The sequence below is a fragment of the Azonexus hydrophilus DSM 23864 genome (assembly GCF_000429605.1).
GTDB classification, from domain to species: domain Bacteria; phylum Pseudomonadota; class Gammaproteobacteria; order Burkholderiales; family Rhodocyclaceae; genus Azonexus; species Azonexus hydrophilus.
In genome coordinates, this window is the sequence record NZ_AUCE01000016.1 from 114,536 (window position 1) to 169,991 (window position 55,456).

Consider the following 55,456-nt stretch of genomic DNA (forward strand, 5'->3'; position numbering starts at 1 on the left):
CTGCTCGATCTTGAGCGTCAGCGTGCCGGTCTGGCACAGATTGTTCACGCCAACCAGGGGCTGGCCCGTCATCAGGAACTGGATGAATTCGGCAAGGGGGCGCTGGCGTTCATGGTTGCCTTGCTGAACGCCGGTGGCGGCGAACTGAGGCGTCGCGAAGGGCAGGGCAGCACGGCGCTGGCGCACCAGGGCGATTTGCCGGAATCGGCCATTGATGCCATCGACGCCTGGGACGGGCTGACCTTGCGCTGGGTGGATGGCCTGGTCCTGGCCCCCATCCCGTCGCGTACGGATTCGCCGGTTTTCGTCTGCCTCGGTGGTGTTTCCAGTGTGGATGACGGTGATCGAGTATTGTTCGGCATTCTTGCGGAAGCTGTTGGCGCCGGCTGGGATTCGGTTCTCCTGCTCGGGCGTCTGCAGGATGCGCAGAAAGCCATTGTCTATGCGCTGGCGCGCATGGCGGAATTTCGGGACGCCGGAACGGGTGAGCATGTCCGCCGGGTTGAGCGGATGGTCCGGGCAATGGCACTCAAGTTGCGCGTCCATGACGATTACGCCTGCCTGCGTGATGAAGCCTTTGTCGAGCAACTCGTTCTGGCTTCGGTTCTCCACGATGTTGGCAAAGTGGGGGTGCCAGATGCAATCCTCAACAAACCCGGGGCGCTCGATGGTGGTGAGAAGCGCCAGATGCAGGCGCATGTGGCGATCGGTGCCGAGATTCTGGCTGAGGCAGCAGGCATGGTGCCAGGGATGAACTACATTGCCTTGGCTGCGGAAATCGCTGCCAACCACCACGAAAGTGCCGATGGCAGCGGCTATCCAGGCCGCAAGACCCTTGATCAGATACCGGTTTCGGCACGGATCGTGAGTGTTGCCGACGTGTACGACGCGCTCGTCTCGAAGCGTCCCTACAAGGAAGGCTGGCCTCGGGAAAAGGCCATCGCCTGGTTACGCGAGATGGCCGGGCAACGGTTCGATCCCCGTGCCGTTGAAGCATTGGCCGCTGTAATCGGGGAGTCCAGCTTCCCCACTGAAGGGCAGCATCGCTCGGAGGCAGTGAATTGCTGAAATACGGGTGTAAAGGTCGAGGTTTAGGCTGAAGTTCCCGATAATTTCATTTCCAGGATCAAGTATGTTGAACGCAGAAAAAGTCGTCAGCGCCCACAAGGCACAACTTGCCGCTCTTCACGAAATGACCGGAAAGGCCCTGGATGTCGTCGAGAAGATTGCCCAGTTGAACCTCGACACAGCCCGCAATCATCTTCAGGCTCATGACGAGCATGTGAAAACCCTGATGAGTGCCAAGGATCTGAAAAGTCTGGCCAAGCTGAATGAAGAACTGCTCCAGAAAATTGCCGGAAAAACCGCAAACTACAGCCAGGAGTTGTTCAAGCTTGCTTCAGGCATGGGCAGCGAATTCGGCGAGCTGGTCCAGTCGCAGATGAAAGACGCGCAAAAGGAATTCTTCTCGGCGGTGGAAGTGACGGTGAACTCGCTGCCGGAGAACGCTGCATCGGTTAAGGATGCGATCAAATCGGCAATGGCACAGGCAGCCACGGCGATGGAGTCGGTCCAGAAAGCCGTGCAGGAAGCACAGGATACCGGCAGCGCGCAGTTGAGCAGCATGGTTGAAGGTACGACCAAGAGCGCAAAGTCGAGAAAATCCACCGCTTAAGTCGACCGATTGAGCGTGCCAGAAAACCGCCGAACCTCGGCGGTTTTTGCATGGTTCATCGAGCGCGGATCGCCCTTGCCGCGCGCAGGCCGCTCCTGACCGCGCCTTCAAGCGTTGCCGGGTAGTCGGCCCAGGTGTAGTCGCCGGCCAGGACGAGGCGTGAGTCGGCGGTGATGTGGGCGGGGCGCGCCAGTTGCGGTCGGCTGCAGAAGGTCGCCCGTTTTTCCCGGATCACCTGGCGCCAGTCGGCCGGGCCGAGGCCGAGCGCGGCTTCGATTTCCGCTGCCAGCGCTTCGTCGGACAGGGCTTCCCAGTCGCCGTGGCCGCTGATCGCACAGCCGAACAGGCCGTTGCCGCGGTCGACCGCCCAGGCGCCGGTGGTGCCGCCGAGGTGCAGGAGCGGGAAGGGCAGTTGGGTATTTGCGGCAAATTGCAGGTAGACCGTGGCAATCGGCTCGTAATCGAAGCGGGCGTCGATTTCCGGCAACAGCGCGCCGATGTGCTGCGGGGCGACGGCGACAATGACCGCATCGTAGGCCTCGCCGTCGACGCAGGTATCGTTGATGCTGCGCACCCGGTGGCCGAAGCGCAGCGTCGCGCCGTTTGCCGTGAGCCAGTGGCAGGCCGGTTCCGGCAGCAGTTCGCCGAAGGGCACGCGCGGCAGCAGCAGGTCGGTGTCGGCGCGGCACGGGCTGCCCAGGCTGTCGCGCAGGACGTTCGCAAACAATTGCGCCGACGCGCGTTCGACCGGGGTGTTGAGCGCGGCCAGGCAGAGCGGCTCCCACAATTTCTTACGCAGGACGCCGGTCTGGCCGGCGGCGTCGAGCCAGTCGGCGACGCTTTCGTCGCGCCTCAGGCGAAAGCCGCGCCATTTGACGCGCTGCATCCAGAGCGCGGTTTTCAGCTTTTCCGGCAGGTCGACCGTGGCCGCCGTGAGCAACCCCCAGGCGACGTTGAACGGCGCCGGCCAGCGCGGCAGCGCCAGGCGGAAACCGTCGCGGTCGACGACCTGCAATGGGCGACGGTCGAACAGCGCGTCCGGGTCGGCGCCGACGCTGCGCATGAGCGCCAGCGTCTCGCGGTAAGCGCCGAGCAGCAGGTGCTGGCCGTTGTCGAGCGTGCGCCCGTCGATGTTGACCGAACGCCCGCGACCGCCGGCGACGCGGCCGGCTTCGTAGAGGGTGACGGCGGCGCCGCGCCGGGTCAGGTCGACGGCGGCGGCGAGCCCGGCCCAGCCGGCGCCGACGACGGCGACCTTCATCCGTTCAGCCCTTGATCCAGGTCTTCGCCGCCAGCCACAGCTTGCGCGTCGCCGGCAGCGAGATGCGCTGGTGCAGCACCTGGAAGTTCTCGCCGCGGATTTCTTCGAGCAGGGTGCGGTAGATCGCCGCCATGATCAGGCCGGGGCGCTGGTTCTTGCGGTCGACCGCCGGCAGCAGGGCGAATGCCTGTTCGTAGTAGCGCTGCGCGCGTTCGTACTGGAACTGCATCAGCGCCGTGAAATTGTCCGAATATTTGCCGTTGAGGATGTCGGCGGCGGGCACGTTGAACTGCTTGAGTTCGTCCATCGGCAGGTAGATGCGGCCGCGCCGCGCGTCCTCGCCGACGTCGCGGATGATGTTGGTGAGCTGGAAGGCCATGCCCAGGTCGTGCGCGTACTTCTGCGTCTGCCGGTCCTGGTAGCCGAAGATTTCGGCGGCGAGCAGGCCGACGACGCTGGCGACGCGGTAGCAATAGAGCGACAGCCCCTTGAAGTCGAGATAGCGCGACTGCTGCAGGTCCATCTCCATGCCGTCGATGATTTCCAGCAACTGCTCGCTCGGCAGGTTGATGCCGGGGGCGACCGCCTGCAGCGCCAGGCCGACCGGGTGGGTGGCTTGTTTCTCGGCGACGCGCTGCACCTCCATCCGCCACCAGACCAGCTTGGTCGAGGCGAGCGAAAGGTCGGAGCATTCGTCGACGACGTCGTCGACCTCGCGGCAGAAGGCGTACAGCGCCATGATCGCCTGGCGGCGCTCGGGCGGCAGGAAAAGGAAGCTGTAGTAGAAGGAGGAGCCGCTCTTGGCGCACTTCTCCTGGCAGTATTGGTCGGGGCTCATGGGCTCACATTCTAATGGAACGGGCGAGCAGCACGAACCAGTCGGCCTTGCCCAGCTTGGGCCGATGCCGGAAGACGTCGCCGCGCACGCGTGCTATGCGCTCCAGGATGCGCAGGCCGCCTTGCACGGTGAGGCGGATTTCCCAGCCGATCCGCCCGGGCAGCGCATGGACCAGCGGCGCGCCGCGCAGCATCAGCGCACGTGCCCGGTCGACCTGGAAATCGATCAGTTTTTCCCAGCCATCGCCGCAGCGGCCGGCGGCGATGTCGTCCTCGCCGACGCCGAAGCCCTGCATCTCGACCTGCGGCAGGTAGATCCGGTCCTTCTGCCAGTCGATGGCGATGTCCTGCCAGAAGTTGATCAACTGCAGCGCGGTGCAGATGCAGTCGGACTGCATCAACTGCGTCTCTCCGGTGCGCTTGAACAAGGCCAGCACCAGCCGGCCGACCGGGTTGGCCGAGCGCCGGCAGTAATCGACCAGCTCCGGGTAGTCGGCGTAGCGCGTCTTGACCACGTCCTGGGCGAAGGCGTCGAGCAGGTCGCGAAAGAGCTGGACGGGCAGGGCGTGGGCGGCGATGACTTCGGCCAGGTCGACGAACAGCGGTGTCTGCGGCGTGTTGCCGGCGGCGATGCGGTCGAGTTCGGCCTGGTAGGCGGCAAGCTCGGCCAGGCGCTGCTCGGGCGTAGCGTCGCCCTCGTCGGCAATGTCGTCGGCGCTGCGCGCGAAGCGGTAAATCACCTCGATCGGTCGGCGCAGCGGCGCCGGCACCAGGATCGAGGCGACGGGAAAGTTTTCGTAATGGTCGACTGGCATGGGCGTTATTCGTGCTCGGTGTTAGAATGCGCCCCGCCTGCCCAGGTGGCGAAATTGGTAGACGCACCAGATTTAGGTTCTGGCGTAGCAATACGTGGGGGTTCGAGTCCCTTCCTGGGCACCATAGGAATCAATGGCTTGGCGTTTCCGGCGATTTTCTGGAAAGGCCGAATGCTACCCGTTTTTCCCGGGTGGCGCAGGGTCTGTCTCCGCTCCTCGGGCCAGTGCCAGCCAGCGCAGCCAGTGACCGCAGGCCGAGCGGGCACGGCGTTCGGCGCCGTGCCAGCCACCGCCGTTGCAAAGTCCTGTTACCGTTTCCGACTCGACGCACACAATATCCGGGCTGTCGCCGCCCTGACGCGGACCGGTCCAGCGCTCGCAACTGGCGCAGCGTTTGCGGTCGACGGCCTGGATCACCATGCTTTGCCGTTTCAGCGGGGGGCTTGCTGGCCTTTCATCAGTTCGCGCATCTGCGGATTTTTCATCATCTCCTGCATGTTGTACTTGCCCATTCCGGGCATGATCATGTCGCCGGCTTTCTGGCCCGGTTGGCAGGGGCCAAGCCAGCGCGCCTCCTGGACCATCTTCATTTCTTTCATGCCGTCCCGCGGCGGATTGAAGCGGGTGACCATGTCGCTGCGGTAACTGCGATTGAAGTCGCCGGTGATCTCGGCATCGGTTGTCGCCGTTGTGCCCCCATCCCGGCAGACCATGTGTATGGTCATCTTGCCGGCGCCCGGCTTGATCTGCATGACCGGGCAATCCGGCTTGCCGCCGGGGCCGGAAGCATCGTTCATCACATTGTCGCTGTTCTGGTCGATGCACATCTGCATCGGCCCCTGGCCAGGCATGCCGGCAGGCATGCCGGACATCTGCGTGCGGATTTCCCAAAGGCCCGACTTGCGCTTGGGCACGTCGGCGGCTGCGGCGGTCGAGGCAATGCAAGCGGCGAGCAGACTGAGGGCGATACGGGAGGTTTTCATGGCGGCGTCTCCGGTCAGGTTGGAGCACTTATCGTAGTCTGCTTTGCCGGCGTCGTCATGGGATAATCGCGCCTTTTTCCGGGGCAGGTCATGGCGCTCAAATCCACGGTCTTCAAGGCCGAATTGCAGGTATCCGATCTCGATCGCGGACATTTCGCCGAATACACGCTGACGGTCGCCCGTCATCCCTCGGAGACCGACGACCGGATGATGGCCCGCATTCTCGCCTTCGCCATGTTCGCCGGGCCCGACCTCGCTTTCAGCAAGGGGCTGTCCAGCGACGACGATTGCGCGCTGCAGGAGGTCGATCCGTCCGGCGTGCTGCGGACCTGGATCGAACTCGGCCAGCCCGACGAAAGCCGCATCCGCAAAGGCTGCAACAAGGCCGACCAGGCCATCGTGCTGGCGTATGGCGCGCGTGCCGTCGATGTCTGGTGGCAGCAGACGGCGCCGCTGCTGACGCGCTTTTCCAATCTCACCGTGCTGCGCCTGAGCGCTGAAGAAACCCAGGCCCTGGGCCGCTTGGCTGAACGGACGATGAAACTCTCCTGCACGATCCAGGAAGGTACGATCTGGCTGGCCAGCGGTGAGCAATCGATCCAGTTGTCACCCGAAACACTGTTGAGCGCACAAGCTGGTTAAAATGCCGTGAAGATTTTTTCCATCCTTCCTGAACGAGGTCAATCAGCATGTCTCAAGACGAAAACGAAACTCAAGGTGTAGTCTTCGGTGTTCTCGCCGGCGTGATCTTCGGCGTCATCGCACTGGTCGCCGGCCTCGGTGTCTGGAAGGCCGGGCAATCCGCCGCCCCGGTGGCGGCAGTTGCCGTTGCCGAAGAAAGCGATATTGCGCCGGTCGGCGAAGCCCTGGCCAAAGTCTATTTCGCCGTCGGCTCGGCCGAGGTCGCGGCAGCCGATTTCATGGTCGTGGTCCCCACGGCTGAGGCACTGGCCGCCAATCCGCAAGCCATCGTGCTGCTGTCCGGCTTCCACGATGAATCTGGCGATCCGGCAATGAACGCCGAACTGGCCAAGCAACGCGCCCTGGCTGTGCGCGATGTGCTGCTGGCCGGCCATATCGACATCCAGCGCATCAAACTGCGCAAACCGGAATCCACGCTGGGCGGTGGCTCGGCCGAAGAAAGCCGGCGCGTCGAGATTCGCGTTCAGTAACTTCATATGCCACGACAGCAAGCGGGCCATCTGGCCCGCTTTTGCGTTAACGGCGCAGTACCCGCCAGAGCATCTCGACGCCGGAGATGATCACATCGCCGACATCCATCTGGTTGCGCTGCAGGCGCTGCTCGCGTTCGTAGCGCGATTTTTCCCGCTCGGCGAGGATGATCGCGTCGCCGAGCATTTCCACGTCGCGGGTGGTGCGCCGGGTTTCGGCATGGTCGAAGCGGGACAGGGCCTTATCCACCGCATCCGGGTCAAGGATGGCGATGGGGGCGCGGCAATGCCGGCAGGCGTAGTCTTCACGGATGTTCACCGGGGCGCCGCAGCCGGTGCAGCGCACGGTGCCGACCTTGCGCGCCAGTTCGTCGATCTCGCTGTCGCTCAACTGGCGGACGAAACCCTTTTCGATCATCAACTGCGCAAAAGGCGTGAACCGTCCATGCTTCTGCAGGCAGCGATGGTAGTTGAACTGACCGCCGTGCTTGGAGCGGTCCAGACCGTGCAGCAGGCGTTCGTCGCAGCGCGGGCAGTGCAGCACATCACGCAAGGGCAGGCGTTGCTGGTCGCGGTGTTCGTGGATCAGGCGGAACAGTTCGATGATGCCGCCCGGGGTGATCTGCACGCTTTCGAATTCGTCGAACCAGATGCCGTGGCAGTGAAAGCACAGGTCGATGATGACTTCGCCGTGGTGCATGCGCTCGAAGCGCCGCTTTTCCATCGGCTGCCGGCACGAAGGGCAGGGCGTCGGTTTCATCCGCAGCTGGCGGTCGGGCGGATGCTGCCGAGGTTGAGGGTGACACCCTTTTTCATCTTGCCGATCACGTGCATTTCGCAGGCTTTGCAGTCGAACTTGAGGATCAGCTTTTCGTTACCGTTGATCAGCGTCATCGGGTCCGGCTTCAAGTGCTTCACCTCCTTCGGACAGAGGTTGAAACTATAGCGCAGGCAGTGGCGGGTGATCATCAGCGAAACCATGCCCTTTTCGTTGCCGGCCTCGTAGGCCTCGTCGATCAGCCGTACGCCGTGCTTCTCGTAGAAGGCGCGGGCCTTGCTGTTGAAGACGTTGCCGAGGTAGGTCAGTTCGTCCTGCGGATAGGGCACCGGGTCGGCTGCCGGCGCCGCGCGCGGTGGGCGCGGATGGCTGGCGATCCGGGCGGCTTCGAGTTTCTCGGCCGCTTCGCGGCGCAGCGCGTTGATCGCGCCGACCGGCAGGAACCAGGCCTGGCTCAGTTGCAGCTCGACGGCTTCGGCGACGAACATCGTGTTGCCGAACTTGCCGAGATTTTCCTTCAGCTTGGCCAGCGCGGCCTCCGGGTTCTGCGCCAGTTCGCGGCCGATCCGCTCGTCGCGGGGCAAGGTGACGGAAACGCTGACCTGGTCTTCGTCGCTCAGCGTCAGCACGAAAGCGTCGGCCTGCTCGACGAATACTGCCTTGATGCTGACGCGCCGGTCGGCTGAATCCTTTTCCAGCGCGCGCTCGAATTCCTGGTCGCGGTTGCGGAACAGGGTGGTGCCTTCGCTCAAGTCGGCCGGGATTTCCATCGGGAAGAGTTTCTTGCCCTCGACCCGGTTGATGCGCATCCCCTGCACGTCGCCGTGGGCGTCGTGGAAGCAGACGCCGTCGCCGTTGTGGAAGGTTTCGCCGGTGTTGACCGTGAGCCAGCCATCGCCGATCTCTTCCACCTCGCCAATCGGCTCGCCGACGAAGGCCGGCGAATCGAAAGCGCCGATGTCGTCCTGGCGGTCGTTGGCAAAATAATCGGTATAGCCGCGGTTGAAGGTCTTTTCCGGCTGCGGCGTGAAGGTGAAGGTCGAATGGCCGCTGGCAGCGCGCACGTAGCGCGGGTCGGCGGCGATGATTTCATCGAGCAGCGTGCGGTAATGCGCGGTGATGTTCTTGACGTAGGACAGGTCCTTCAAGCGGCCCTCAATCTTGAACGAGGAGACGCCGGCCTCGACCAGCGCGCGCAGGTTGTCGGACTGGTTGTTGTCCTTCATCGACAGCAGGTGCTGGTTCTCGGTGATCGTCTTGCCCTTGTCGTCGACCAGCGTGTACGGCAGCCGGCAGGCCTGCGAACACTCGCCGCGATTGGCGCTGCGGCCGGTGTGGGCGTGGCTGATGAAGCACTGTCCGGAATAAGCGACACAGAGCGCGCCATGGACAAAGTACTCGAGCGCCAGCGTCGTCGCGTCGGCCACCTGGCGGACTTCGGCGATGCTCATTTCGCGCGCCAGGACGATCTGCGAGAAGCCGGCATCTTCCAGGAACCTGGCCTTGGCCGGGTTGCGGATGTCGGTCTGGGTGCTGGCGTGGAGCTGGATCGGCGGCAGATCCAGTTCGAGCAGGCCCATGTCCTGGATGATCAGCGCGTCGACGCCGGCGTCGTACAACTGCCAGGCCAGTTGCCGGCTGTCTTCGAGCTCGTCGTCGTGCAGGATGGTGTTCAGCGCAACGAAGACCTTGGCCCGGAAACGGTGGGCGAAATCGCACAGGCGTCGGATTTCGGCGACATCGTTACCGGCGCCGTAACGGGCGCCAAAAGCCGGTCCGCCGATGTACACGGCATCGGCGCCATGCTTGATGGCTTCGATGCCGAAATCGGCGTTTTTGGCCGGAGCCAGGAGTTCTAGGGGGTGCTGGATTCGCGTCATGGCGCCTTAGTAGGTAAAACGGGGGGCAAGTTCCTCGATATTGAACTCGCGCAGGATCGCCTCGGCACGCTCGCGGGCGTTGCGGCGCGGCTTGCCGCGCTGGCTGGCGATGATCAGCTCGTTCTTCATCGAATGTTCCCAGCCGACCAGTTCGGTGACGGTGACGTCGTAGCCGTGGGATTCCAGCAACAGGCAGCGCAGCACATTGGTCAGGTGGCTACCCAGTTCGCGGGTATGGATCGGGTGCCGCCACAGTTCGGCCAGCGGCGTCTGGGCCAGCGATTCGGCCTTGCGGGCGCGCATCGTTGCCGCGACTTCGGCCTGGCAGCAGGGCACCAGCACGATGTGTTTGGCCTGTCGTGTCAAAGCGAAACGAATGGCGTCGTCGGTCGCCGTATTGCAGGCATGCAGGGCGGTAACGACATCGACGACGGCCGGCAGCGCGTCCGAGGTCATCGATTCCTCGACCGTGCAGGCGAGAAAGCGCATGCGCGGGAAGTCCAGCCGGGCGGCCAGTTCGCGCGATTTGTCGACCAGTTCGGCACGCGTTTCGATGCCGACGACCTCTCCGCTGGCACGGGTCTTGATATAGAGATCGTAGAGGATGAAGCCGAGGTAAGACTTGCCGGCACCATGATCGACCAGGGTTTCCATGCCATCGAGCAGGGGCTCGATGAACTGGGCGAGATGGTAGACCTGCTTGAGCTTGCGCCGGCTGTCCTGGTTGAGCTTGCCGTCGCGCGTCAGGATATGCAGTTCCTTGAGCAGTTCGATCGACTGCCCGGGGCGGATTTCCGGGATCGTGGCGGGCGGGTTCTGTTTTTTCATGGGCGCAATTATCGCATTCAAACTTCTATCACTTTCGTGTCAACCGAATGGCGATGGCGTCGTTATTGCAATCATGGTGTAGATGCACCGTAATCTCACGGAGACACGAATGGGCAGTCTGAGCAACGAATCCTTCGAGCAATTTCTGGATTCCCTGAAAAAGGCAGGTATCTCGATTTCCAATGAAGCCCAGTTGCGCGAGCGATTGGCCGAAGCGCAGCGCTGGCGTTATGCTTTCCAGACGCTGGCCGCCAACGGCAAGAGCATCGGCATCTGTTTCGAAGACCAGTCCGCCGGCAGCAACAGCGCCGAGATCGAACGGGCCTTCGCTGAATTCCAGTTATCTGAAAGAAGCAAGGCGGTTTTCTCCGCCAGCCTCAAGCACTGAGTTTCGCTGTTCCGCGAAAAGCGGGGCAGGAAAATGAAAGACGGGCGCCGAAATGGCGCCCGTTCTGTTTTGCAGATTGCGCTTAGCGCGTGATCGGCTTGTAGCGGATACGCTTGGGCTTGGCGCCTTCTTCGCCCAGACGACGGCGCTTGTCCTCTTCGTATTCCTGGTAGTTACCCGGGAAGAAGGTCCATTGCGACTCGCCTTCGGCGGCCAGGATGTGCGTGCAGATGCGGTCGAGGAACCAGCGGTCGTGGGAGATGACCATGGCGCAGCCGGGGAATTCGAGCAGGGCGTCTTCCAGCGCGCGCAGGGTTTCCACGTCGAGGTCGTTGGACGGTTCGTCGAGCAGCAGGACGTTGCCGCCGGACATCAGCGTCTTGGCTAGGTGCAGACGACCGCGCTCGCCGCCGGACAGGTTGCCGACCAGCTTGCCCTGATCGCCGCCCTTGAAGTTGAAGCGGCCGATGTAGGCGCGGCTGGGCATTTCGAACTTGCCGATCTGCAGGATGTCGCTGCCCTGGGCCAGTTCGTCGAACACCGTCTTCGAACCGTCGAGGCAGTCGCGCGACTGGTCGACGTAGGCCAGCTTGACCGTCTGACCGATCTTCACTTCGCCCGAATCCGGCTGTTGCTGACCGGTGATCATCTTGAACAGCGTCGATTTACCGGCACCGTTCGGGCCGATGATGCCGACGATGGCGCCGGGCGGGATGGTGAAGCTGACGTTGTCCATCAGCAACTTGTCGCCGAAGCACTTGCTGACGTTGTTGAATTCGATGACCTGATCGCCCAGGCGCTCGCCGACCGGAATGAAAATTTCCTGGGTCTCGTTGCGCTTCTGGTACTCGTGGCTGGACATTTCCTCGAAGCGGGCCAGACGGGCCTTGGACTTGGCCTGGCGCGCCTTCGGATTGCTGCGCACCCATTCCAGTTCCTGCTTCATCGCCTTCATGTGGGCGTCGACCTGCTTGTTTTCGGTTTCCAGGCGGGCTTCCTTCTGCTCCAGCCAGGACGAGTAATTGCCCTTCCACGGAATGCCGTGGCCGCGGTCGAGTTCGAGAATCCACTCGGCGGCGTTGTCGAGGAAGTAGCGGTCGTGGGTGACGGCGACCACGGTGCCCGGGAAACGCACCAGGAACTGCTCCAGCCATTCGACCGATTCGGCGTCGAGGTGGTTGGTCGGCTCGTCGAGCAGCAGCATGTCGGGCTTCGAGAGCAGCAGCTTGGCCAGCGCCACGCGGCGCTTTTCACCGCCGGACAGGACGCCGATCCTGGCGTCCCAGGGCGGCAGACGCAGCGCGTCGGCGGCGATTTCCATCTGGTGTTCGGTATCCGAGCCGGCGGTGGCGATGATCGCTTCCAGGCGGGCCTGTTCTTCGGCCAGCTTGTCGAAGTCGGCTTCCGGGTCGGCGTAGGCGGCATAGACCTCGTCGAGCTTGGCCTGTGCCTGCATGACTTCGCCGAGCGCCGATTCGACTTCCTCGCGCACGGTCTTGTCGGCGTCGAGTTGCGGTTCCTGCGGCAGGTAGCCAATCGACACGCCGGCCAGGTGCTGGACCTCGCCGTCGTATTCCTTGTCCACGCCGGCCATGATCTTGAGCACGGTCGATTTGCCCGCGCCGTTCAGGCCGAGCAGGCCGATCTTGGCGCCGGGGAAGAAGGAAAGGGAAATGTCCTTGATGATCTGCCGTTTGGGAGGAACGATCTTGCTGACGCGCAACATCGACATTACGTATTGAGCCATGGTCTCGCCTGTGACAAAAAAACGGGGAAGGCCCGCAGTCTACGGGGCTTCCCCTAAAATGACCAGCCTTTGCGCTCAGGCGGACAAAGCGCTCAGGATGGGAGGGTGGTTCTTTTCTGCTGCCAGGGCGTTGATGTCGCCGCACAGTTCGCCGCCTTCGGCGATCACCAGCTTGCCGTAACGGATCTTGCCGCTGACCCGCCCGGTGGCGTGGATGATCAATTGCGAACGGGCGGTCAGTTCGCCGTCGAAGCTGCCGTGAATCTCGGCCACATCGATGCTCACCTTGCCGGAAAACGCGCCCTTGTCCGCAATGCGGATGACGCGGCTGTCCATCGTTGCCTCGACCCGGCCCTCGACAACCAGCATGTCGCAATCCAGGATTTCGGCGCCCTTGAGTTTGACATCCGGGCCGACGATCAATCGGGCACCGCTGTCCTTCTCGGTGGTTTTATCGTTTTGTACTGCGTTCGACGGAGATACTTCCTGGCCACTCTGCGGTGGCGCGGTGGGGGTTGCTGCCTGGACTGCGTTGATGCTCTGGGGTGGGGTGCCGTTGCCGAGAACGGGGCGGGTGGTTCGCTGCGGGTTCTGCTCCGCACGAGTGATCGGCGGGCTGGTTTTCATGAACATGGATTCTCCTATAGGCAGGGTCGAGATTGACGCCGGCAAGATATAGCGATATGCGTGCCACACACGAAAAGACATTAATAAACAATGAACTGAGAATGGCTTGGTGCGTATTTCAGCGACTTCTGTCGCCAATACCCGACACTTATTTGGCCGGGCCGCGCAGACCCGCCTGGCAAGCCGGCGTAGAATGTCGTTCGTTGGCGACATATCGCTTAAGCAGATGATTTGTCGTTGTTATTGCGTTTGATTAATTTCGTTGTCATTGACTCTGGAGTCTCGGTGTCCCTGTCATTTCGCCACGGCATGCTGGCCGGTGTCCTGTTGATCGTTAGCCTGCTCGGCGGTGTCGCCGCCCACGGCTGGTGGCTGCTGGAAGGCTTGGTCGGCCAGAGTCGGGAGAGCAACCAGCACGCGCTCAAGCTGACCGCCGTCGTCCAGGCGCTGGCCGAGCGTACCGTCGACATGGAGCGCAGCGCCCGCCAGTATCTGGTGCTCGGCGATCCGGTCTTGCGCGAGCGCTTTGACGAGCATCATGCGCAATCGCTGGCGCAACTCGGGCAGATCGATCTGCCTGAACTGAGCGAATCGGCGACGGCCTGGCGCCAGCTTGCCGGGCAACTGCATGACGGATTGGCACAGGGGCAATCCGCCGAGGAATTACAGCCCTTGCTGGCCGCGCTGGGCGCCTTGAACGAAGACATCCGCCGCCGCAGCCAGCGCTGGATCGAAGCCAGCAATGCGCGTCTGCTCGACGAACTGGAGCGCCAGCGCGGGCAACTGCAGCAGCGACTATTGCTGGCGCTGGGTGGCGCGCTGATTGCCGCGCTACTCATGACCTGGTGGCTGATCCGCCCGGTCCGCCAGCTGGAAACAGCGATAGGCCGGCTCGGCGGCAAGGACTTCAGGGAACAAGTCGTCGTCGAAGGACCAGCCGACCTGCGCCGGCTTGGCCAGAAGCTCGACGACCTGCGCCAGCGTCTGGCTGAACTGGAGGCCGACCGCGAACGCAAGCTGCGCCACGTATCGCACGAACTCAAGACCCCGCTGGCAGCCCTCAAGGAAGGTGTCGCGCTGCTCGCCGAAGAGGTTCCCGGGCCCTTGTCGGCGACCCAGCGCGAAGTGGTCGATATCCTCGACCACAAGGTCGGCAGCCTGCAGCGCCAGATCGAAAGCCTGCTGATGCTCAACGCCGCTGCCTACGAAGCGTGCCAGCTGGATGTCGCCCAGGCCAGTCCCGGTCAGTTGCTGGCCGACGCTGCCGGGCGTCACGCACTTGCCGCCCAGGCGCGGCAAGTGCGCATCGTCGTTGAGGCCGGGGAGGGCGTGGCCAGGCTGGATGCCGGCAAGCTGGCGGTGATCCTCGACAACCTGCTGGCCAATGCCATCGACTTCAGCCCGGACGGGGCGACGATCCGCCTGTGCGCCGCATCGACACCCACGGGCTGGCAGATCGACTGTATCGACCAAGGCCCCGGCATCGCCCCCGAAGATGTCCGGCGAATTTTCGAACCCTTCGTCCAGGGCCGACGTCAGGCGCCCGTCCCGCGTCAGGGCAGCGGTGTCGGTCTGTCGATCGTGCGCGAGCTGGTCGGCGCCATGGGCGGGCGCGTCGATCTCCTGCCGGGCGAAACCGGCGCCCATTTCCGAGTGGAGTTGAACCATGCCCGTTAGGCAATTGTGCTTTCTATCGCTGATCAGCCTGCTGCTCGGCGCCTGTGCCGTCACGCCGCCAGCCGGCGGGACGCAAGGCGCGCTGGCCTTCCAGCGCACCTTGGCCGGGCTCGATAGCCTCGAACTGGCCCGCACCCGGGGCCAGCTTGCCGCCCAGCCGGGCAATGCCGACGCCCAGATCCGGCTGGCCCTGCTGCTGGCCCAGAGCAAAACCGGCAACGGCGATCTGGCCAAGGCGCAGGCGGTGCTCGACCACCTGCTCAAGGCGAACGACGAGGCCGCCCAGGCGCTGCATCCGCTGGCCCGGCTGCTCGCCGAGCATCTGGCCGAACGGCAGCGCCTGGAAAGCCAGATCGAGCGCCAGGGCGCGCAACTCAAGGACAGTCAGCGCAAGGTCCAGGAATTGCAGGAAAAGATCGACCGCCTCGCCGAAATCGAACGCAGCCTGCCCAGTGCAGCCCGGCCGGGAGTGCGCCCATGAAAGCCCTGAACGCCAACGCCGCCCACATCCTGATCATCGATGACGACGAAGACATCCGCCGTCTGCTGACCATGCGCCTGCAGGCCCGGGGCTTTCGCGTCACCCAGGCGGTTTCGGCCGAACAGGGGCTGGCCTGCATCGCCGTCGACACCCCGCGCCTGGTCATCAGCGACATCCGCCTGCCTGGACGTGACGGCATGTCGCTGTTCGAGGAACTGCATCACACCCGGCCCAGCCTGCCGGTGATCCTGCTCACCGCCCACGGCACCATTCCCGACGCCGTTGCCGCCACCTCGCGCGGCGTTTTCGGCTACCTGACCAAACCCTTCGACAGCCAGAACCTGATGGCCCGCATCGATCAGGCGCTGCTCATCTCGGCCGGCGACGACCGGCCGGGCGGCGAGCAGGCCGACGCCAGCTGGTGCGAAGGCGTGATCCATCGCAGCACGTGTATGGCCGAACTGCTGGCCGACGCCCGCATGCTCGCCCTGTCCGACGCCAGCATCCTGATTCGCGGTGAAAGCGGCACCGGCAAGGAAGTGCTGGCGCGCGCCATTCACCGGGCCAGCCAGCGTGCCGGCGGCCCCTTCATCGCCATTAATTGCGGGGCCATTCCCGAACAACTGCTCGAATCCGAACTGTTCGGCCACGTTCGCGGCGCCTTCACCGGTGCCGCTGCCGCCCGCAACGGCCTGATCCAGGCCGCCAACGGCGGCACACTCTTTCTCGATGAAATCGGCGACATGCCGCTGTCGCTCCAGGTCAAGCTGCTGCGCGTGCTGCAGGAACGTGCCGTCCGCCCGCTGGGCGCCACCCGTTCGGAAGCCGTGGATATCCGCCTGCTGTCGGCCACCCATCGCGACCTGGAGGCCGCCATGGCCCAGGGGCAGTTCCGTGAAGACCTCTATTACCGGCTCGACGTCGTCTCGCTGACCCTGCCCAGGCTGGACGCGCGTCGTGAAGACATCCCGCTGCTTGCTGCCCACTTCCTGCGTCAGCTCGGCGCCAAGTACGGCAAGCCGATCAGCGGCTTTGCTCCGGATGCGCTGGAAGCCCTGGCCACCGCCGGCTGGCCGGGCAACGTCCGGCAACTCTTCAACGTCGTCGAACAATGCTGCGCCCTGACCTCGACGCCGCTGATTCCGGCCTCGCTGGTCCAGCGCGCGCTGCGCGCCCCGGCCATGGATGCCCTGAGCTACAACGAAGCCAAGCAACGCTTCGAACGCGACTACCTGGTCCGCCTGCTCAAGCTGACCCAGGGCAACGTCGCCGACGCTGCGCGGATCGCCGAACGCAACCGTACCGAGTTCTACCGGCTGCTGCAGAAATACGATCTGGCACCGGCCATGTTCAGGGCGGCGGAAGAGGGCTAGGGCGGGGGAGCAGAATTTGCGGACGAAAAAAAAGCACCGCAAGGTGCTTTCTTCTGCCTGAGATCGACTGGCGCGCCCGGAGCGATTCGAACGCCCGACCCTCTGGTTCGTAGCCAGATACTCTATCCAACTGAGCTACGGGCGCGCTGTCTGTACAAGCAAGGAAAATCCCAAAAGGAAGTTCCGGTTTCTGAATGGCGCGCCCGGAGCGATTCGAACGCCCGACCCTCTGGTTCGTAGCCAGATACTCTATCCAACTGAGCTACGGGCGCGCTGTCAGAGCCGCGCATTATACGGGCCTTGCCAGAGATTGCAAGGGGTTTCGGGAAAATAGGGGAAATAAAAAACCCCGCCGGAGCGGGGTTTTGGAATTTGGTGGGTGCTGACGGGGTCGAACCGCCGACATTCGCCTTGTAAGGGCGACGCTCTACCAACTGAGCTAAGCACCCATCTGCGGCCAGCGCAGAAGGAGCGGCATTATATCAGTTAACGGCGTCCTTGAGGCCCTTGCCGGCGCGGAATTTCGGAGACTTGGCAGCCTTGATTTCCAGGGTCTTGCCGGTGCGCGGGTTGCGACCGGTGCGGGCAGCGCGCTCGCCGACGTAGAAGGTGCCGAAACCGATCAGGTTAACGCTGTCGCCAGCCTTGAGGGCACCCTTGATGGCTTCAACAGCAGCGTCCAGCGCGCGGCCGGCAGCAGCCTTGGAAATGTCAGCCGAGGTGGCGATCTGATCGATCAGTTCAGTCTTGTTCATGTAAGTCCCCTGAGATAGGTTTGGAGTGGTGAAAAATCTGGTGAGGGGCGATTTATAGCGCCCCCGAAATCCTTGTGTCAAGCGGATTTTGAGCCGATTTCGGCGGCTCTCCAGGCTGCTTGCGGATGCCGTTGGCAAGACAACAGCATCCGCGCCTTTGAAATCAATGGGTAAGCAGCGTGTTTTTCACCGATTCCTCGTTTTGCGTTGCCAGTTCAGGCGCGCTCGGGGCAAGCTCCGGCAGGGGCTCCGGGACGCTTTCCAGGGCCCGTTCGAGGACCTGATCGATCCATTTCACCGGCACGATCTCGATGCGATTCTTGAGATTTTCCGGCATTTCGGTCAGATCCTTGACGTTCTCTTCCGGGATCAGCGCCGTCTTCAGACCGCCGCGCACGGCAGCCAGCAGCTTCTCCTTGAGCCCGCCGATGGCCAGCACCTCACCGCGCAGGGTGATCTCGCCGGTCATGCACACGTCGCAACGCACAGGAATGCCCGTGTAGGACGAAACCAGGGCGGTGGTCATGGCGATGCCTGCCGACGGGCCGTCCTTGGGCGTGGCGCCCTCAGGAACGTGGATGTGGATGTCGGTCTTCTCGAAGACTTCGTCCTTGATCCCCAGGCGGCGGGCACGGGCGCGCACGACCGAGCGGGCGGCTTCGACCGATTCCTTCATCACGTCGCCCAGCGAGCCAGTACGCACGATGTTGCCCTTGCCTGGCATGTTGGCGCATTCGATGGTCAGCAGCTCGCCACCGACTTCGGTCCAGGCCAGACCGGTGACCTGGCCGACCTGGTTTTCCTTCTCCGCCATGCCGAAGCTGTAGCGGCGAACGCCCAGGTACTTGTCGAGGTTGCGCGAATTGACCGTCATCTTGCTTTCGCGGGCCTTGAGCACCAGCGTCTTGACGACCTTGCGGCAGATCTTCGAAATTTCGCGCTCCAGCGCCCGCACGCCGGCTTCCCGGGTGTAGTAGCGGACGATGTCGCGGATCGCGCTCTCGGCGACGACCAGTTCGGTCTTCTTGACGCCGTTGTTCTTCATCTGCTTGGGCAGCAGATAGCGCATCGCGATGTTGACCTTCTCGTCCTCGGTATAGCCGGACAGGCGGATGACTTCCATCCGGTCGAGCAGCGGGGCAGGGATGTTCAGCGTATTCGCGGTGGCCACGAACATCACGTCGGAAAGATCGAAATCGACCTCGACGTAATGATCCTGGAAGGTGTTGTTCTGTTCCGGATCGAGCACTTCGAGCAGCGCTGACGACGGATCGCCACGGAAATCCTGGCCGAGCTTATCGACTTCGTCGAGCAGGAACAGCGGATTGCGCACGCCGACCTTGGTCAGGCTGGTCAGGATCTTGCCCGGCATCGAGCCGATATAGGTACGGCGGTGGCCGCGGATTTCGGCTTCGTCACGGACGCCGCCGAGCGCCATGCGCACGAACTTGCGGTTGGTCGCCTTGGCGATCGACTGGCCGAGCGAGGTCTTGCCGACACCCGGGGGGCCGACCAGGCACAGGATCGGCGCCTTGACCTTGTCCACGCGCTGTTGCACGGCAAGATACTCGACGATGCGTTCCTTGACCTTCTCCAGACCGAAATGGTCGCTGTCGAGAATCTTCTCGGCGGCGCGCAGATCCTTGCTGATGCGCGTCTTCTTGCGCCACGGCAGGCCGATCAGCGTTTCGATGAAATTGCGCACGACGGTGGCCTCGGCCGACATCGGCGACATCAGGCGCAGCTTCTTCAGCTCGCCCTGCGCCTTGGCCAGACCTTCCTTGCTCATGCCGGCAGCGGCAATCTTCTTGTCCAGCTCTTCCAGATCGGCGCCTTCTTCACCTTCGCCGAGTTCCTTCTGGATCGCCTTGACCTGTTCGTTCAGGTAATACTCGCGCTGGCTCTTCTCCATCTGGCGCTTGACGCGGCCACGGATGCGCTTTTCCACCTGCAGGATGTCGATTTCAGCTTCCAGCTGCGAGAGCAGGCGCTCGATGCGTTCGCGGACGTTGTCCATCTCCAGCACTTCCTGCTTCTGCTCGATCTTGAGCGGCAGGTGGGCGGCGATGGTGTCGGCCAGGCGGCCGGCGTCCTCGATACCGGTGATCGACGACAGCACTTCCGGCGGAATCTTCTTGTTCAGTTTGACGAACTGGTCGAACTGGGCGACCACGGCGCGGCGCATCGCCTCGATCTCGTGATCCTCGGCACCGGTCTGGGCCAGCGGGGCGGCGGTTGCCATGAACACCGCCGACTGCACGTCGATGGCTTCGATGCGGGCGCGCTGCGTGCCTTCGACCAGCACCTTGACGGTGCCGTCGGGCAGCTTGAGCATCTGCAGGATGTTGGCCATGCAGCCGATGCGGTACAGATCATCGGCTTCCGGCTCGTCCTTGGCAGCCGACTTCTGGGCCACCAGCATGATCTGCTTGCTGGTCTCCATGGCCATTTCGAGGGCCTTGATCGACTTGGGGCGGCCGACGAAGAGAGGAATGACCATGTGCGGAAACACCACCACATCGCGCAGCGGCAGCAGCGGCAATTCGAGGGTTTCCGGGAGCGTGTTGGGGTTCGACATCAGTCTGCCTTTGAAATAGGTATGTGCCCCCTAGCTGGGGGCGAAAAACCGGATTTCAAGAACCCCCGGCTCAGTTCGAGCCGGAGACCTTGGGCTGGTCGGCGTAGATCAGCAACGGCGGGGTATCGCCGGTAATCATGTTCTCGTCGATCACGACCTTTTCGACATTCTCCATGCCCGGGAGTTCGTACATCACGTCGAGCAGGGCGTGTTCCATGATCGAGCGCAGGCCGCGCGCGCCGGTCTTGCGCTCCAGTGCCTTCTTGGCGATGGCGGAGAGGGCGGACGGGCGGATTTCGAGCTCGACTTCTTCCATGCCGAACAGCTTCTGGTACTGCTTGACCAGGGCGTTCTTGGGTTCGGTCAGAATCTGGACGAGGGCGTCCTCTTCCAGCTCCTGCAGCGTGGCGACCACCGGCAGGCGGCCGATCAGTTCCGGGATCAGACCGAACTTGATCAGATCCTCGGGCTCGGTATCGAGCAGGATCTTGCCGACTTCCTTGCCGTCGTCCTTGCTCTTGACCTCGGCACCAAAGCCGATGCCGCCGCGCTCGGAGCGGTTGCGGATGACCTTTTCCAGGCCGGCAAAGGCGCCGCCGCAGATGAAAAGGATGTTGGTCGTGTCGACCTGGACGAAGTCCTGGTTCGGATGCTTGCGCCCGCCCTGCGGCGGAATCGAGGCAGTGGTGCCTTCGATCAGCTTGAGCAGCGCCTGCTGCACGCCTTCACCCGACACATCGCGGGTGATCGACGGGTTGTCCGACTTGCGCGAAATTTTGTCGATTTCGTCGATGTAGACGATGCCCTGCTGGGCCTTCTCGACATCGTAGTCGCACTTCTGCAGCAGCTTCTGGATGATGTTCTCGACGTCCTCACCGACATAGCCGGCTTCGGTCAGCGTGGTGGCATCGGCCATCACGAAGGGCACATTGAGCATGCGTGCCAGCGTCTGGGCGAGCAGGGTCTTGCCGGAGCCGGTCGGGCCGATCAGCAGGATGTTGCTCTTGGCCAGCTCCACGTCGCCCGTATTCTTGGACGTGTGGCGCAGGCGCTTGTAATGGTTGTACACCGCAACCGCCAGGATGCGCTTGGCAACCTCCTGGCCGATCACGTACTGGTCGAGGATGCCGCTGATCTCGCGCGGCGTCGGCAGGTCGGAACGACCGGCCTTGGCCGACTCTTCCGGCAGTTCGTCGCGGACGATGTCATTGCACAGGGCGATGCACTCGTCGCAGATGAACACCGACGGGCCGGCGATCAGCTTTTTGACTTCATGCTGGCTCTTGCCGCAAAACGAGCAATACAGCAGCTTTTCCTGGCCGTCCTTCGACATCCGATTCTCCTCGATCAAGCCGCTTCGCGGCGGGTCAGCACCTTGTCAATCAAACCATATTCCATGGCCTCGGTCGAGGACATGAAATTGTCGCGGTCGGTGTCCTTCTCCAGGCGCTCCAGCGGCTGGCCGGTATGCTCGGCCATGATCCGGTTGAGCTTGTCCTTGATCGACAGGATTTCCTTGGCATGGATCGCGAAATCCGACGCCTGGCCCTGGAAGCCGCCCAGCGGCTGGTGGATCATCACACGCGAATTCGGCAGTGCGAAACGCTTCCCTTTGGTGCCTGCGCACAAAAGGAAGGCACCCATCGAAGCCGCCTGGCCGATACACAGCGTCGACACATTCGGCTTGATGAACTGCATGGTGTCGTAGATCGACATCCCGGCAGTCACCGAACCGCCGGGGGAGTTGATGTAGAAATAGATGTCCTTGTCCGGATTCTCGGCCTCAAGGAACAGCAACTGGGCAACCACCAGGTTGGCGCTGGCATCGTTGACCGGGCCAACAAGAAAAATCACCCGCTCCTTCAACAGGCGCGAATAGATGTCGTACGCGCGTTCGCCGCGTCCGCTCTGTTCCACCACCATCGGGACCAGGCCCAGAGCCTGCGGATCCCAGTTGCTTGCGTTGTCGATAATCATGTTGGCCCTTTGTTGTTGCATTCAATACGCTTGTCGGATTCCTGACGAAAAACCGGCTTACTGCTGCTGGTTCATCAGTTCATCAAACACGGCGGCCTTGTCGGTCACCTTGGCCTTGCCCAGCACCCACTCAACCACGTTGGCTTCGATCGCCACACCCTCGACATCGCTCAGGCGCTGCGGTTGGGCGTAATACCAGCGGATCACTTCTTCCGGCTGCTCGTAGCTGGCGGCCATGTCTTCGACCAAGCCGCGAACCTGTTCCGGCGATGCCTGAAGGTTTTCCGTCTTCACCACCTCAGCAAGGATCAGGCCAAGCGTCACGCGGCGCTTTGCCTGCTCGGCAAACCATTCCGGCTGCAGCGGCATGTCCTTGACCTTCATGCCACGCTGTTCCATATCCTGGCGGGCAGATTGCATCAGGCGCTGGATTTCCATATCGACCAGCGAGGACGGGATGGCAATCGGGTTGGCCTTGATCAGGGCTTCCATGACCTGGTCCTTGATCTTGGCTTCGATGCGGCGCTTCACTTCACGCTTCAGGTTGGCTTCGACTTCGGCGCGCATCTTTTCCACGTCGCCATCGACCACACCCATCATCTTGGCGAAATCGGCATCGACATCCGGCAGACGCGGGGCCTGAACCTGCTTGACGGTGATTTCGAACTGGACGGTCTGACCGGCCAGATCCTTGGCGTGGTAATCCTCCGGGAAGGTCAGGTCGAAGGTCTTGCTCTCGCCAGCCTTGGCGCCTTCAACGGCGTTCTCGAAATCCGGCAGCATCATGCCCTGGCCGAGCACGAACGGGTAATCGGTGGCCGAACCGCCCTGGAAGGCAACGCCATCCTTCTTGCCGGTGAAGTCGATCACCACGCGGTCTTCCTTGGCCGCGCCACGGTCGGCGCTGTCGTAACGGACGCGCTGCTTGCGCAGGATGTCCAGGGTCTTGTCCACTTCGGCGGCGCTGATTTCCAGCGTCGGACGCTCGATTTCGGCCGACGACAGATCACCCGGAACGAATTCCGGATACACCTCGAAAACCGCCGTGAATTCCATGTGCGTGGTGCTCTCGGAAGCCTTCGGCTCGAGACGCGGGTAACCGGCAACGTGCAGCTTCTGGGCGGTCACGGCCTCGCCGAAAGCGCGATCCAGCTGCTCCGACAGCACTTCGTGACGCGCCTGGTCGCCATACTGCTGCTTGATCATCGCAAACGGCACCTTGCCCGGGCGGAAACCCGGCACCTTCATATTGCGGCCCATGCGGCGCAGGCGGGGTTCCATTTCCTTCTCGACATCGGCAATAGCGATGGAGAGGTCAATGCGACGTTCGAGTTCGTTGGCTTGTGCGGTAGTTGCTTCCATGAAAATTCCTTGTGCTTAAGGCGCCGAAAAATAAAGCTGGCAATCATAACACGGCGAGCCAGCCGCAACGACAGGCCGGCAAGCTGCATTGTCAGACAGGAAAAGGCAGTACGGGGGGCAGTACGCCGGAAATGAAAAACCCCGCACAACGCGAGTTGTACGGGGCTTTGAATTCTGGGGACTGATGGGGCTCGAATTAATCAATGAAAGCACCACAGAGACTATAAGTGCAGAAGATTCTTGTTGTTTATACCGTCAAGTGTACCGTCAAAATTATCAGCGCTCGAAGAACGGTAGCGGCTCTAGGTCTTGCTCACGAATGAATGCCAGGTCAGCAATCACCAGATTTACACCTGGCCCGGATATCCACCAGCCAAGCCCATAGGGTGCGATCGTCAATCCTCGGGCCGTGCATAGTGCCCGTGTTCTTTCCCGGTAATGCTCACGTTCGTTTTCAGTCATATTAGCTCCTATAAATGAAAACCCCGGCACTCGGCCGGGGTAGTTGCTGGTCACGCGCTAAATTTTTCTCTCGTAGCGCCACCAGCTTTCGGGGTTTTGGGATGAAGCGGCACTCACCGACTAATCCGCCGCCAGCTATGCACAAGGCCCCCGCTGGCTGGGCACCACAAACCGCTTAGACGGTCTTGAGCTGCTTGAAGAGTGCGTCAGGCTGGACGATGTAACCATCCATGCGTGCATGGGCGATAAGTGCATGCTGGCCTTTGCCCGCATTCTTCCAGCGTACAACTTCAAGACGAAGGTCGCTGCGCACGGCAACAATGATCGCTTTGGCGAAGTCACCCAGGAAGGCGGTGCCTGCCGGCAGGGCCGTTGCTGTGTACTCGGCCATTTGGGCCAAGGCGGGCGGCTTGCCAAGCCAGCCACCGCTGGAAGATTTCTGCGAGGCGCGGCCAATGAAATCAGCCGGCGCGCTGATGATTGCGCTCGGAACACCTTGCTTATAAGCCATGGCACCACCAACAGCAGCGAGCACGTCTTCCCAAAGCGCGGGATCTTGCGCAACAGCAGCAGCATAAGCCGTGGCAGAAGACGTGATACCAGCGTCTGCCATGAGCTTTTCAAAAATCAGCGCATCGAGTTTTTCGGCAAATGAGCCAGCGACGGCAAGCTGTATCACTTGGTTAAGATTCGGCGAATCTTGCACCAGTTCCTCACTGATTGGGATCACCGCCGCCAGCAGCTTTGGATTGGCGGTAACGTAGCCCAAGTCAATATCGCTTTCGGTGATATCGTCGACATTTTCCGTATGCTGAATCACATCCGGGTCGTTGCCTAAAATTCGGGCCAGATTGGTAGGGTTGTCGATAACCAGCGTTTGAGCGCCGGCCTGAGTGATCGCCGATTGCTCGCGGACAGTATCAATCACCTGGTCAGCAATACCAATAGGAACCAGGGCCGGGCCGCTACCCATAGCCTTGCGGCTGCCGACAATCGAATCCTTGACGAACTCGCCCAGGTCGAAGCCTTCACGCTCGGCATTGCGCATGCTGATACGCTGCGATTTCTGCAGCAGATAGCATTCAGCGCCCTTGGTGGTTTTGCCAATCTGCAAAGTGCTGCCGGCGCCGTCCAGCCCGAAATCGCCGGTAGCGCCAGGGCGGCCCATCTTCTTTTCGATTGAGGTTATTGCATTTTCGAGGTCGGCGACTTTGCTGTCATGCTTTTCTCGAAATTTTTTGAAAGCGTCGCCCATGTCTTCCATGAGAACGACCAGCTCGCTTTTATTTTCCATTTGGAAATTCCTTTATGAGTTCGGTTTTTTTTGGCGCATGTTTGCGCCGGCTATCCGCTTCGCTTCAGATCGGCTAAGACCAGCTTCCCGCAGGTCTCGCTCTAACTGCCGCTTACGGTTTGCCAAATCGGCCTTGGTCAAAATAGATGTCTTAATCCCTAAGACACCGAGAAATGACCTACCGAAGTGACCGAACGCCATACTGAATCGCTCAGCGCTGCGAACGTTGAAAACTTTATTCCATAAAACTTGTTTTTTCAAGATGTTTATTCCTGTACGGTATATAAGGGGGTTTGTGATTGACGGTCTATTGATGCAAAACAGGCAACCGGGTCACACTCACCTGGATCACGCTAAGTTCTAACTCTCGGCAGATTCGGGTTGCCGTCGTCCATAGCGGCTCATTTGCTTCAACGGCCTGAAAAATTCTCCAGATCGATGAAGATCGTTGAACAGAGCCCCTGTGATTTCACCCCTCCCCCCTTCCTGAATCCACCCCATAAATTCGACTTTGGGAATGGCGGTGTCCAACTTTTGGTGTTTAACTTTCATACCCCCCTCCTGTGTCTGCGCTCGACAGCGGTCTTTGCCTTATGGCATGCGGAGCACAGCAACTGTTTGTTGCTATCGTCGTCGGCACCTCCATCTGACAGCGGGGTGATGTGGTCGACCTCTGTCCCGGGCATGACAATTCCGCGGCATAGGCAGTGCTGGCATAGCCCGTTATCCCGTCGATGGATTCGGGCCCGATCGGCAACCCCATTGCGGCCGGTTTTACGCTTGCCTTCTGATCCATGCTTGCCGTACCCACGTATTGGCTTATGCTCGATACACCAAGCACCATGCCTCGCAAGTCGTTTGCATCCTGGATGTTTACAGGCTTTGGGTGCTGCCATCGGCATACCATTCCTCCCGGTCGGTATCGACAATCGACAATCCCGACAATGTCGACGGATGCTTAAAAAATAGGCGGTGAGTCGAGATTGTAGACTTCGTCGTTTGTCCATGGCTTGAAAGTGTCAAGTCGCTGAATATAAAGATAAAGATATTCAAAATAGGCTTCATGGCGACAATCTCGTTTCAGTCTACAAACAGCTTTGGATTCATGCGGACCATGGTGGTGGGTGGGGCGCCTTTGTTTGGCACCTTGTTGACCCTGGCTGAATCGCTCTGGCTCAAACGCTCCAGGGCTTTCTCAAGGCGAGCAACCGAACGGAACCGGCCCTCCATGGCTTTCTGGCAATCGCGCCGGCTGAATGACAGCCGCCGCCCATCACGCGCCCACTTGATGATTGCCGCCGCGTCGGTGTCTGTCGCATCACCGCCCAGCAGCCCGAATGCTGCCTGTGCATGCGGTATCAGCAGCCGGCAAAGCTCAACCGCTTTGGCCGTGGCATCGAGGCTGACAGCCTCAGTGCTGGGGCCAACCTCGGCCAGTTCCAGCAGCGCAGCAATCCGCGCCGCCGCGCCGGGCAGCTTGCTTGACCAGTCGGCAATCGACTCCAGCCCGCCGTGCTCGCCCTGTTGCTTTTCGATCTCGTCGGCAAAGTCTAGCCACAGCTCGCGGGCCGGGTCGCTCATGCCGATCACACGCGGCCTGCTGGCAATCTGCTGCCGACCATCCAGCAGCGCGCGCAGACGGCTTTCGTAGTCGTTCTTCACATAGCTGGGGATCGTCAAGCGCCGCCGCACGTCTCGTTTGCCCACGTTGCTTTCGGGCATGGCGAACAGGAAGCGGGCGAGCAGGCCGCTGTCGCGGAAGCGCCGGCTACTCGCCACATCCGCCAGCACACCCGGCTGCAGAGCCAGGCCAAAGGTCAAGGCGGGCTTATCGATGTGGGCGCAGCGGTCAGCCCGATCCACGCGCATCGGCGTCCCGGCGTGCCCCTGCAGGAACACGTCAAGGCTCGCCATGCCGCCCGAATACATCCCCGCCATAATCAGGAATATCCCGGCTTCGTCGCTCAGCACGGCCATCCGTTCGCCATGCTCGACCAGCAGGGCCTGCAGACGCTCGGCGGTGACATCCCCGGTGAAGAGACGCGGCGCCCGCATTTCGGCCGGCATTGCTTCCTCTTCTTCTTGGATCAGCTTGCGGATACGCTCCCGGTCTTCGTCGCTCTCAGCGTTGACGGCATCCTTTGCCAGTTTCTCGATACGCTTCTTGCCGACCAGGCGGGCGGTGGTTGTCCTGGCAATCTCTGAGCGAAGCCGGTCACGCTCAAGCTTTTCCCAATGAACCAGGGGCGCCGCCAGGGCATTGATCACCGCCGTCTTTCGGCTGCCGCTGGGCAATGCGGTCAGGGTCCAAAGGCTCAGCGGCTCTGTGTATTCGTCTTCCTCACCGAACGGCGCCACCTCAAACCGGCGGTGCAGGGCAGTAGCCAGCACGGACAGAGCGCACATTACCGCCATGGCCGGCGGTGTCTGTGTCGATTCGGCGACAGCCTCAGCCATTCGCCCCACCCAGGTGGGCAGGATACTGGCCGGCAGGTCGGGCACTGGCATCTGGCCGGGGATGATCGGATCGGGCCAGTTGTCGCCGATACTGATGACGTTTTCCCGGTCGGTGCTGGCATGGCTGTCTGGCTTGGCATCTATCACCGCCGCCGATACCGCAGCAGCCACAGCGGCTTTTCCTGCAACCCTGCAGAGGTCGTTAAAGTCAGAGTGATCAGACATTGGACAACTCCACGAAACGAGGAATTGCCACCGCCGCCCGCGCAGCCCTGGCGGCATCCTTCGCAGCAGTTACGCCAGGATTGATGCCTTTCTGACCGTCGCTGTCGTCGTTATCTGCACAAATCACCATCGGCAGCGCCGGGAATTTCGCCCGTAGCGCCACGGCCACCGGTTTGAGGTTGCCGGCATCAAAGGCCACCGCCGTGGCGTGGCCTGTGGCCTCGTAAATCGTCGCGCCTGTGGCGTACCCCTCACAGACACAGAGCAGGCTGCTGGGTCGTCCAATAGCGTGATAGCAGCCGCGTTTCCGGCCACCGGTGAGGAAGGTCTTTTTCCCGTCAGCGCCAATGAACTGCAGGCTCCACAGCTTGCCGTCTACATCTCTCACAGGAACGACAAGCTGCCCACGTAAATCCTTCAAGCCGTAGGACTGCACCTGTTTTCGTGCCAGGTAGGGGTGCGCCCCGCTGGCAACGTAGGCGCGGTCCCAGAGGCGCAGGGCACGGATGGCGGCAGCGGCTTGCACTCGCTCTGTTTCCGCTGCCAGGGCAGCACGGGCAGCTTGCTGCCGCGCCGCCATGGCCTGCCGTTCAGCCGGCGTCATCCGTTCCGGCTTTTCTGCCGACCAGGTACAGCTCTGGCCCGTCTTCCAACTGCCAAACGCCCCGAAGGGCTTGGCTTCATCGTGGAAGACATACCAGCCGTTGAGGCTGCCGGACTTGTCGCCGGCAACCCGGTAGCGGTGCAGGGTGCCGTCAATTTCCAAGGCCGGCTTGTGCATCGCCAGGCCAGCATCGGCCAGGGCATCGAGGAAGGCGTCATGGTGCGCGGCGCTCATTATTCACCTGCTTTCCCGGCCTGCATTGCCGCCATCCGGGCCCACAGTTCACCCTTGGCCTTACGGTAAGCAGCTTTCGCCTTCTCTTCAGCCTTTTTGGCCTGCCTAGTGCTGAACTGGGCTCTGCCCAGGGCGAGGCTTGCCCGATGCAAGCTCATTTCCAACTGGTGTAGGGTGCGCGGCGTTTTTTCGCGTTTGGTGGTCATGTACGCACCTCCGCAACGCTCATGCCCGTTAGCAAATAGTGAGCATGGTTCGCAGCGGCTCCGATCAGTAGCAGCCAGTTGCTGCTTTTCTGCACGTCACCACAATCTTCATCCGCGACATCAGCCGCATAGGCTATAGCCTGAAGAATCAAGGCAGCCTCGCCGGATGATCCGATGAAACCAGTATGGGATTGGCGCTCGCCCGCGCCCAGGGTTTTGGTATCAGCCATGATGGCCTCCTACATGATTTGTTGAAAAGCCACCCTGTTGAGGGGTGGTCAGGTACTTCAACACGGCATGTAGACCGCTCGCAGCTTTTACCCGAAGGCTGTTGCATAACTGCGCACTACCCGACCATTGACCAAGCCATGCCAGCTCGAGGCTGACATGGACGAAACCGATGGACGTAAAAAATCCGCTAAGACTGACGGGAGCGGATACCGCTACATGAGGTGTGTTGAGCACCGGGGGTCGAGATTGCCACGGTCTACCTTGCTGGTCAAGATGATTTTTCATGCCGCTGCTCGCCCTGAGTTACCAAGGGCGGCCAGTGCTTTACGTACATCGGCGACGCGCCAGCGGGTTTGTTGAGGGGAAACCTTGATGGCCAGGCTGCCATAGCGGCGCCAGGCGGTGTTTTCCGAACATCCAAAGACGCCGGAAACAACCTTTACATCGATGAGGGCTGAATCGGGGAGGGAATCAAATGCCGCCAGAGTAGGCGGGACGGTCTTCTGTGCCATGGCATTTCCTTTGAAGGAACCCACGGCGCCGGGATGGTGCCGCTGGGTGCATGGCGTGACTATTTACAGCATATTTTGGCCATTCAACCCAGTTGCGAATCCTGCAAAATTTTGAAAATTCGCCCGAACCCTAGAGCTAGTCAACGACTTCGCTATGCGAAAAAATCGTTAATTTCTTTGCCTCATAGTAGATTTCTTCGGCCTCAGAACCGCCGACAGGGGGAGACACCTCTCGTCCAACCCGTTTAAAAAGCTCGCGGTTGATCGGAGTCCCTGGTTCAGCCCGAAGGATATCTCCCACTTTATTCCAGATTGCGAATCGAATATTCCGCCTCTTACGCAGAGCGTTAAGGTGCTTTCCCTTAGGAAATGGGCGGCCAAAAACCTCGTCCAGCGATTTGGCATTACAGGCCAATATTTGCCGGTAGCCGTGCCTAAATCCGGCTGCAACCCAATCAGGCATCTTGAGGCCATGGCAACTGCAACTATATAAGGCTTCCATCAATGCAAAGTCGTCGCCATTGTTGTAGCGCTCTTCTCGCCTTTCGTTATCTCTCATGGCTATAAATTGCACAAGCGGGCCTTCCGCTGGGTGCCCGCCATCTTTGACCCACCGCAATTGAGCTTGAAAAAGCTCTTGTATGTCTTCATCAGAATGGGCTTTAGCCATGTTCCATCCTCATGCAGCGATTGAAATTTGGATAACCGCGGCACCTTCCCGCATCTGGTCACACTGCCCTGCCCACCAAGTCATCAGATTTCGCCGCTCCTCTAGGAAGTCACCCCGGTCATAGGCAAGACGCACTGCATCGCCATGCTTGTGGGCGAGCTGCACCTCGACCACCTCAGGTCGGAAGAGGCCAGAGCCATGGGCCATGGTTGAGAATGAACTCCTGAAGCCATGCGCCGATTGCTCGCTTTGCGTGTCGTAGCCCAGGCGGCGTAGTGCCGAGTTGATGGTGTTCTCGCTCATTGGCCGATCACGGCTCTGCAGGCCGGGAAAGCAGAAGCGGCCTGCGCCGGTTAGGGGTTTTAAGTCCTCAAGGATCGCCGCCGCTTGGTCGGCCAGGGGTACGACGTGCAGGCGGCGTGCCTTCATCTTGCCCAAGGGGATGCGGATCAGCCGGCTATCGAAATCGACTTCGGACCACTCCAAGTTGCGGACCTCGCCAGGACGCAGGCCGAACAGTGCTGACAGCCGGAACGCCGAGCGGGTAATCAGGCTGCCTTGATAGGCCCAGATGTCGCGCAGCAGCTTGCCAAACTCCGTCGGATCGGTGATTGCGGCATAGTGCCTCTTACGCTGCGGCGGGATCGCGCCGCGCAGGTCGGCCGATATGTCGCGCTCGCAGCGGCCGGTGCTGATGCCGTAGCGGAACACCTGGCCGGCGGTCATGCGAAGGCGGTGGGCGGTATCAAGGTATCCCATATCCTTGACGCGCCGGATGATGGCCAGCAGTTCGGGGGCTGTGACCTCAGCAATTGGCCTATTTCCGATCCAGGGAAAGGCGTAGACGACGAAGATACGAAGGTTCTTTTCTTGGGTGTGTTTGGTCCACGTCGGTGAAAACTCCTGGTGCCACTCACGGGCGACGGCTTCAAATGTGTTGTTTGCGCGGTGCGATGCCGTCAGTTTTTCTACCTTGCGGACGGCGCTGGGATCGATACCGCTTGTTATCTGCTTCCTCGCCGCATCACGGGCCTGCCGCGCCTCTTCGAGTGAGACATCAGGAAAAGTGCCTAGTGCAAGGGTCTTGCGCTTTTTGGCAAACCGGTAATCCAAGCGCCAATACTTGCCGCCTTTGGTGTCAAGCAGCAGGTACATGCCGCCGCCGTCGGTGAGCTTTTGAGACTTCTCGCCTGGCTTGGCCTGGTTGATTTTGACCGCTGTCAGCTTGTTGGTAGCCATGGACCCTCCACCAGAAATACCGTCATCCCAGCGTGTACCGTCACCCTTTTGGGGAATACCGTCAAGTCTACCGACATAAAAACGGTATTGGGATGGTTTTAGATGGTGCTGGATGATGCAAAGAAAAAACCCCGAAAGCCTTTAGCTGTCGGGGTTTTGGTGCTTCATGGTGCTTGGTGAAGCTATGTTCTGGGGCGACTGATGGGGCTCGAACCCACGACAACCGGAATCACAATCCGGGACTCTACCAACTGAGCTACAGCCGCCGCTGCAAGAAGGCGCGCATTGTATGTCGTTCTGGGAAGCCTGTCTACAGCCTTTTTTTGCTTTTTTCCATCAGCTGTGAAATCCAGCTTGCCTGGTCAGCGCATAGAGATTAAGCATGCACGTGATCTTCAGACTCGACTGAAAGACGAAGTCCTACCGTCTTTAAAACTGCGAGCAATGTTTTCAGCGTGGGATTGCCTTTGGGCGACAGGGCACGATAAAGGGATTCGCGACTGATCCCAGCTTCAGCAGCTACAGCACCTAGACCGCCGTATGCTTCTGCTACGGTACGCAGCGCAAGCAGGCCGGCAGCTCTATCATCAGGATTGTCCAGCGATTCCATTGCTACTTTCAGGTATGCAATGGCCAACTCGCGGTCAGCTTGCAATTCAGCAACTTCCGCCTCGTGATGAGATACAGCACCATTGAGTTTGCTCATACCTGCCTCCGTTTCCATTCGGACCACATTTCCTTTGCGCGTTTTATATCTGCCACCTGGCTACCTTTGTCGCCGCCACAAAGTAGCAATACGACGGTTTTTTCCATGTCGCCCGCAATACACCCGATACCCGGCACCAAGGTGAATGCGCAACTCAATCACACCTTCTCCGACTGGTTCGCAGTCGCCAAAGTTTCCCGCCTCTACTTGGCGCAGGCGAACACGAATGCGGGCCTGTGCGATCTTGTCACGTAACCCGGTCAGCCATTCCGAGAACGGCTCACGGCCGTCGTCGCGTTGATAGCGGAGAAGTTCGATCATGGAGAAAAATTGTAGCTTAAAAGCTACGGTTCACCAAAGGCGACCAAGTTCGGTTAATCCGCTTCTTCGTCAAATCAGCCCTTGATCAGCAAGTCCACCCGCTGCGGATTGATGAAAGTTGCCCCGGTCGGCGTCATGAACGAATCGAAGCGTTCGCGCACCGCTGCGTAAAGCGCCGGCGGGAGTTTGTGGTCGTTGTGGGTGACGCGGATCATCCGGGTATCGAACTCGGCAAAGTCCGTGAAGACACTGCGCGTGTTGAAGAACAACTGCTGCTGCAGGCGCAGCGGGCCGCGTTCCACGGCGCGGCAGACGGCCGCGAAAGCTTCCTCGCGCACCGTCTTCTCGTCGTGGAAGAGGCGGAACACCTCGTTCAGGTCGCCCGCGTACACCGGCTCCGAAATCCACGCCATGCCGCCGGGGCGCAGCACGCGGGCGATTTCCGTCAGCGCCTGATCCATCAGCGGCACCGGCACGTGGTGCAGCGACTTGAACATCAGCACGATATCCACGCTCGCATCCGCCGCCGGAATCGCCTCCGCGCCGCCATGCGCGAAACGCACCATCGGCAGATCGGCCGTCTGCAGATTCTTCGTGTGCTGGATCACATCGACTTCCGTTGCCACGATCTCGCGCACCCGGCCCGTTTCCGCCAGCAAGCGCGTCTTTTCCGCCCGGCCGCAACCCAGCTCCAGAACGCGCGCACCATCGAAGGGCAGGGTCTCCAGCATCAGCTTCACTTCATTGACCAGGGGACTTTCGGCGGGATTGGCGATCAGCATGGCGGACTCGGTAACTTGAAAATCAGAATATTAACAGACGGTGATGGATGGCCGTTGCGGCCAGCACAGATACCCATTACCCAATAAAAAACAAATTCGTTGGGTAATTTATAACAGGCGCCGGATTTGTAGCGTCATCGCGAGCAAAGCTGGCAAAATCAGGCTCCTAGCCTCGTATAGCAGTCATATATCTACACCCGCGACCTGTTCGGGGGAGACTGAAACAACATGAACAAACAAGCAAAAATCTACGTCGCCGGCCACCGTGGCATGGTCGGCTCTGCCATCGTCCGCCAGCTCAAGGCCGCCGGGTGCGAGAACATCGTTACCCGCACCCACGCCGAGCTTGACCTGACCAACCAGGCTGCCGTCAACGCCTTTTTCGCCGCCGAAAAGCCCGAACAGGTCTACCTCGCCGCTGCCAAGGTCGGCGGCATCTACGCCAACAACACCTACCCGGCGCAGTTCATCTACGAAAACCTGATGATCGAAGCCAACATCATCCAGGCCGCGCACGCCAACGACGTTCAGCAACTGCTTTTCCTCGGCTCCAGCTGCATCTACCCCAAGGCCGTACCGCAGCCCATGCGCGAAGACGCCTTGCTCACCGGCGTACTCGAAGCCACCAACGAACCCTACGCCATCGCCAAGATCGCCGGCATCAAGCTCTGCGAAAGCTACAACCGCCAGTACGGCCGCGACTACCGCAGCGTCATGCCGACCAACCTCTACGGCCCCGGCGACAACTACCACCTCGCCAACAGCCATGTGCTGCCGGCGATGATTCGCAAGCTCCACCTGTGCAAACTCGCCCAGGCCGGCGACAGCGCCGGCATTGCCGCCGACGAAGCCAAATACGGCGAAATCCCCGCCGACATCCGCGCCATGATGCAAAGCGGCAAAGTCACCCTGTGGGGCACCGGCACCCCGTACCGCGAATTCCTGCACGTCGATGACATGGCTGCCGCCAGCATCTTCGTCATGAACCTGGACAAGCCCACCTACGACGCCAACACCCAGCCCATGCTCAGCCACATCAATGTGGGCTACGGCAGCGACCTGACGATCAAGGAAGCCGCCTTCACCGTGGCCGAAGTGGTCGGCTACCCGGGCGACATCGAATTCGACACCAGCAAGCCCGACGGCACCTTCCGCAAGTTGATGGACAGCAGCCGGCTGGAAAAACTCGGCTGGAAAGCCACCATAGACCTCAAACAGGGCCTGCAGCAGGCCTACAACGATTACCTCAGTAAATAAGCTTCAAGGAAAAACAACAATGACCGCTCAAACCAAAAAAGTTGCCCTCATCACCGGCGTTACCGGCCAGGACGGCTCCTACCTTGCCGAATTCCTGCTCGAAAAGGGTTACGAAGTGCACGGCATCAAGCGCCGCGCCTCCTTGTTCAATACCCAGCGCGTCGATCACATCTACGAAGACCCGCATATCGAGAACAGCCGCTTCAAGCTCCACTACGGCGACCTCTCCGACACCTCCAACCTGACCCGCATCCTGCAGGAAGTCCAACCGGACGAGGTCTACAACCTCGGCGCCCAATCGCACGTGGCCGTCAGCTTCGAAGCCCCGGAATACACCGCCGATGTCGACGCCATTGGCACCCTGCGCCTGCTCGAAGCCATCCGCTTCCTTGGCCTGGAAAAGAAAACCCGCTTCTACCAGGCCTCCACCTCCGAACTCTACGGCCTGGTCCAGGAAATCCCGCAAAAGGAAACCACGCCCTTCTACCCACGCAGCCCGTATGCCGTGGCCAAGATGTACGCCTACTGGATCACCGTCAACTACCGCGAAGCCTACGGCCTCTACGCCTGCAACGGCATCCTGTTCAACCATGAGAGCCCGCGCCGTGGCGAAACCTTCGTCACCCGCAAGATCACCCGCGGCCTCGCCAACATCGCCCAGGGGCTGGAAAGCTGCCTGTACATGGGCAACATCGATTCGCTGCGCGACTGGGGCCACGCCAAGGACTACGTGCGCATGCAATGGATGATGCTGCAACAGGACAAGCCGGAAGACTTCGTCATCGCCACCGGCGTGCAATACAGCGTGCGCCAGTTCATCAGCTGGAGCGCCGAACACCTGGGCGTGACCCTGCGCTTTGAAGGGCAGGGCGTGGACGAAGTCGGCATCGTCGCCGCCATCGAAGCGCGAAATGGCGAAATTCTGGCCCCCGCGCTCAAGGTCGGCGACATCATCGTCAAGATCGACCCGCGCTACTTCCGCCCGGCCGAAGTGGAAACGCTACTTGGCGACCCGAGCAAAGCCAAGGCGAAACTCGGCTGGGTACCGGAAATCACCGTGCAGGAAATGTGCGAGGAAATGGTCGCGCATGATCTGGAATCGGCCAAGCGGCATGCCTTGCTAAAAAAGCACGGTTACGAAATTGCCGTGAGCGCCGAACGGATATAAGCGCAACCCGCTCCCGAAACACTGTTTCTATGCCGAATTGCATACCCCAATATGCGCTCGTGTTGCACTGCAAAATATTTCTTCATCATCCAGGACAAAGCTGGCAAAATCAGGCCGCCAGCCTTGTAAAACCGTCATTCCAGGGGGGAGTGTTGTAGGTATTGGCATATATGTTTCAGCTTTGCCAAGAACATGAAAATCGCCATTGCCGGAACCGGCTACGTCGGACTCTCCAACGCCATTCTCCTGGCGCAGCATAACGAAGTCATCATTTCCCTCGTCCTGTTCGGTGGGGACTGAGAAATGTGCGGAATCGTCGCCGCTGCTGCCAGTAGCAATATCGTCAGCGTCCTGATCGAAGGGCTCAAGAAGCTCGAATACCGAGGTTATGACTCGGCCGGCCTGGCCGTTATCGGCAGCCAGCAAATTGAACGGGTACGCTCGGTGGGCCGGGTCGCGGAACTGGAAAAGGGTGCCGCTGGCACCCAATCCTCAACCGGCATCGCCCACACCCGTTGGGCGACGCACGGTGCGCCCTGTGAGCGCAATGCCCACCCGCATGTTTCCGGTCATATTGCTGTTGTTCATAACGGCATCATTGAAAACCACGAAGCCCTGCGTACCGAACTGAGTGCCCAGGGCTATATTTTTACTTCGGACACCGATACCGAAAGCATTGCCCACCTGATCGAATCGGTACAGAAAACCGAACCGGATCTGTTCAAGGCCGTGCAGCAAGCCACGCGCCGGCTGATCGGTGCCTACGCCATTGCGGTGATCGACCAGCGCCACCCGGGCAAGGTCATCGTTGCCCGCGAAGGATCGCCGCTGCTACTGGGCGTGGGCGAAGCCGGCCACTATGCGGCCTCCGATGCTTCGGCATTGCTCCAGGTCACGCGCAACATGGTCTACCTGGAAAACGGTGACATCGCCGAACTCGGCGCCAACACCCTGCGTATTGCCGACGCCGCCGGTCAGGCTGTCGAGCGGCCGGTGCATGTTTCCGAACTTTCCGCTGCCGCCGTGGAACTGGGCGAATACCAGCACTACATGCAGAAGGAAATCTTCGAGCAACCGCAAGCGCTGGGCAATACGCTGGAAATGATCGGCGGCAGCAAGAGCAGCCAGCCCGGCATCTTTGGCGCCGACGCCGCCAGCATCCTCGCCGATGTCGATTCCATCCTGATCCTCGCCTGCGGCACCAGCAGCCACGCCGGGCTGACTGCCCGTTACTGGCTCGAAGCCATTGCCGGCGTGCCGTGCAATGTGGAAATCGCCAGCGAATACCGCTACCGCGTTTCCGTACCCAACCCGCGCCAGCTGATCGTCGTCATTTCGCAATCCGGAGAAACGGCCGACACCCTGGCTGCATTGCAGCACGCCAAGGCAAAAGGTCAGGCCAAAACGCTAGCTATCTGCAACGTGCCCGAATCCGCCATCGTGCGCGAAAGCGCGTTGCGCTTCATCACCCGTGCCGGGCCGGAAATTGGCGTCGCCTCAACCAAGGCTTTCACCACGCAACTGGCCGCGCTCTTTCTGCTCACCTTGGTGGTGGCCAAGGTCAAAGGCCGGCTGAGCGAAGCCGACGAAGCCAGCTACCAGGAACAACTGCGCCACCTGCCAGTAGCAGTCAACAAGGTGCTGGCGCTTGAGCCGGCAATCAAAGCCTGGGCACAGCGCTTTGCCAACAAGAGCGACGCGCTCTTCCTGGGGCGTGGCCGGCACTACCCGATTGCCCTGGAAGGTGCGCTCAAGCTCAAGGAAATCTCCTACATCCACGCCGAAGCCTACCCGGCCGGCGAACTCAAGCACGGCCCGCTGGCTTTGGTGGATGCCAACATGCCGGTGATTACCGTGGCACCGAACGACGAACTGCTGGAAAAGCTCAAATCCAACCTGCAGGAAGTCAGGGCGCGCGGTGGTGAACTCTATGTGTTTGCCGATGGCGACTCGGAAATTGAAGGCAGCGAAGGGGTAAATATCATCAAACTTCCTGAGCACTACGGGCAGCTATCGCCCATCCTGCACGTCATCCCGCTGCAGCTGCTGTCGTACCACGCGGCGCTGGTCAAGGGTACGGATGTGGACAAACCGCGCAATCTGGCCAAGTCGGTGACGGTTGAATAAACATGAGTACCGCTGTGTCAGCACTCCTCTCAACCGGCGAATCGCAGTCCCTTGAATTTAAGGCCTCGTTCGACAAGGCCGCGATTGAATCGCTGGTGGCCTTCGCCAACGCGCGCGGTGGGAAAGTGCTGGTCGGGGTTTCAGATGCAGGAAAAGTTATCGGCACCACTGTTGGCAAGGAAACACTCAACGAATGGCTGGGCCAGATCAAATCCGCCACCAGCCCGGCCTTGATCCCGGAAATCATCCTGCACGACATCGACGGCAAACAAATTGTCGAAATCGGCATCCAAGAATTCCCCGACAAGCTTTCACTACGGCTAATTTTTTGCTGTTCTTTATTTTTAATCGATTATTGGTCCGCTGAAAAGCGCCTGTTCGATGCTGGTTGTGTTCTATTAAATCTTTCTTATTTTATCGGGCTTTCTGCTCGAAACGATTAGATTTTTTTTGGAGTAATGTTTTATGCTGAGTAATCAAACAATCTTTGTAACGGGTGGCACAGGTTCTTTTGGTCATACTTTTGTTCCAATGACTTTGGAAAAATACAACCCGAAGAAAATAATCATTTTTTCCCGTGATGAAATGAAACAATGGGAGATGGCCAAGCTATTCCAGGACGACCCAAGAGTTCGTTTCTTTATTGGTGACGTCAGAGATCGTGAACGTCTTTATCGTGCGTTGGATGGTGTGGATTATGTGGTACATGCTGCCGCTACAAAGATTGTCCCCACTGCTGAATACAACCCGTTTGAATGCGTCAAAACAAATATTAATGGAGCAATGAACTTGATCGATGCTTGTATCGACAAGGGCATCAAGCGAGTGGTTGCACTCTCGACGGATAAGGCAAGTAGCCCGGTAAATCTGTATGGTGCAACCAAGCTGGCATCCGATAAGCTTTTTGTTGCAGGAAATTCCTACGCCGGGAGTAATCAAACACGGTTTTCTGTCGTCCGCTATGGCAACGTGATGGGGTCGCGCGGTTCAGTGATTCCTTTCTTCATGTCGATCAAGGACAAAGGCGTTTTGCCGATTACCGATGATCGTATGACCCGTTTCATGATTTCTCTGGAACAGGGCGTAGAACTGGTGTGGCACGCATTCGAAGACATGGTCGGTGGCGAAATCTATGTCAAGAAGATTCCGTCGATGAAAGTTACCGATCTGGCCCGAGTTGTCGCGCCGGAAGCCCGGCAGGAGATTGTCGGTATTCGACCAGGTGAAAAGCTTCATGAGCAGATGATCGGTGAAGAAGACTCTTTCTACACCTATGAATATCCTGAGCATTACAAAATTCTGCCGGCAATTCATAGTTGGGATAAAGACGCAGGTCGAATCAAGGACGGCGCGAAGGTGCCGGAAGGCTTCAGCTACACGAGTGATAACAACACCGAGTGGATGACAGACGCTGAGTTGCAGGCTTGGATTGAAACCAACCGCGCGAAGATCGGGAGTATCTGAGTCATGATTCCGTATGGGCGGCAGGACATCACACAAGCAGATGTCGATGCGGTTGTACAAGTGCTACAGTCGGATTATCTGACGCAAGGGCCGATGGTCCCGAAGTTCGAAGAGACGGTTGCACAGCATGTCGGTGCGAAGTATGCCTTAGCGGTCAATAGTGCAACTTCGGCACTTCATATCGCTTGTTTGGCCTTGGGTTTAGGCAAAGGTGATTGGTTATGGACGAGCCCGATCACCTTTGTTGCGTCAGCCAATTGTGGTTTGTACTGTGGCGCGAATGTCGATTTCGTCGACATTGATCCGCGCACCTACAACCTTTGCCCTATTGCCTTGGAAAAGAAACTGATAGAGGCTGAAAGTGCGAATCGCCTGCCTAAAGTGGTTATTCCTGTACATCTCTGCGGTCAACCTTGCGATATGGCAGCAATCAGGGCGCTCAGTGATCGTTTTGGTTTCAAGATCATCGAAGATGCTTCGCACGCCATAGGCGGCAAGTATCGTGGCGAATTTATTGGTAATGGGCGCTACAGCGACATCACGATTTTCAGTTTCCATCCAGTCAAGATCATCACCACTGCCGAAGGTGGTATGGCGCTGACCAATGATGCCGATTTGGCCAACAAGATGGCTTTGTTGCGTAGTCACGGCATTACACGTGACCCTGCGCAGATGACGCACGAGAGTGATGGCCCTTGGTATTACCAGCAAATTGATCTCGGGTTCAACTACCGTATGACCGAGCTACAAGCAGCATTGGGCGTGAGTCAAATGGCACGACTGGACCAGTTCGTAGCCAGGCGGCATGAATTGGCAACACGTTACGACCAGTTGCTGGCAAATCTGCCAGTCACACGACCCTGGCAACATCCGGACAGCTACTCGGGTTTGCACCTTTACGTCATTCGCCTGCAGCTTGACCAGATCGGCAAAACGCATCGTCAGGTGTTCGAGTCGCTGCGCGAGCAAGGCATAGGCGTAAATCTGCATTACATCCCGGTTCACATGCAGCCTTACTACAAAGCAATGGGCTTTAAAGCCGAGGATTTTCCAGAGGCCAAGCGCTATTACACTGAGGCAATCAGCTTGCCGATGTTCCAGACCATGAGCGAAGCGCAGCAAGATCAAGTGATTGCTGCGGTTGAGAAGTCGCTGCTGTCATGAAATTGGCCATCATACCCGCCCGCGGTGGCAGTAAGCGTATCCCGCGCAAGAATATCAAGCATTTCTGCGGCAAACCGATGATCGCTTGGTCGATTGAGGCAGCACGCTCTTCCGGCTGTTTCGACAGCATCATCGTTTCGACGGACGATGATGAAATCGCAGAAGTTGCACGCGCATACGGTGCAGAAGTACCTTTTGTGCGACCGCCTGAGCTGTCGGACGATCACACCGGCACCATTCCAGTCATCGCCCACGCTATTGAGTGGATAAGCCGCAATGTAGCGCCGGTCGATCTTGCCTGCTGCATCTATGCAACAGCTCCCTTTGTCCAGCCTGGCGACCTGAAGCGGGGGTTCGATCTACTGCAGAAAAGCAAGGCGGAATACGCCTTCTCGGTCACCAGCTACGCCTTCCCCATTCAGCGCGCCATCCGTATTACTTCTGACGAGCGCGTGGAAATGTTCAGCCCCGAACATTTCAACATCCGGTCGCAGGATCTGGAGGATGCCTTCCACGATGCTGGCCAGTTCTATTGGGGCCTTGCTGCTGCCTGGTTGGCCGGCAAGCCTTTGTTTTCGCACTGCGCCACCCCAGTCCCACTACCCAGGCATCGCGTCCAGGACATCGATACTGCGGAGGACTGGGAACGTGCCGAATGGTTGTTCAAGGCAATGCAGGTACAGCGGGATTGACCATGAAGTTCATTTTCCGCGCCGACGCCTCACTGCAGATTGGGACTGGCCACGTCATGCGCTGCTTGACGTTAGCCGACGCCCTTGATGCAAAAGGTGCGGAGTGCCAGTTCATTTGCCGTGCTCATGAAGGTAACCTGATCGATTTCATCCGCAGCAAGGGCTACGTTACACACGCTCTGCCCGTGGCAGCGGAATCCGGCGATACCGCCAATGATCAATCCCCGGATTCTGATCTTGCTCACAGCGCTTGGCTAGGCGCAACACAAGCTGAAGACGCAAATGCTTGTGCTTCTATCCTTGCAGCTCAGCATCCGGACTGGCTGATTGTCGACCACTACGCGCTCGACATTGTTTGGGAAGAGGCTTTGGCACCTTACTATCACCAACTGATGGTGATTGACGACCTGGCAGATCGAAAGCATGTCTGTGACCTGCTGCTTGACCAGACCTTTGGACGCGAGGCCGCAGATTACCTGTCCTTGGTACCTGAGAGATGCCGGTTGCTGTGTGGCTCACGATACGCGCTATTGCGCTCCGAATTCGCCGCCCTTCGCTCCTACAGTCTGCAGCGCCGCGCCAAGCCAGTCATGCGAGATCTACTGGTCACCTTGGGCGGTGTAGACAAGGACAACGCCACCGGACAGGTGCTACAAGCGTTGAGCACATGTTCATTGCCAGAGAACTGCAGGATCACGGTGGTTATGGGGGCGACAGCACCGTGGTTAGATGAGGTACGAAACCTGGCTCAGCAAATGCCTTGGTCGACGCGTGTATTGGTTGGGGTCAGTAATATGGCCCAGCTCATGGCTGATAGCGATCTTGCCATTGGGGCCGCTGGGGCAACATCTTGGGAGAGATGTTGCCTTGGCTTGCCAACTGCCATGATGGTACTCGCCGATAACCAGCGACATGCAGCAAATCTGCTGGAACAAGCCAGTGCAGTAAGAATGCTGTATTTAAACAAAGATTTTTCGAAGGATTTGGCTAGGTTTATTGATGATATTTACAAATCTAAATATTTTTTTAATCAGTTGCGAGATAACGCTAGCGCAGTGACGGACGGAATGGGTTGCGGGCGGGCAATGAGCTGGCTCATCTTGGAGAAAGAATAATGGATAAAGAACTTACTTTGAAGCTTGGCCGTTTGCGCACTATAAAGACGGGGGAATTAGAATTAATGTTGGCGTGGCGTAACGCTCCTGGTGTTCGTGCAAACATGTACACCCGCCATGAAATCAGTTTCGCCGAACATCTTGCTTGGTGGGAGAAAACACTGACGCGTAGTGATCAGCAGTATTTCATGTACGAGTACCAAGGAAGCCCATTGGGTATTGTTGGTTTTAATGGTATTGATGTGATTAATCAGAACTCCTCGTGGGCTTTTTACGCTTCACCAGAAGCACCTAGGGGCACAGGGAGCAGAATGGAATATCTGGCGCTTGAGCATGCCTTTAGCGGTATTCTCCTACACAAGCTTTGTTGTGAGGTGCTTGCTTTCAATACACCTGTGATCAAACTTCACGAAAAATTTGGCTTTAAAGTTGAAGGCATTTTGCGTGATCAACATAAGATGGATGGCAGTTTCGTCGATGTCTATCGATTAGGAATGTTGGCGTCTGAATGGCAAGCAAGTCGCAATGACACGTTAAAAAAACTCCTTCATTTAGCTAATGGTTAAAATAATAAAATGAATCCAATAATTTCGATTTCAGACCGTCCAATCGGCGTTGGTTACTCACCCTACATAATCGCTGAGCTATCAGCCAATCATAACGGCAAGTTAGAAACTGCGATAAAGATTATCGAGGAAGCAAAGAAGGCTGGTGCAGACGCCGTAAAGCTACAGACCTATACAGCAGACACCATCACGCTAAACAGTAACGCCGAAGAATTTCAGATTCACGGTGGTCTGTGGAATGGCAAAACCCTTTATGAGCTTTATCAAGAGGCACAGATGCCTTGGGAGTGGCACAAACCACTATTCGAGCATGCCAGAAAACTCGGTATTACCATTTTCAGTTCCCCTTTTGACAACACCGCAGTCGACCTGCTCGAAGACCTTGACGCCCCTGCTTACAAGATAGCTTCATTCGAGGCCGTGGACCTGCCGTTGATCAAGTACGTCGCCAGTACTGGAAAGCCTATGATCATTTCTACCGGAATGGCGGATGCAGAAGAAATTCAGGAGGCCATTGAAGCGGCGAGAGAAGGCGGATGCAAGGAACTCGCTATTTTGCATTGCGTAAGTGGTTACCCAGCTCCTGCAGAGGATTACAACTTGCGTACCATTCCCGACATGATTGAGCGCTTTGGAACGGTTACCGGCCTGTCTGACCACACCTTGGACAACACTACCGCAATCGCCAGCGTGGTCATGGGAGCATCAATCATCGAGAAGCACTTCACCTTAGACCGAAATGGTGGCGGGCCGGATGACAGTTTTTCACTTGAGCCCGCAGAGCTTGCGGCACTATGCCGAGACAGCAAAACGGCTTGGGCCGCATTGGGGAAAGTTGATTATGGACGCAAGTCGAGCGAGCAAGGAAATGTTAAGTTCCGTCGCTCTTTATATTTTATTAAAGACCTAAAAAAAGGCGCGATTGTTTGTTCTGAAGATTTTAAAAGCGTGCGACCAGGCTACGGTCTATTGCCAAAATATTCAGAAAGTATCGTAGGCATGAGGTTAAATAAAGATGTCTCGCAGTTTACTCCTGTATCGTTTGATTTTCTCGAGGATATAAATAATGAACATTGAGGGGGGTAAGGGCGCGCTATTTGATTTGACAAAAAGGCAGCTTGTTTCTTTTTTTCCTCTTTCGGGGAAGGATTTAGAAGTTCTTGAAAGTCGGTTTGACAAAGTCCTAGAAGATGTTGGTTATTGTTTTTCTTTGATAGAAAACAAGTATTATAAACGTGGCGAAGAGGTGTATTTTGATCCTATGCATACTTCGCAGTACGGTATATATCTTTATTTCTATTCTAAAGCAGTATTCGAAGATGAGGACATGAGCAGGGTTTCGAGTGCGTTGTATATCCTTAATAAAATTATAAACTCGGTTGACTTGTACTATGAGATAAATTTGCCGAGGCATTTCTTTATGGATCACCCAGTAGGTAGTGTTATGGGTAGAGCTATTTATGGGGAAGGCTTTTCGTTCTCACAATGTTGCACAGTAGGTAACAACAAAGGCTTCTATCCGGTAATCGGAGAAAATGTCAGGATGATGAGTGGTTCATCAATAATTGGTCGATGCAATATTGGTAAAAATGTCATTGTTTCCAAAGGTGTAACTATAAAAGATAGTGAAATTCCCGATTCGGTGATCGTTTTTGAGGATAGAAAGAAGCTTTTTTTTAAGGATTTAATTTGATTCTCATGATGGCTTTCAGCTTATTGCAAGCTGGCTTGATAGATTTTTGAGGTGGTTAATTTATTTCTTATTTATAATTAATAATTGGTGCATGTCTAACATTAGAGTGTGTTCTAATAAACACTTCGTGGCATGATGCGTACTCGTATTATTATAAAGTGGGAGGTTAATAATTAGTGAAGTGGTTTTTATAGTGCGCTGTATGAATTGAGATAACTATGTGCTTTGTCGACTTGTGCCATTAAATAAGTCTGCTGCGAACTTTCTTAAGGATTTCTAAATAAGTAGCGCTCCAGAAATCTGGCCGTCGGAAAATCAATGGGAGCAGAACAACAAACTCGATTTTTTAGACTTGTTCAGACATTCCTTAATGGATCATCTAACAGGAATTTAATTGGTTAAAGCTACTCGAAATGAAGATACTTTTTATCGAAAATCGCTATGCTACGTTGATATGGGATGCCGTTGCTCGGCAGCTGGAAGCGCGAGGGCACGAGATTTATTGGATTATTCAGAATCCAATGTTCATGCCCACAGTCGGCGAGAAACATCTCTTATCGTTTCCGTCTGCTAGTGAAAAGAATCAAGATGAGTCTCTTTCATGGTTAAGGGATGTGGATCGTGGCGTACGTTGGTTTGGTGGGGATGGATCGCATTGGCATCCTTACAACAAACGCATTCGTAAAATTCTCGAATCAGTCAGGCCAGATGTCGTGTTCGGGGAACCAACGCAGTTTCATGAGCAGTTGACATTAGAAAATGCGCGTCAAATGGGGATTCGTTTTTTGTCGCCAATTGGTACGCGCTACCCTGCTGGGCGTTTGCACTTTTTTGATTACGACACCATTAATCCTGTAGGGGGTGAAGGCGTCAATTTGAACGATTCTGAATTGGAAAACATGCTCGATGCGATTGTTGAACGCAAAGTTGTGCCGAGTTATATGAAAGTTGTTTCTCAACCACTGCTCAAGAAAAAATGGGGAAAACTCAAAAATAAATTGTTGATCACCACTGGCTGGCTAATGGGCGAACGCTATGTAACTCCTTCACCCTTGACCAAAATGCGACTAGAGCGGGCGCATGCTATAAGGTGCTTGGATTGGGAGGGTTTTTCACAGCTGCAATTGCCCGAGTCACTTAAGAACAGGCCATGGGTTTTGTATCCATTGCAAATGCAGCCAGAAGTTAACATCGAACTCTGGGGTAAGCCATGGAGCTATCAAACACAAATAATAAAACGTGCGGCACAATCACTTGAAAAATTGGGTGCGGTTCTTGTTGTGAAGCCCAACCCAAAATCAAAATACGAACTTTCTGACGATTTGTGCGATCTCGTAAAAAATACACCAAACATCATTGCACTCTCACATAAAACTCCTATGAAGGCAGTATTTCCTCAAGCGCCATTGCTAATGACTGTGACCGGGACTGTTACCTTGGAATGTATCTTCGCAGGTAAACCCATCGCTGTGTTAGGTAACCATGCAATGACTCAATATGCTGGTTTAGAAGTGATGAGTCAGCCTGAAGATATCGCATCCGTCATGGAGAAGGTGCTTACGCAGCGGGTTAAGGTTGCGACTCGTGATGATGCTAAATCAATATTAAACTATCTGTATACCAAAAGCTATCCAGTGACTCTTTGGCATCAGCTAGATAGGCCCGAGTTAATGACAGAAAGAAACGTGAATGCCCTGACCGATGCCTTTGAGGATGTTTTAAACCACCTTTGCATGTCATACGAACCGATGTGTCGTCAAGGAATGAGATCTTGAATACATATTCAATGAATAATTCATCAATCAAGGTGAATAAAGTCAATATTCGATTTCTATCACCTGTTGTCTTGGTGTTTTACTCCGTACTGATTTTTTTTGCGTGTTTGCCACTCCTTCCCGTTGAAATTCAGTATCCGATGTCATTTGATGCGCTTCTATTCTGGTTACTGTGTTTCGTTGGATTTCTGGTAGGCGTGCGCACTGGAGCGGGTAGGGAGTTTTCCATGCCTATTCAAGAACACCGATTTGATCCTAAAAAGCTCCACAGCATGGTGAGTGTGATTGTTTGGGTCGGAGCATTAGGCGTGCTGCTACTTATTGTGGATCGCTATTTTATTCGCGGTGTTTCACTTGGTGCGGACGTGTTTCAGAATCGAGAAGCGTTAGAGGGGAGTCAGGCATCGGGTTTTTCTGCGATTGCAGCCTTTGCGAGTTCTCTTGGGCTATTTTCTTTGATTGTTATATGGATTGCTGAGACCAATATTCTGATTGTAAGTAAATGGTTAAAGATATTGGCTTCTCTGAACGTTTTTATCGCTGTATATTTGAGTATCCAACTTGGGTCTCGTTCGTTGTTGCTTGTAGTTGCATTGGCTCATCTGCTTACATGGTTATTTATACTCCGCGCACGTGGGTTAAGGTTAATATTTCGGCACAAAATAATTGCAATTTTGTCGATTGCTGGTTTGGCTATTATTTCAACATTGATGATGCTGTCACGTGTTGATTTAATGGGTTTCTCAATGCAGGAAAGTGTTTTAAATTCAGCGTATTCATATACGATGGTGCCGTCTTTCGAGGTGAGAGAAAGCTTCGATGACAACTTTGAGATTGGTGAAGTTGCGGCTGGATTCTTTAGCTTAGTTCAGTACATATTTCATGGCATCTTTGAATTTGGTTTGCTGTTTACATACTTTCAAGGAGAGCATGAGTGGGGGGGGCGTACTTTGTGGTTGCCGCTTAAATTGATAGGCATCTTTACGGGTGGGATTGCATCAGGAGAACAAGCCATAAACGTTGGTGAGCGATATGGTGTTTACACTACTTTTCTTGGGCCTGTGTTCATAGATTTTGGATTGCTTAGTCCATTAGTGTTGATTTTCTACGGTTGGTTGTTGGGCGTGCCATACCGCGCTTTGCGGCAAGGAAAAATTGAATGGATTCCTGCAGTAGTTTTGATCGCTGCAAGTTCAATATTGTGGCCAGTTGTTAACATTTTGTCTTCAGCTTCTGGCTCGTATTTGCTGGTTTGCTCATTGCTTATCGGTATTGCTGGAAAAAAAATTCGAGTTTCTTGAATATTGAAAAAATGAAAAAGCAGATTATCTCACACCTTGTTTCTTTAGTTATTTTTCTGCTCCCCTCATTCTTGGTTGTAATTTTTTTAAAATTTATTGGATATCGAATAGGGAGAAAATGTCGCTTCGGATTTTCATGGGTGCTGGTCAATGATATCGAGATGGCTGATAAATCATCTATCGGACATTTTAATATCATTCGTATTGATCGACTAAAGCTGGGCAAATCTGCTTACATTGGGCGATTGAATGTGGTGAATGGACCACTTGTTGTCGAGTTGGCTACTAAGGCGGCGATTGGAAATTCAAACAAAATCGTACGTGGTCGGCTTGGATTTATAACTTATGGAGTGGCCTATTTGAAATTGGGAGAGCTCACAAAGATTACCTCTAAACACCATTTGGATTGTACGCAGAGCATTTGCTTCGGAGATTTTTCGATACTCGCAGGTATTGGGTCACAAATTTGGTCGCACGGATATATTCATGAAATGCAGGGCGCTGGTCGATATCGTATAGATGGCGGAGTGGAGATTGGAGATAACGTTTATATCGGGTCTGGCTGCATCGTTAGCATGGGCGTACGTATTGCCTCGAGTGTAATTGTGGGAGCAGGTGTGACAGTCGCGCGCAGTTTGATTCAGCCTGGCTTGTATGTATCTGGCGCAATGCGTCAACTACCTCGCCCTGTAGATCCTGATGTGCGAGAGGATCTGGATCCGGTGCAGGTACCTTCTTTGTGTGAACGCGTTTACCTTAAGCGCGCCAAGGCATAATTGAAAAACTTTCAACGCATCGCGTTCTATCTATTTAGCTTCGGTTTCGCACGAGGCGTTCTATTTATTTCGCCAATTTTATTGGCAAATCTGCTGCCAAGTGCTGTCTACGGCACTTTGGAATGGTCGTATGCGGCGGCTTCAGTTATTGCGACTTTGGTGGCAGTTGGTACAAGCGCGACGGTTCCATTAGTGGAGCTCAAAAAAGTTACGACAGGTAGCTTTTCTGGGGTTTTGGTTCACCAGCTCTTCGTTGCCGTTGGGGTAGCCGTGCTTTTGGTGTGTGGCGTGTTGTTGCAATTGTCTGACGCGTTCGTTATGACAACGTTGTTTACGGCCGCAATTGCGTTGCAGGTGTTATGGAGCAGTTATTTAAAAACGCATGGAAGAGGTGAGGCGTCTTTATTTTTAGATGCTGGCACATTTGGTTTGATAACTGTGGTGGTGGTAGCTGTAGATTATGTACGTTCGCCAAATGTTGTGGATTGGCTGATTTGGGGCATCGCCTGTTATGTCTTTATCCTGAGTTCTGTTTCTATTTGGGGTTTAGTGCGCAGATTGCGCGATGGGGAGGTTGTTGCATATCAAGAGGTGTTGAGATTAGGTTTTCCTCTGATGGTCTCTTCTGTTGTGACTGTTGCGGCAACAACTTCGGGACGGTTGATGGCTGGCTATTTGGGCGGTGTTGTGTTGGCCGCTGATTATTCTGTGCTCGCACGAATAGCCGCATTACCGATCATTGCTCATCAGATAGTAATGGTTGCTAAATTTCGGCACTTATTCACCTTGCCCGATCGTGATATGGAAAGGGCTGTGTCAAATATCATTGGGCTTGTAGCTCTTGCTGCTGCAATATTTGGTTTATCTTTCAATTCATTGGGCTGGATTTTTGGGGCAGCGTTTTTAAGGGTTTTTGATGAAAATGCTTTGCCGGCTTATTGGATACTGGGTCAGTCAATTTTGTGGTCTGGGATCGCACTTCATGATTTAGTAAACACACGCTTGCAAACAATGTATAAAGTGTTACCGTGGAGTATTTTTTGTTTGATTCTATCTGTGCCGACGGCTGTGGTTCTTATTAATATTTGGGGCATTTCTTTAGCCCATTTTGTTTATGTTCATGGCCTATTGATGCTGCTTTTTTATTTGAATCAAATTGCGGCGATGCGCAGAGCAGGTATACGGCTTGTACGTGCTTGGTCGATTGCTGTTGGTGGCTATGTGCTGTTTGTATCGACGGCAACAATTTTTTGTCTGTGATTTTAGATTTGCTTGAGAGAGTTTAGGATGAATAGGATCGTTCACCTAGGTAAGTTTTATCCGCCGGACATGGGCGGGACTGAAATCATCACACAGTCTGTTGCTAAGGCAGCGAGCGAGGTAGGCTACGACGTTGTCGTCGTCTGTTTTGGTCAGTCAGGTAACGGTGGCGACAAAGACGCTGGAGTGAGTGTGTTGCGCTATCCAGTAGCAAAGATCGTGAGTAGTCAACCTTTATCATTTGGCTATTTTTTTGCGGCAGTTCGTGAAGCGCGTAAGGCAGATATTGTCCACCTGCACGCAGCAAATTTTCTTTCTGCATTATCGATATTGTTCATTGGCTTTAGGCCAAAGTTGCTTGTGCATTGGCATATGGATGTTATTGGTAAAGGAGTGCTTGGAAAGATTGTGGTGCCGCTTGAGTGGCTTATGTTGAAGCGAGCTGACTTGATAGTGGCTACATCTCAACGTTATGTGGAGCGTTCTATTCCACTAAAACCATTCTTGTCGAAGGTGCGCGTTGTTCCGCTAGGTATTACCCCTGCGCAAATTGGCTGTGAAAAATGTGCTCTGCCGGAACGATTGGCTGATTTTATTGGAACTAGAAGATTTGTATTGAGTGTTGGCAGACTGTCCGCTTATAAGGGTTTTCCATTTTTGATTGAGGCAGCGAAATATTTGCCTGGCGATGTGGCTGTGGTGATTGCTGGGGGTGGGGAACTGGCGAGGGAGCTTGCTGGGCTAATTGACGAAAATGGCTTGCAAAATAAAGTTTTGCTTGCCGGTCGCGTCTCCCAAGAAGAACTCACTTCACTTTATCAAAATGCCGATTTGTTCTGCCTTCCATCAATTCTGAGGTCGGAAGCATTTGGGGTTGTGTTGCTTGAAGCGATGGCATATAGCCTACCAATTGTTGCGACGAACATTATTGGTTCTGGTGTCTCGTGGGTAAATGAAGAAGGCGTTAGTGGTTTGAATGTAACACCGGGTAATTCAAAAGAGTTAGCCGATGCTTGCATCCGTATTTTGAGTGATGATGATTTGCGATTGAAATATTCAATTGGCGCAAGAAAACGATACGAAAACAATTTTACAGAGGAAAGATTTCGAGAATTGTCCTTGGCTGTGTATGCGGATATACTAAAAAATAGATGACCTTGAATTATCTAAGCTGGAAATTGGCTAACGAAATGTTTGAACACATATGAGTTTGTTTTCTGCTTACGGTCTAACCCATTGAGTCAGGAATACCCTGGTTTCTGTGGTGCACTTTATTTAAACTTTTTTGGCGGATTTTTCAGCTTCTAATTCTAGGGAATCTCCGTGTATAGATTTGGTGGTTTGGCTTGGGTGCCTAATCGTCTCAGGAATCGCTTCATACCTCCACGCTCGTTGATGTTATAGAATATGAATTCCAGAAGAAAATTTCTTGCACTTTCAGGTGTTGCAATTTCACCAAGCTGTTTCTCTTTTTGTGATTGTGTCGATTTGGTTAAAGACTTCGGCGCGGATCCAAATGGATTGATTGATGCCACACTAAACATAAAAGAATTTTTAATGTTTTGTGTCGCACGTGGAGTTGAGGGTTACATCCCGTCGGGGAACTATAATGTTCGAACTGGAGTCATCGAATTAAATTGCCACTTTCGAGAATCGTTTTTGCCCGAAATTCGAACTGGAAGCAAGGTGAATTTCAATGTACATGCAATAGCAGATGATACATCCGTGTTCTCCATTACCAATGGAGTGGCAGATTCTCATATTGCAAAAACATGGAAAGGTGGAAGGTTCGCGAAAATAAATTATAAAATTATTTCGGCGGGTAATTTTACTAACATAAGTGTCTTTCGGCTTTCAGGAGTCGTTGGTTGCCATTTTGGTATCATTTCATGCGTTGGCTTTACCGGTGGTGCTGTTCATGTTCCACGAAAATTATTTTTAAATTCTAATCCAGACCCATATAATGTGGCCTTCTGTGTTTTTGATGGTTTGGACTGCAACGAATGCGGATATGCAGTTTTTAACGATAACTTTTTGGGTTTGGTTGGCTGTGAGTTTAAGTTTATCAGAGCCATCAATTGTAACGGTGGCATATTAGGCTTTGGTTCATCGAACTCAGTTATGACTGCAAGCTTTGGAAATATAAACGGCTGGGCGTTTCATGATGGAACAGATGTTAATATGCCTACTAGTCCTCCGCTCCGTTTTCGAGTTTATAATGCCGAGCTTGATAGTGTTAAATATGGCTTCTATTTGAATAGAATTATTTTTTTCTCTATAGAGCAGATTAGATTTGTTCATAGATTAAATAATAAAGAATATTGGCCAAGAGTGGCCTTGAAACTGGCGGCAGGAGAGAGACCCAATCTAAATTTTGGGCAATTCCAGGCCATTCATCGCATCGAGTGTGGCGGAGTTCCTGATCAGTTAGGCCAGTTAGTTGAAATTGGAGATTGTGCCAAGGTTAATAGCTCACAGTTCATTCATAAAGTTCAGGGATGTTTTTCCATAGATGATTTTCCAAAAAATAATTTATGCCATAATTTGTTTTATTAGATTTGTTACATTTTAAATATTATTACCTCCATGAATCTTGAAATCCATATGCTAGTAGATTTTCTCGGCTTTTTAACCCACTGAATTCCGGCAAATTTAAATGAAGCCGATTAACACCTGAAAGAAATCGAGCTGAAATCCGATGCAAACCGATAATATTTCCGTGCTCGCCTAGATCAGACGATTGATCTTCGCCACTCGCTTACGCTCCTTGCCGAGTAAACTGCTGGCTGAGGATTGGCCGCAGGCGGCTTATCTGGCCCAGCACGGTGCCTGGCGCTGGCTCAGCCCGGCTGAAGATGCGGCGCACGAGCAGTCCGCATGCCTATGTTCAGCCGTATTTGCGCTGGGTGGCGGAAGAATTGAGTTTTCCTGGAGTGATTTGATGAACGTTCAACCTTTGATCCTGTGCGGTGGTTCGGGTACCCGGATGTGGCCGCTGTCGCGCGAGCAGTTTCCCAAGCAGTTGCTGAACCTGGCGGGTGAGAGTTCGATGCTGCAGGCCACGGTGCAGCGGCTGAAGGGTTTGCCGCTGGCGGGGGCCGGGTTGGCGGCGCCGATTTTGATCGGTAACGAGGAATACCGGTTTTTGATGGCCGAGCAGTTGCGCCAGATTGGCGTGCGGCATGGTGGCATGGTGCTGGAACCTTGCGGGCGCAATACGGCACCGGCTTTGACGCTGGGTGCCTTGCTGGCGCGGGCGGGTGGTGACGATCCGGTGCTGGTGATCATGCCGGCGGATCATGTGATCCAGGATGAAGCGGCTTTCCGGGCGGCGGTGGCGCTGGCTTTGCCGCTGGCGGATGCGGGCAAGCTGGTGACTTTCGGCATTTGCCCGACGGCACCGGAAACCGGTTATGGCTATATCCGGGTGGGCGATTCGCTGGGCGAGGGCGCGAGCCTGGTCGAGCAGTTTGTCGAGAAGCCGGATCAGGCGACGGCGCAGCGCTATCTGGATAGCGGCCAGTATCTGTGGAATGGCGGCATTTTCGTGATCAAGGCGTCGGTGTGGCTGGCCAAGATGGCGCAGTGCCGGCCGGACATTCTGGCGGCGTGCGAGGCGGCGTTTGCCGGTCGGCAGCAGGACATGGATTTTGTGCGGCCGGACAAGGCGACGTTTGCGGCTTGCCCGTCGGAGTCCATCGACTATGCGGTGATGGAGCCGCTGACGGCCGCCGGCAAGAATACCGGCGAGGTGGCGGTGGTGCCGCTGGCTGCGCGCTGGTCGGATGTCGGCGCCTGGAGTGCGTTGTGGGAGATCGGCGACAAGGACGAAGCCGGCAACGTCTTCAAGGGCGATGTGCTGGCGGTCGATACCGCGAATTCGCTGGTGATGGCGAGCAGCCGGCTGGTGGCAACGGTGGGGCTGCAGGATGTGGTCGTGGTGGAAACCGACGATGCCATCCTGGTGGCGGATCGCAATCAGATCCAGAAGGTGAAGGACGTGGTCGGCCAGTTGAAGGCGGCGGGGCGTTCGGAAACCAATGCCCACCGCAAGGTGCATCGGCCCTGGGGCTGGTACGACAGCATCGATTTCGGTTCGCGCTTCCAGGTCAAGCGCATCGTGGTCAATCCGGGTGGCGTGCTGTCGCTGCAGATGCACCACCACCGCGCCGAGCACTGGATCGTGGTTTCCGGCACGGCGCGGGTGACCAAGGGCGACGAGACTTTCCTGGTGTCGGAAAACGAATCGACCTATATCCCGCTGGGCACCACGCACCGCCTGGAAAACCCCGGCAAGCTGCCGCTGGAGATGATCGAGGTGCAGAGCGGGTCTTACCTGGGCGAGGATGACATCGTGCGGTTTGAGGATCGGTACGGGCGGTAGATCGATGATCCGTTCCAAGGGCTTTCCGCTTTCTCTGTCCGCTGCGCATTTATGGCGGGATGATGCACCGCTGAAGTCTCACTATGCGTATCAAAAGGCCAAGGCCGGCGACAAGGATGCCGCGCTTGAATTGGTGGTGGATTTGGCGGTTACCTGGATTAGTGAACTGCGTGTGAGATTGAAGCCTGGCTTGATCTACGTTTCTCCCCATGCGCAGGAGGCAACTGGCGATAACGCGATTCCGCAAACGCTGGCGGCTGTGTGTGCGACGCTTCTGGAAGGCGATGTCGATACAGGGATCGTGCAATCCGATCGTGTCTATCACACGGGGGCTGATCCCATGGAGCGGATGGCAGCGAGAGCGCAGTTCTTCGGCAAGGTAACGCCGGGCGCCGAATATGTGTTGGTCGATGATGTGACCAATCTGGGTGGAACTCTGGCAGAATTATCGAACTATATTCAGGTCCAAGGTGGTGTGGTCAGGGATGTGGTGGTTCTGGTGAACGCGGGGCGCAACCCGGCGCTGGTGCCAGAAAAGAAGTTTGTCAGGTTGATCAAGGAGCGGTTTGATGAAGAATTCACAGCAACATTCGGCATCGAGCCCGAAGCACTCACCGCCAACGAAGCGCAGTACCTTGTTGGCTTCCAATCAATTGACCAAATCCGAAATCGACTCGCTGCAGCAGAGCAAGAAATCGATTGCCGCCTACGTTCAAAAGGAATTACACGAACGTCTGAAGAAACACCATCTGGAGCACTTGCTGATAAAGGCTTGAGTTTGCCTGGCCAGGAGGCCGGGGATCTGTAACCTCACATAACCGCATCGTGTCGTCGGGCATGCTGCGGTTTTTTTGTGGTGGCGTTGGACAAGATGGGCGGGGTTGGGTGAGGGACTTTTTTTCCTGGGTTTTACTGGTGGCGGCAATGGCCGCGACCTTGCTGCTGAATTTGCCCGAGGTGCGTTATTCCACCCTGGCATCGGTGATGCCGACGCTGGCGGATGAGGGCTTGCGCCGGCTCGGTGAGCCGGTGTTGACGCCTTTGCCTGATGGCTTTGCCCTCTCTGCGGCGGATATCGATAAAACGCGCGGTCTGGCCTGGGCTTTGCCGATGGCGGATGGGGCGCTGGCGGTGCGGGTGCAGGCCGAGGTGGCGCTGGACGCTGTCGGCGAGGGCGAGAAACCCTGGCATCGGGCGATGTTGTCGGTGCGTATGGTCGATGCGCTGGGCAAGGGGCATGAGCGGGCGGCGTTCATCGGTGCCGGGACGCAGGCCGGGGCGGTGGATTCGGTGATCCTGCTGGTGCCGGAAACCAGCGAGCTGCAGTTGATGGCGCGTTTGCTGCGGGTGCCCGGTACGTTTTCCGTGAGTGAGTTACGGCTGTCCTGGCTGGTGGAGCGTGCCTGGGTATCGCCGGCTTTGCTGGCCTTGTGGGTGCTGTGGCTGGTGGCCTTCGGCGCCTTGCTGGCGCACTGGCTGCACGCGGCGCGTTACCGGGCCGGGCTGGTGCTGGCGTTTGCTCTGGTGCTGGCGGCGGTGGCGATGCCGGGCGAGTGGCGCAATGTGTTGCAGCAGCA

General features: G+C 57.0%; 57 protein-coding genes and 5 tRNA genes (2 of these 62 cut by a window edge). 29 read left to right on the forward strand and 33 right to left on the reverse strand.

The window, feature by feature from the left end:
- Both G471_RS17175 and G471_RS0108845 read left to right on the forward strand, forming a co-directional pair.
- Positions 1-1,068, forward strand: the 3' portion of a protein-coding gene (locus G471_RS17175) for an HD domain-containing phosphohydrolase (protein WP_051295387.1). 480 nt of this gene lie to the left of the window's left edge; 1,068 of the gene's 1,548 nt are visible here — the last part of the coding sequence; its start codon lies beyond the left edge, outside the window; its stop codon occupies positions 1,066-1,068.
- 64 nt (positions 1,069-1,132) lie between these two features.
- Complete coding sequence (locus G471_RS0108845) at positions 1,133-1,675, forward strand: phasin family protein (protein ID WP_028995039.1); 543 nt, start codon at positions 1,133-1,135, stop codon at positions 1,673-1,675.
- A gap of 55 nt (positions 1,676-1,730) precedes the next feature.
- Here G471_RS0108845 and hpnE read toward each other — a convergent pair whose 3' ends face one another.
- Genes hpnE through hpnC form a run of 3 tightly spaced genes read right to left on the reverse strand, consistent with a single transcriptional unit; the run spans position 1,731 to position 4,588 of the window.
- Positions 1,731-2,936, reverse strand: a complete 1,206-nt coding sequence (gene hpnE, locus G471_RS0108850) for a hydroxysqualene dehydroxylase HpnE (RefSeq protein ID WP_028995040.1) — start codon at positions 2,934-2,936, stop codon at positions 1,731-1,733.
- Positions 2,937-2,940: 4 nt separating this feature from the next.
- The gene (gene hpnD, locus G471_RS0108855) at positions 2,941-3,774 is read right to left on the reverse strand and encodes a presqualene diphosphate synthase HpnD (RefSeq protein ID WP_028995041.1); all 834 of its coding nucleotides are present in this window, start codon (positions 3,772-3,774) and stop codon (positions 2,941-2,943) included.
- A gap of 4 nt (positions 3,775-3,778) precedes the next feature.
- Entirely contained in the window at positions 3,779-4,588 is an 810-nt protein-coding gene (gene hpnC / locus G471_RS0108860; protein WP_028995042.1) for a squalene synthase HpnC, read from the reverse strand.
- A 39-nt stretch (positions 4,589-4,627) separates the two neighbouring features.
- On the opposite strand from hpnC, the gene G471_RS0108865 reads away from it, so the two are divergent.
- Positions 4,628-4,712: transfer RNA gene (locus G471_RS0108865), tRNA-Leu, on the forward strand.
- Positions 4,713-4,762: 50 nt separating this feature from the next.
- Here the strand turns inward: G471_RS0108865 and G471_RS18690 are convergent.
- Together G471_RS18690 and G471_RS17180 are read right to left on the reverse strand one after the other, a co-directional pair.
- The gene (locus G471_RS18690) at positions 4,763-5,008 is read right to left on the reverse strand and encodes a hypothetical protein (RefSeq protein ID WP_081700178.1); all 246 of its coding nucleotides are present in this window, start codon (positions 5,006-5,008) and stop codon (positions 4,763-4,765) included.
- An 11-nt stretch (positions 5,009-5,019) separates the two neighbouring features.
- Positions 5,020-5,571 (reverse strand): DUF3617 domain-containing protein, encoded by a 552-nt coding sequence (locus tag G471_RS17180; RefSeq protein WP_043421269.1) that lies wholly within the window; start codon positions 5,569-5,571, stop codon positions 5,020-5,022.
- 90 nt (positions 5,572-5,661) lie between these two features.
- Between G471_RS17180 and G471_RS0108875 the strand changes: the two genes are divergently transcribed.
- Together G471_RS0108875 and G471_RS0108880 are read left to right on the forward strand one after the other, a co-directional pair.
- Entirely contained in the window at positions 5,662-6,213 is a 552-nt protein-coding gene (locus G471_RS0108875) for a YaeQ family protein (protein ID WP_028995043.1), read from the forward strand.
- Between the two features lie 47 nt (positions 6,214-6,260).
- Entirely contained in the window at positions 6,261-6,743 is a 483-nt protein-coding gene (locus G471_RS0108880) for an OmpA family protein (protein ID WP_028995044.1), read from the forward strand.
- 46 nt (positions 6,744-6,789) lie between these two features.
- On the opposite strand, the gene G471_RS0108885 is transcribed toward G471_RS0108880, so the two are convergent.
- The 3 genes from G471_RS0108885 to G471_RS0108895 are packed head-to-tail and all read right to left on the reverse strand — an operon-like array spanning position 6,790 to position 10,229.
- Entirely contained in the window at positions 6,790-7,467 is a 678-nt protein-coding gene (locus G471_RS0108885) for a TFIIB-type zinc ribbon-containing protein (RefSeq protein ID WP_245580536.1), read from the reverse strand.
- A 32-nt stretch (positions 7,468-7,499) separates the two neighbouring features.
- Positions 7,500-9,401: a peptidase U32 family protein gene (locus tag G471_RS0108890; protein WP_028995046.1), complete on the reverse strand. Its 1,902-nt coding sequence runs from the start codon at positions 9,399-9,401 to the stop codon at positions 7,500-7,502.
- Positions 9,402-9,407: 6 nt separating this feature from the next.
- Complete coding sequence (locus G471_RS0108895) at positions 9,408-10,229, reverse strand: class I SAM-dependent methyltransferase (protein WP_028995047.1); 822 nt, start codon at positions 10,227-10,229, stop codon at positions 9,408-9,410.
- A 109-nt stretch (positions 10,230-10,338) separates the two neighbouring features.
- Here G471_RS0108895 and G471_RS0108900 point away from each other — a divergent pair, with 109 nt between their 5' ends.
- Positions 10,339-10,617 carry a hypothetical protein gene (locus G471_RS0108900; RefSeq protein ID WP_028995048.1) on the forward strand — a complete coding sequence of 93 codons (279 nt, stop codon included), beginning with the start codon at positions 10,339-10,341 and terminating at the stop codon, positions 10,615-10,617.
- Between the two features lie 82 nt (positions 10,618-10,699).
- Here the strand turns inward: G471_RS0108900 and ettA are convergent, their stop codons facing one another.
- Both ettA and G471_RS0108910 read right to left on the reverse strand, forming a co-directional pair.
- Positions 10,700-12,364: an energy-dependent translational throttle protein EttA gene (ettA, locus tag G471_RS0108905; protein ID WP_028995049.1), complete on the reverse strand. Its 1,665-nt coding sequence runs from the start codon at positions 12,362-12,364 to the stop codon at positions 10,700-10,702.
- Positions 12,365-12,439: 75 nt separating this feature from the next.
- Positions 12,440-12,997, reverse strand: a complete 558-nt coding sequence (locus G471_RS0108910) for a bactofilin family protein (RefSeq protein ID WP_424243809.1) — start codon at positions 12,995-12,997, stop codon at positions 12,440-12,442.
- 279 nt (positions 12,998-13,276) lie between these two features.
- Here G471_RS0108910 and G471_RS0108915 point away from each other — a divergent pair, with 279 nt between their 5' ends.
- The 3 genes from G471_RS0108915 to G471_RS0108925 are packed head-to-tail and all read left to right on the forward strand — an operon-like array spanning position 13,277 to position 16,522.
- Positions 13,277-14,668: a HAMP domain-containing sensor histidine kinase gene (locus tag G471_RS0108915; protein ID WP_245580537.1), complete on the forward strand. Its 1,392-nt coding sequence runs from the start codon at positions 13,277-13,279 to the stop codon at positions 14,666-14,668.
- Positions 14,658-15,149 (forward strand): permease, encoded by a 492-nt coding sequence (locus G471_RS17185; RefSeq protein WP_157272473.1) that lies wholly within the window; start codon positions 14,658-14,660, stop codon positions 15,147-15,149. The genes G471_RS0108915 and G471_RS17185 overlap by 11 nt, the downstream gene beginning before the upstream one ends.
- On the forward strand, positions 15,146-16,522 hold the full coding sequence (locus G471_RS0108925) for a sigma 54-interacting transcriptional regulator (RefSeq protein ID WP_028995052.1): 1,377 nt from the start codon (positions 15,146-15,148) through the stop codon (positions 16,520-16,522). The genes G471_RS17185 and G471_RS0108925 overlap by 4 nt, the downstream gene beginning before the upstream one ends.
- 68 nt (positions 16,523-16,590) lie before the next feature.
- On the opposite strand, the gene G471_RS0108930 is transcribed toward G471_RS0108925, so the two are convergent.
- The 23 genes from G471_RS0108930 to G471_RS0109020 all read right to left on the reverse strand — a co-directional run bounded on the left by G471_RS0108930 (position 16,591) and on the right by G471_RS0109020 (position 33,137).
- Positions 16,591-16,667: transfer RNA gene (locus G471_RS0108930), tRNA-Arg, on the reverse strand.
- Positions 16,668-16,717: 50 nt separating this feature from the next.
- Positions 16,718-16,794 (reverse strand) — tRNA-Arg (locus G471_RS0108935).
- Positions 16,795-16,895: 101 nt separating this feature from the next.
- Positions 16,896-16,971: transfer RNA gene (locus tag G471_RS0108940), tRNA-Val, on the reverse strand.
- A gap of 33 nt (positions 16,972-17,004) precedes the next feature.
- On the reverse strand, positions 17,005-17,277 hold the full coding sequence (locus G471_RS0108945; RefSeq protein WP_028995053.1) for an HU family DNA-binding protein: 273 nt from the start codon (positions 17,275-17,277) through the stop codon (positions 17,005-17,007).
- A 163-nt stretch (positions 17,278-17,440) separates the two neighbouring features.
- On the reverse strand, positions 17,441-19,855 hold the full coding sequence (lon, locus tag G471_RS0108950) for an endopeptidase La (protein WP_028995054.1): 2,415 nt from the start codon (positions 19,853-19,855) through the stop codon (positions 17,441-17,443).
- 70 nt (positions 19,856-19,925) lie between these two features.
- Complete coding sequence (gene clpX, locus G471_RS0108955) at positions 19,926-21,188, reverse strand: ATP-dependent Clp protease ATP-binding subunit ClpX (RefSeq protein WP_028995055.1); 1,263 nt, start codon at positions 21,186-21,188, stop codon at positions 19,926-19,928.
- Between the two features lie 14 nt (positions 21,189-21,202).
- Positions 21,203-21,832: an ATP-dependent Clp endopeptidase proteolytic subunit ClpP gene (gene clpP, locus G471_RS0108960; RefSeq protein ID WP_028995056.1), complete on the reverse strand. Its 630-nt coding sequence runs from the start codon at positions 21,830-21,832 to the stop codon at positions 21,203-21,205.
- Positions 21,833-21,889: 57 nt separating this feature from the next.
- The gene (tig, locus tag G471_RS0108965; RefSeq protein WP_028995057.1) at positions 21,890-23,194 is read right to left on the reverse strand and encodes a trigger factor; all 1,305 of its coding nucleotides are present in this window, start codon (positions 23,192-23,194) and stop codon (positions 21,890-21,892) included.
- Positions 23,195-23,470: 276 nt separating this feature from the next.
- A complete protein-coding gene (locus tag G471_RS19050) occupies positions 23,471-23,656 on the reverse strand; it encodes a hypothetical protein (RefSeq protein WP_157272474.1) in 186 nt (61 codons plus the stop codon).
- Between the two features lie 175 nt (positions 23,657-23,831).
- Positions 23,832-24,950, reverse strand: coding sequence for a phage major capsid protein (locus G471_RS0108970; RefSeq protein ID WP_028995058.1), 1,119 nt, complete (start codon positions 24,948-24,950; stop codon positions 23,832-23,834).
- Between the two features lie 12 nt (positions 24,951-24,962).
- Positions 24,963-25,211, reverse strand: coding sequence for a hypothetical protein (locus G471_RS19055; RefSeq protein WP_157272475.1), 249 nt, complete (start codon positions 25,209-25,211; stop codon positions 24,963-24,965).
- Positions 25,212-25,498: 287 nt separating this feature from the next.
- Entirely contained in the window at positions 25,499-25,957 is a 459-nt protein-coding gene (locus G471_RS19620; RefSeq protein ID WP_081700179.1) for an HNH endonuclease, read from the reverse strand.
- Positions 25,958-26,030: 73 nt separating this feature from the next.
- Positions 26,031-27,632, reverse strand: coding sequence for a YfjI family protein (locus G471_RS0108980; protein ID WP_028995060.1), 1,602 nt, complete (start codon positions 27,630-27,632; stop codon positions 26,031-26,033).
- A complete protein-coding gene (locus G471_RS0108985) occupies positions 27,625-28,470 on the reverse strand; it encodes a toprim domain-containing protein (RefSeq protein ID WP_028995061.1) in 846 nt (281 codons plus the stop codon). The genes G471_RS0108980 and G471_RS0108985 overlap by 8 nt, the downstream gene beginning before the upstream one ends.
- Entirely contained in the window at positions 28,470-28,676 is a 207-nt protein-coding gene (locus G471_RS0108990; RefSeq protein WP_028995062.1) for a hypothetical protein, read from the reverse strand. Before G471_RS0108990 ends, G471_RS0108985 begins: the two co-directional genes overlap by 1 nt.
- Positions 28,673-28,906 carry a hypothetical protein gene (locus tag G471_RS0108995; protein WP_028995063.1) on the reverse strand — a complete coding sequence of 78 codons (234 nt, stop codon included), beginning with the start codon at positions 28,904-28,906 and terminating at the stop codon, positions 28,673-28,675. The genes G471_RS0108990 and G471_RS0108995 overlap by 4 nt, the downstream gene beginning before the upstream one ends.
- Before the next feature lie 282 nt (positions 28,907-29,188).
- Entirely contained in the window at positions 29,189-29,419 is a 231-nt protein-coding gene (locus G471_RS18700) for a helix-turn-helix transcriptional regulator (RefSeq protein ID WP_081700180.1), read from the reverse strand.
- Between the two features lie 136 nt (positions 29,420-29,555).
- The gene (locus G471_RS0109000; protein WP_028995064.1) at positions 29,556-30,089 is read right to left on the reverse strand and encodes a hypothetical protein; all 534 of its coding nucleotides are present in this window, start codon (positions 30,087-30,089) and stop codon (positions 29,556-29,558) included.
- Between the two features lie 9 nt (positions 30,090-30,098).
- Entirely contained in the window at positions 30,099-31,328 is a 1,230-nt protein-coding gene (locus G471_RS0109005; RefSeq protein ID WP_028995065.1) for a tyrosine-type recombinase/integrase, read from the reverse strand.
- Between the two features lie 190 nt (positions 31,329-31,518).
- Positions 31,519-31,594: transfer RNA gene (locus G471_RS0109010), tRNA-His, on the reverse strand.
- 110 nt (positions 31,595-31,704) lie between these two features.
- On the reverse strand, positions 31,705-32,034 hold the full coding sequence (locus G471_RS18705) for an addiction module antidote protein (RefSeq protein ID WP_081700181.1): 330 nt from the start codon (positions 32,032-32,034) through the stop codon (positions 31,705-31,707).
- 60 nt (positions 32,035-32,094) lie between these two features.
- On the reverse strand, positions 32,095-32,355 hold the full coding sequence (locus G471_RS18710; protein ID WP_341743236.1) for a type II toxin-antitoxin system RelE/ParE family toxin: 261 nt from the start codon (positions 32,353-32,355) through the stop codon (positions 32,095-32,097).
- 74 nt (positions 32,356-32,429) lie between these two features.
- Positions 32,430-33,137, reverse strand: a complete 708-nt coding sequence (locus G471_RS0109020) for a class I SAM-dependent methyltransferase (RefSeq protein WP_028995066.1) — start codon at positions 33,135-33,137, stop codon at positions 32,430-32,432.
- Between the two features lie 228 nt (positions 33,138-33,365).
- Here G471_RS0109020 and G471_RS0109025 point away from each other — a divergent pair, with 228 nt between their 5' ends.
- The 20 genes from G471_RS0109025 to G471_RS18335 form a co-directional block, all read left to right on the forward strand.
- Positions 33,366-34,394 (forward strand): GDP-L-fucose synthase family protein, encoded by a 1,029-nt coding sequence (locus tag G471_RS0109025; protein WP_028995067.1) that lies wholly within the window; start codon positions 33,366-33,368, stop codon positions 34,392-34,394.
- A gap of 19 nt (positions 34,395-34,413) precedes the next feature.
- The gene (gmd, locus tag G471_RS0109030; RefSeq protein ID WP_028995068.1) at positions 34,414-35,562 is read left to right on the forward strand and encodes a GDP-mannose 4,6-dehydratase; all 1,149 of its coding nucleotides are present in this window, start codon (positions 34,414-34,416) and stop codon (positions 35,560-35,562) included.
- Between the two features lie 303 nt (positions 35,563-35,865).
- Positions 35,866-37,689, forward strand: coding sequence for a glutamine--fructose-6-phosphate transaminase (isomerizing) (glmS, locus tag G471_RS0109040; protein WP_028995069.1), 1,824 nt, complete (start codon positions 35,866-35,868; stop codon positions 37,687-37,689).
- Positions 37,690-37,691: 2 nt separating this feature from the next.
- Positions 37,692-38,132, forward strand: coding sequence for an AlbA family DNA-binding domain-containing protein (locus G471_RS0109045; RefSeq protein WP_028995070.1), 441 nt, complete (start codon positions 37,692-37,694; stop codon positions 38,130-38,132).
- Between the two features lie 22 nt (positions 38,133-38,154).
- Positions 38,155-39,153: a UDP-N-acetylglucosamine 4,6-dehydratase (inverting) gene (gene pseB / locus G471_RS0109050; protein WP_028995071.1), complete on the forward strand. Its 999-nt coding sequence runs from the start codon at positions 38,155-38,157 to the stop codon at positions 39,151-39,153.
- Positions 39,154-39,156: 3 nt separating this feature from the next.
- A complete protein-coding gene (gene pseC / locus G471_RS0109055) occupies positions 39,157-40,317 on the forward strand; it encodes a UDP-4-amino-4,6-dideoxy-N-acetyl-beta-L-altrosamine transaminase (RefSeq protein WP_028995072.1) in 1,161 nt (386 codons plus the stop codon).
- Complete coding sequence (pseF, locus tag G471_RS0109060) at positions 40,314-41,009, forward strand: pseudaminic acid cytidylyltransferase (protein WP_028995073.1); 696 nt, start codon at positions 40,314-40,316, stop codon at positions 41,007-41,009. Before pseC ends, pseF begins: the two co-directional genes overlap by 4 nt.
- Before the next feature lie 2 nt (positions 41,010-41,011).
- A complete protein-coding gene (gene pseG / locus G471_RS0109065; protein ID WP_043421278.1) occupies positions 41,012-42,124 on the forward strand; it encodes a UDP-2,4-diacetamido-2,4,6-trideoxy-beta-L-altropyranose hydrolase in 1,113 nt (370 codons plus the stop codon).
- Complete coding sequence (gene pseH, locus G471_RS18715; RefSeq protein ID WP_081700182.1) at positions 42,124-42,690, forward strand: UDP-4-amino-4,6-dideoxy-N-acetyl-beta-L-altrosamine N-acetyltransferase; 567 nt, start codon at positions 42,124-42,126, stop codon at positions 42,688-42,690. Before pseG ends, pseH begins: the two co-directional genes overlap by 1 nt.
- Positions 42,691-42,699: 9 nt before the next feature.
- Positions 42,700-43,767 (forward strand): pseudaminic acid synthase, encoded by a 1,068-nt coding sequence (gene pseI / locus G471_RS0109070; RefSeq protein WP_028995075.1) that lies wholly within the window; start codon positions 42,700-42,702, stop codon positions 43,765-43,767.
- A complete protein-coding gene (locus tag G471_RS19380; protein ID WP_051295390.1) occupies positions 43,757-44,383 on the forward strand; it encodes an LbetaH domain-containing protein in 627 nt (208 codons plus the stop codon). Before pseI ends, G471_RS19380 begins: the two co-directional genes overlap by 11 nt.
- A 413-nt stretch (positions 44,384-44,796) precedes the next feature.
- Positions 44,797-46,158, forward strand: a complete 1,362-nt coding sequence (locus G471_RS19070) for a capsular polysaccharide export protein, LipB/KpsS family (protein ID WP_157272477.1) — start codon at positions 44,797-44,799, stop codon at positions 46,156-46,158.
- Positions 46,155-47,459: an oligosaccharide repeat unit polymerase gene (locus tag G471_RS18725; protein WP_157272478.1), complete on the forward strand. Its 1,305-nt coding sequence runs from the start codon at positions 46,155-46,157 to the stop codon at positions 47,457-47,459. The genes G471_RS19070 and G471_RS18725 overlap by 4 nt, the downstream gene beginning before the upstream one ends.
- 11 nt (positions 47,460-47,470) lie before the next feature.
- Complete coding sequence (locus G471_RS19075; RefSeq protein WP_157272479.1) at positions 47,471-48,235, forward strand: acyltransferase; 765 nt, start codon at positions 47,471-47,473, stop codon at positions 48,233-48,235.
- Positions 48,236-49,495, forward strand: coding sequence for a polysaccharide biosynthesis protein (locus G471_RS19080; protein ID WP_157272480.1), 1,260 nt, complete (start codon positions 48,236-48,238; stop codon positions 49,493-49,495).
- Positions 49,496-49,522: 27 nt separating this feature from the next.
- The gene (locus tag G471_RS18730) at positions 49,523-50,650 is read left to right on the forward strand and encodes a glycosyltransferase (protein ID WP_081700184.1); all 1,128 of its coding nucleotides are present in this window, start codon (positions 49,523-49,525) and stop codon (positions 50,648-50,650) included.
- A gap of 252 nt (positions 50,651-50,902) precedes the next feature.
- Positions 50,903-52,051, forward strand: coding sequence for a hypothetical protein (locus G471_RS19085; RefSeq protein ID WP_157272481.1), 1,149 nt, complete (start codon positions 50,903-50,905; stop codon positions 52,049-52,051).
- A 385-nt stretch (positions 52,052-52,436) separates the two neighbouring features.
- The gene (locus tag G471_RS0109075) at positions 52,437-53,879 is read left to right on the forward strand and encodes a mannose-1-phosphate guanylyltransferase/mannose-6-phosphate isomerase (protein WP_028995076.1); all 1,443 of its coding nucleotides are present in this window, start codon (positions 52,437-52,439) and stop codon (positions 53,877-53,879) included.
- A gap of 4 nt (positions 53,880-53,883) precedes the next feature.
- Positions 53,884-54,687, forward strand: coding sequence for a hypothetical protein (locus tag G471_RS17195; RefSeq protein ID WP_211226409.1), 804 nt, complete (start codon positions 53,884-53,886; stop codon positions 54,685-54,687).
- Positions 54,688-54,803: 116 nt separating this feature from the next.
- Positions 54,804-55,456 carry the 5' portion of a VanZ family protein gene (locus tag G471_RS18335; RefSeq protein ID WP_028995077.1) on the forward strand. It continues 313 nt past the right edge of the window, so only the first 653 of its 966 coding nucleotides appear in the window; it begins with the start codon at positions 54,804-54,806; its stop codon lies beyond the right edge, outside the window.

What these genes read in the sequence shown, in the direction of transcription:
- G471_RS0108945 (WP_028995053.1), bottom strand. Translation starts at nt 17,277, where the DNA reads ATGAACAAGACTGAACTGATCGATCAGATCGCCACCTCGGCTGACATT.
- G471_RS0109020 (WP_028995066.1), bottom strand. Translation starts at nt 33,137, where the DNA reads ATGCTGATCGCCAATCCCGCCGAAAGTCCCCTGGTCAATGAAGTGAAG.
- pseB (WP_028995071.1), top strand. Translation starts at nt 38,155, where the DNA reads ATGCTGAGTAATCAAACAATCTTTGTAACGGGTGGCACAGGTTCTTTT.
- G471_RS0108985 (WP_028995061.1), bottom strand. Translation starts at nt 28,470, where the DNA reads ATGAGCGCCGCGCACCATGACGCCTTCCTCGATGCCCTGGCCGATGCT.
- hpnC (WP_028995042.1), bottom strand. Translation starts at nt 4,588, where the DNA reads ATGCCAGTCGACCATTACGAAAACTTTCCCGTCGCCTCGATCCTGGTG.
- G471_RS0108970 (WP_028995058.1), bottom strand. Translation starts at nt 24,950, where the DNA reads ATGGAAAATAAAAGCGAGCTGGTCGTTCTCATGGAAGACATGGGCGAC.
- G471_RS17185 (WP_157272473.1), top strand. Translation starts at nt 14,658, where the DNA reads ATGCCCGTTAGGCAATTGTGCTTTCTATCGCTGATCAGCCTGCTGCTC.
- G471_RS17180 (WP_043421269.1), bottom strand. Translation starts at nt 5,571, where the DNA reads ATGAAAACCTCCCGTATCGCCCTCAGTCTGCTCGCCGCTTGCATTGCC.
- G471_RS0108995 (WP_028995063.1), bottom strand. Translation starts at nt 28,906, where the DNA reads ATGGCTGATACCAAAACCCTGGGCGCGGGCGAGCGCCAATCCCATACT.
- ettA (WP_028995049.1), bottom strand. Translation starts at nt 12,364, where the DNA reads ATGGCTCAATACGTAATGTCGATGTTGCGCGTCAGCAAGATCGTTCCT.
- clpP (WP_028995056.1), bottom strand. Translation starts at nt 21,832, where the DNA reads ATGATTATCGACAACGCAAGCAACTGGGATCCGCAGGCTCTGGGCCTG.
- G471_RS0108890 (WP_028995046.1), bottom strand. Translation starts at nt 9,401, where the DNA reads ATGACGCGAATCCAGCACCCCCTAGAACTCCTGGCTCCGGCCAAAAAC.
- G471_RS0109005 (WP_028995065.1), bottom strand. Translation starts at nt 31,328, where the DNA reads ATGGCTACCAACAAGCTGACAGCGGTCAAAATCAACCAGGCCAAGCCA.
- G471_RS18705 (WP_081700181.1), bottom strand. Translation starts at nt 32,034, where the DNA reads ATGAGCAAACTCAATGGTGCTGTATCTCATCACGAGGCGGAAGTTGCT.
- G471_RS18700 (WP_081700180.1), bottom strand. Translation starts at nt 29,419, where the DNA reads ATGGCACAGAAGACCGTCCCGCCTACTCTGGCGGCATTTGATTCCCTC.
- G471_RS0108900 (WP_028995048.1), top strand. Translation starts at nt 10,339, where the DNA reads ATGGGCAGTCTGAGCAACGAATCCTTCGAGCAATTTCTGGATTCCCTG.
- pseH (WP_081700182.1), top strand. Translation starts at nt 42,124, where the DNA reads ATGGATAAAGAACTTACTTTGAAGCTTGGCCGTTTGCGCACTATAAAG.
- G471_RS0109075 (WP_028995076.1), top strand. Translation starts at nt 52,437, where the DNA reads ATGAACGTTCAACCTTTGATCCTGTGCGGTGGTTCGGGTACCCGGATG.
- G471_RS0109045 (WP_028995070.1), top strand. Translation starts at nt 37,692, where the DNA reads ATGAGTACCGCTGTGTCAGCACTCCTCTCAACCGGCGAATCGCAGTCC.
- G471_RS0108990 (WP_028995062.1), bottom strand. Translation starts at nt 28,676, where the DNA reads ATGACCACCAAACGCGAAAAAACGCCGCGCACCCTACACCAGTTGGAA.
- G471_RS0108880 (WP_028995044.1), top strand. Translation starts at nt 6,261, where the DNA reads ATGTCTCAAGACGAAAACGAAACTCAAGGTGTAGTCTTCGGTGTTCTC.
- G471_RS19075 (WP_157272479.1), top strand. Translation starts at nt 47,471, where the DNA reads ATGAAAAAGCAGATTATCTCACACCTTGTTTCTTTAGTTATTTTTCTG.
- pseG (WP_043421278.1), top strand. Translation starts at nt 41,012, where the DNA reads ATGAAGTTCATTTTCCGCGCCGACGCCTCACTGCAGATTGGGACTGGC.
- tig (WP_028995057.1), bottom strand. Translation starts at nt 23,194, where the DNA reads ATGGAAGCAACTACCGCACAAGCCAACGAACTCGAACGTCGCATTGAC.
- clpX (WP_028995055.1), bottom strand. Translation starts at nt 21,188, where the DNA reads ATGTCGAAGGACGGCCAGGAAAAGCTGCTGTATTGCTCGTTTTGCGGC.
- G471_RS0109000 (WP_028995064.1), bottom strand. Translation starts at nt 30,089, where the DNA reads ATGGCTAAAGCCCATTCTGATGAAGACATACAAGAGCTTTTTCAAGCT.
- G471_RS19070 (WP_157272477.1), top strand. Translation starts at nt 44,797, where the DNA reads ATGAAGATACTTTTTATCGAAAATCGCTATGCTACGTTGATATGGGAT.
- G471_RS0108925 (WP_028995052.1), top strand. Translation starts at nt 15,146, where the DNA reads ATGAAAGCCCTGAACGCCAACGCCGCCCACATCCTGATCATCGATGAC.
- lon (WP_028995054.1), bottom strand. Translation starts at nt 19,855, where the DNA reads ATGTCGAACCCCAACACGCTCCCGGAAACCCTCGAATTGCCGCTGCTG.
- G471_RS0109025 (WP_028995067.1), top strand. Translation starts at nt 33,366, where the DNA reads ATGAACAAACAAGCAAAAATCTACGTCGCCGGCCACCGTGGCATGGTC.
- hpnD (WP_028995041.1), bottom strand. Translation starts at nt 3,774, where the DNA reads ATGAGCCCCGACCAATACTGCCAGGAGAAGTGCGCCAAGAGCGGCTCC.
- G471_RS0108885 (WP_245580536.1), bottom strand. Translation starts at nt 7,467, where the DNA reads ATGGAAAAGCGGCGCTTCGAGCGCATGCACCACGGCGAAGTCATCATC.
- G471_RS0108910 (WP_424243809.1), bottom strand. Translation starts at nt 12,997, where the DNA reads ATGTTCATGAAAACCAGCCCGCCGATCACTCGTGCGGAGCAGAACCCG.
- pseC (WP_028995072.1), top strand. Translation starts at nt 39,157, where the DNA reads ATGATTCCGTATGGGCGGCAGGACATCACACAAGCAGATGTCGATGCG.
- G471_RS17195 (WP_211226409.1), top strand. Translation starts at nt 53,884, where the DNA reads ATGATCCGTTCCAAGGGCTTTCCGCTTTCTCTGTCCGCTGCGCATTTA.
- G471_RS18710 (WP_341743236.1), bottom strand. Translation starts at nt 32,355, where the DNA reads ATGATCGAACTTCTCCGCTATCAACGCGACGACGGCCGTGAGCCGTTC.
- G471_RS18730 (WP_081700184.1), top strand. Translation starts at nt 49,523, where the DNA reads ATGAATAGGATCGTTCACCTAGGTAAGTTTTATCCGCCGGACATGGGC.
- G471_RS0108875 (WP_028995043.1), top strand. Translation starts at nt 5,662, where the DNA reads ATGGCGCTCAAATCCACGGTCTTCAAGGCCGAATTGCAGGTATCCGAT.
- glmS (WP_028995069.1), top strand. Translation starts at nt 35,866, where the DNA reads ATGTGCGGAATCGTCGCCGCTGCTGCCAGTAGCAATATCGTCAGCGTC.
- pseI (WP_028995075.1), top strand. Translation starts at nt 42,700, where the DNA reads ATGAATCCAATAATTTCGATTTCAGACCGTCCAATCGGCGTTGGTTAC.
- G471_RS0108845 (WP_028995039.1), top strand. Translation starts at nt 1,133, where the DNA reads ATGTTGAACGCAGAAAAAGTCGTCAGCGCCCACAAGGCACAACTTGCC.
- G471_RS19380 (WP_051295390.1), top strand. Translation starts at nt 43,757, where the DNA reads ATGAACATTGAGGGGGGTAAGGGCGCGCTATTTGATTTGACAAAAAGG.
- hpnE (WP_028995040.1), bottom strand. Translation starts at nt 2,936, where the DNA reads ATGAAGGTCGCCGTCGTCGGCGCCGGCTGGGCCGGGCTCGCCGCCGCC.
- G471_RS18690 (WP_081700178.1), bottom strand. Translation starts at nt 5,008, where the DNA reads ATGGTGATCCAGGCCGTCGACCGCAAACGCTGCGCCAGTTGCGAGCGC.
- G471_RS19620 (WP_081700179.1), bottom strand. Translation starts at nt 25,957, where the DNA reads ATGGACAAACGACGAAGTCTACAATCTCGACTCACCGCCTATTTTTTA.
- G471_RS0108980 (WP_028995060.1), bottom strand. Translation starts at nt 27,632, where the DNA reads ATGTCTGATCACTCTGACTTTAACGACCTCTGCAGGGTTGCAGGAAAA.
- G471_RS19050 (WP_157272474.1), bottom strand. Translation starts at nt 23,656, where the DNA reads ATGACTGAAAACGAACGTGAGCATTACCGGGAAAGAACACGGGCACTA.
- G471_RS0108895 (WP_028995047.1), bottom strand. Translation starts at nt 10,229, where the DNA reads ATGAAAAAACAGAACCCGCCCGCCACGATCCCGGAAATCCGCCCCGGG.
- gmd (WP_028995068.1), top strand. Translation starts at nt 34,414, where the DNA reads ATGACCGCTCAAACCAAAAAAGTTGCCCTCATCACCGGCGTTACCGGC.
- pseF (WP_028995073.1), top strand. Translation starts at nt 40,314, where the DNA reads ATGAAATTGGCCATCATACCCGCCCGCGGTGGCAGTAAGCGTATCCCG.
- G471_RS19085 (WP_157272481.1), top strand. Translation starts at nt 50,903, where the DNA reads ATGAATTCCAGAAGAAAATTTCTTGCACTTTCAGGTGTTGCAATTTCA.